At 63.3% G+C, this 54,670-nt stretch carries 59 protein-coding genes, 2 tRNA genes and 1 pseudogene (2 of these 62 running past the window's edge); 24 read left to right on the top strand and 38 right to left on the bottom strand.

The features are described from left to right. The 5 genes from BSY16_RS17540 to BSY16_RS17520 all read right to left on the bottom strand — a co-directional run. A protein-coding gene (locus BSY16_RS17540; protein WP_069060859.1) for a carbohydrate ABC transporter permease crosses the window boundary here: on the bottom strand, window positions 1-214 show its 5' portion. Its footprint begins 599 nt before the window's first position; only the first 214 of its 813 coding nucleotides appear in the window; the start codon lies at window positions 212-214; its stop codon lies beyond the left edge, outside the window. Then, on the bottom strand, window positions 211-1,074 hold the full coding sequence (locus BSY16_RS17535) for a carbohydrate ABC transporter permease (protein ID WP_069060858.1): 864 nt from the start codon (window positions 1,072-1,074) through the stop codon (window positions 211-213). Before BSY16_RS17535 ends, BSY16_RS17540 begins: the two co-directional genes overlap by 4 nt. Window positions 1,075-1,140: 66 nt before the next feature. Next, window positions 1,141-2,418, bottom strand: coding sequence for an ABC transporter substrate-binding protein (locus BSY16_RS17530; RefSeq protein WP_069060857.1), 1,278 nt, complete (start codon window positions 2,416-2,418; stop codon window positions 1,141-1,143). A 203-nt stretch (window positions 2,419-2,621) separates the two neighbouring features. Next, complete coding sequence (locus BSY16_RS17525; protein WP_083242942.1) at window positions 2,622-3,611, bottom strand: AraC family transcriptional regulator; 990 nt, start codon at window positions 3,609-3,611, stop codon at window positions 2,622-2,624. A gap of 7 nt (window positions 3,612-3,618) precedes the next feature. Further along, window positions 3,619-3,695, bottom strand: a tRNA-Arg gene (locus BSY16_RS17520). A gap of 159 nt (window positions 3,696-3,854) precedes the next feature. On the opposite strand from BSY16_RS17520, the gene BSY16_RS17515 reads away from it, so the two are divergent. Then, entirely contained in the window at window positions 3,855-4,085 is a 231-nt protein-coding gene (locus BSY16_RS17515; RefSeq protein WP_069060856.1) for a hypothetical protein, read from the top strand. 63 nt (window positions 4,086-4,148) lie between these two features. Here the strand turns inward: BSY16_RS17515 and BSY16_RS17510 are convergent, their stop codons facing one another. Continuing rightward, on the bottom strand, window positions 4,149-5,309 hold the full coding sequence (locus BSY16_RS17510; protein WP_069060855.1) for a M20 aminoacylase family protein: 1,161 nt from the start codon (window positions 5,307-5,309) through the stop codon (window positions 4,149-4,151). Between the two features lie 131 nt (window positions 5,310-5,440). On the opposite strand from BSY16_RS17510, the gene BSY16_RS17505 reads away from it, so the two are divergent. Together BSY16_RS17505 and BSY16_RS17500 are read left to right on the top strand one after the other, a co-directional pair. Next, window positions 5,441-6,553 carry a D-alanyl-D-alanine carboxypeptidase family protein gene (locus BSY16_RS17505; RefSeq protein WP_069060854.1) on the top strand — a complete coding sequence of 371 codons (1,113 nt, stop codon included), beginning with the start codon at window positions 5,441-5,443 and terminating at the stop codon, window positions 6,551-6,553. 15 nt (window positions 6,554-6,568) lie between these two features. Continuing rightward, window positions 6,569-7,738: a CobW family GTP-binding protein gene (locus tag BSY16_RS17500; protein WP_069060853.1), complete on the top strand. Its 1,170-nt coding sequence runs from the start codon at window positions 6,569-6,571 to the stop codon at window positions 7,736-7,738. Window positions 7,739-7,741: 3 nt separating this feature from the next. On the opposite strand, the gene BSY16_RS17495 is transcribed toward BSY16_RS17500, so the two are convergent. The 5 genes from BSY16_RS17495 to BSY16_RS31985 all read right to left on the bottom strand — a co-directional run bounded on the left by BSY16_RS17495 (window position 7,742) and on the right by BSY16_RS31985 (window position 11,890). Then, window positions 7,742-7,990 carry a sulfurtransferase TusA family protein gene (locus tag BSY16_RS17495; RefSeq protein ID WP_069060852.1) on the bottom strand — a complete coding sequence of 83 codons (249 nt, stop codon included), beginning with the start codon at window positions 7,988-7,990 and terminating at the stop codon, window positions 7,742-7,744. Next, window positions 7,987-9,513 carry a L,D-transpeptidase family protein gene (locus tag BSY16_RS17490; RefSeq protein ID WP_069060851.1) on the bottom strand — a complete coding sequence of 509 codons (1,527 nt, stop codon included), beginning with the start codon at window positions 9,511-9,513 and terminating at the stop codon, window positions 7,987-7,989. Before BSY16_RS17490 ends, BSY16_RS17495 begins: the two co-directional genes overlap by 4 nt. A 253-nt stretch (window positions 9,514-9,766) precedes the next feature. After that, complete coding sequence (locus BSY16_RS17485; protein WP_069060850.1) at window positions 9,767-10,720, bottom strand: acetyl-CoA carboxylase carboxyltransferase subunit alpha; 954 nt, start codon at window positions 10,718-10,720, stop codon at window positions 9,767-9,769. Window positions 10,721-10,796: 76 nt separating this feature from the next. Next, entirely contained in the window at window positions 10,797-11,744 is a 948-nt protein-coding gene (locus BSY16_RS17480) for a site-specific tyrosine recombinase XerD (RefSeq protein ID WP_069060849.1), read from the bottom strand. Beyond that, the gene (locus tag BSY16_RS31985) at window positions 11,741-11,890 is read right to left on the bottom strand and encodes a hypothetical protein (protein ID WP_150129992.1); all 150 of its coding nucleotides are present in this window, start codon (window positions 11,888-11,890) and stop codon (window positions 11,741-11,743) included. Before BSY16_RS31985 ends, BSY16_RS17480 begins: the two co-directional genes overlap by 4 nt. Before the next feature lie 153 nt (window positions 11,891-12,043). On the opposite strand from BSY16_RS31985, the gene BSY16_RS17475 reads away from it, so the two are divergent. The 3 genes and pseudogenes from BSY16_RS17475 to BSY16_RS17465 form a co-directional block, all read left to right on the top strand. Next, window positions 12,044-12,622, top strand: a complete 579-nt coding sequence (locus BSY16_RS17475) for a shikimate kinase (RefSeq protein ID WP_069060848.1) — start codon at window positions 12,044-12,046, stop codon at window positions 12,620-12,622. 10 nt (window positions 12,623-12,632) lie between these two features. After that, the gene (aroB, locus tag BSY16_RS17470) at window positions 12,633-13,760 is read left to right on the top strand and encodes a 3-dehydroquinate synthase (protein WP_150129991.1); all 1,128 of its coding nucleotides are present in this window, start codon (window positions 12,633-12,635) and stop codon (window positions 13,758-13,760) included. A gap of 209 nt (window positions 13,761-13,969) precedes the next feature. After that, window positions 13,970-14,677: pseudogene (locus BSY16_RS17465) on the top strand (transporter associated domain-containing protein); the annotation flags it as partial. Here the strand turns inward: BSY16_RS17465 and BSY16_RS17460 are convergent. Then, window positions 14,678-14,959 (bottom strand): BolA family protein, encoded by a 282-nt coding sequence (locus BSY16_RS17460; protein WP_069060846.1) that lies wholly within the window; start codon window positions 14,957-14,959, stop codon window positions 14,678-14,680. Window positions 14,960-15,078: 119 nt separating this feature from the next. Between BSY16_RS17460 and BSY16_RS17455 the strand changes: the two genes are divergently transcribed. From BSY16_RS17455 to BSY16_RS17440, 4 genes are all read left to right on the top strand, one after another. Beyond that, window positions 15,079-15,702 (top strand): J domain-containing protein, encoded by a 624-nt coding sequence (locus tag BSY16_RS17455; RefSeq protein WP_069060845.1) that lies wholly within the window; start codon window positions 15,079-15,081, stop codon window positions 15,700-15,702. A 123-nt stretch (window positions 15,703-15,825) separates the two neighbouring features. Then, the gene (cobS, locus tag BSY16_RS17450; protein ID WP_069060844.1) at window positions 15,826-16,824 is read left to right on the top strand and encodes a cobaltochelatase subunit CobS; all 999 of its coding nucleotides are present in this window, start codon (window positions 15,826-15,828) and stop codon (window positions 16,822-16,824) included. 18 nt (window positions 16,825-16,842) lie between these two features. Then, on the top strand, window positions 16,843-18,744 hold the full coding sequence (cobT, locus tag BSY16_RS17445; RefSeq protein WP_069060843.1) for a cobaltochelatase subunit CobT: 1,902 nt from the start codon (window positions 16,843-16,845) through the stop codon (window positions 18,742-18,744). Between the two features lie 31 nt (window positions 18,745-18,775). Continuing rightward, window positions 18,776-19,777, top strand: coding sequence for an esterase-like activity of phytase family protein (locus tag BSY16_RS17440; RefSeq protein WP_069060842.1), 1,002 nt, complete (start codon window positions 18,776-18,778; stop codon window positions 19,775-19,777). Between the two features lie 182 nt (window positions 19,778-19,959). Here the strand turns inward: BSY16_RS17440 and BSY16_RS17435 are convergent, their stop codons facing one another. After that, window positions 19,960-20,598, bottom strand: a complete 639-nt coding sequence (locus tag BSY16_RS17435) for a VUT family protein (protein WP_069060841.1) — start codon at window positions 20,596-20,598, stop codon at window positions 19,960-19,962. Window positions 20,599-20,769: 171 nt separating this feature from the next. Further along, window positions 20,770-21,069 (bottom strand): 50S ribosomal protein L28, encoded by a 300-nt coding sequence (gene rpmB, locus BSY16_RS17430; protein WP_069060840.1) that lies wholly within the window; start codon window positions 21,067-21,069, stop codon window positions 20,770-20,772. Between the two features lie 257 nt (window positions 21,070-21,326). On the opposite strand from rpmB, the gene BSY16_RS17425 reads away from it, so the two are divergent. Then, window positions 21,327-22,103: a DUF3108 domain-containing protein gene (locus BSY16_RS17425; RefSeq protein WP_150129990.1), complete on the top strand. Its 777-nt coding sequence runs from the start codon at window positions 21,327-21,329 to the stop codon at window positions 22,101-22,103. A gap of 35 nt (window positions 22,104-22,138) precedes the next feature. Continuing rightward, the gene (yddG, locus tag BSY16_RS17420; RefSeq protein WP_069060838.1) at window positions 22,139-23,017 is read left to right on the top strand and encodes an aromatic amino acid exporter YddG; all 879 of its coding nucleotides are present in this window, start codon (window positions 22,139-22,141) and stop codon (window positions 23,015-23,017) included. Window position 23,018: 1 nt separating this feature from the next. Here yddG and BSY16_RS17415 read toward each other — a convergent pair whose 3' ends face one another. After that, window positions 23,019-23,441, bottom strand: a complete 423-nt coding sequence (locus tag BSY16_RS17415; protein ID WP_069060837.1) for a cupin domain-containing protein — start codon at window positions 23,439-23,441, stop codon at window positions 23,019-23,021. Then, window positions 23,441-24,211: a hydroxyacylglutathione hydrolase gene (gene gloB / locus BSY16_RS17410; RefSeq protein ID WP_069060836.1), complete on the bottom strand. Its 771-nt coding sequence runs from the start codon at window positions 24,209-24,211 to the stop codon at window positions 23,441-23,443. The genes BSY16_RS17415 and gloB overlap by 1 nt, the downstream gene beginning before the upstream one ends. Before the next feature lie 91 nt (window positions 24,212-24,302). On the opposite strand from gloB, the gene BSY16_RS17405 reads away from it, so the two are divergent. Then, entirely contained in the window at window positions 24,303-25,052 is a 750-nt protein-coding gene (locus tag BSY16_RS17405; protein WP_069060835.1) for a class I SAM-dependent methyltransferase, read from the top strand. A 64-nt stretch (window positions 25,053-25,116) separates the two neighbouring features. Beyond that, complete coding sequence (locus BSY16_RS17400; RefSeq protein WP_069060834.1) at window positions 25,117-26,052, top strand: prephenate/arogenate dehydrogenase family protein; 936 nt, start codon at window positions 25,117-25,119, stop codon at window positions 26,050-26,052. Here the strand turns inward: BSY16_RS17400 and BSY16_RS17395 are convergent. Beyond that, a complete protein-coding gene (locus tag BSY16_RS17395) occupies window positions 26,049-27,056 on the bottom strand; it encodes a DUF2125 domain-containing protein (protein WP_069060833.1) in 1,008 nt (335 codons plus the stop codon). The genes BSY16_RS17400 and BSY16_RS17395 overlap by 4 nt on opposite strands. Before the next feature lie 182 nt (window positions 27,057-27,238). On the opposite strand from BSY16_RS17395, the gene BSY16_RS17390 reads away from it, so the two are divergent. Further along, a complete protein-coding gene (locus BSY16_RS17390; protein ID WP_069061604.1) occupies window positions 27,239-27,790 on the top strand; it encodes a gamma-glutamylcyclotransferase in 552 nt (183 codons plus the stop codon). Here BSY16_RS17390 and BSY16_RS17385 read toward each other — a convergent pair whose 3' ends face one another. The 4 genes from BSY16_RS17385 to ftsE all read right to left on the bottom strand — a co-directional run bounded on the left by BSY16_RS17385 (window position 27,791) and on the right by ftsE (window position 31,120). Continuing rightward, window positions 27,791-28,579 carry a lysophospholipid acyltransferase family protein gene (locus tag BSY16_RS17385; protein ID WP_069060832.1) on the bottom strand — a complete coding sequence of 263 codons (789 nt, stop codon included), beginning with the start codon at window positions 28,577-28,579 and terminating at the stop codon, window positions 27,791-27,793. It lies immediately after the preceding gene. Between the two features lie 77 nt (window positions 28,580-28,656). Then, complete coding sequence (locus BSY16_RS17380; RefSeq protein WP_069061603.1) at window positions 28,657-29,373, bottom strand: YdcF family protein; 717 nt, start codon at window positions 29,371-29,373, stop codon at window positions 28,657-28,659. Between the two features lie 84 nt (window positions 29,374-29,457). Next, window positions 29,458-30,465, bottom strand: a complete 1,008-nt coding sequence (locus BSY16_RS17375) for a cell division protein FtsX (RefSeq protein WP_069060831.1) — start codon at window positions 30,463-30,465, stop codon at window positions 29,458-29,460. Then, a complete protein-coding gene (ftsE, locus tag BSY16_RS17370) occupies window positions 30,458-31,120 on the bottom strand; it encodes a cell division ATP-binding protein FtsE (protein WP_083242940.1) in 663 nt (220 codons plus the stop codon). The genes BSY16_RS17375 and ftsE overlap by 8 nt, the downstream gene beginning before the upstream one ends. Window positions 31,121-31,319: 199 nt before the next feature. Here ftsE and BSY16_RS17365 point away from each other — a divergent pair, with 199 nt between their 5' ends. From BSY16_RS17365 to BSY16_RS17355, 3 genes are all read left to right on the top strand, one after another. Further along, window positions 31,320-31,988 (top strand): hypothetical protein, encoded by a 669-nt coding sequence (locus BSY16_RS17365; protein ID WP_069060829.1) that lies wholly within the window; start codon window positions 31,320-31,322, stop codon window positions 31,986-31,988. Between the two features lie 99 nt (window positions 31,989-32,087). Beyond that, window positions 32,088-32,633: a hypoxanthine phosphoribosyltransferase gene (gene hpt / locus BSY16_RS17360; RefSeq protein WP_069060828.1), complete on the top strand. Its 546-nt coding sequence runs from the start codon at window positions 32,088-32,090 to the stop codon at window positions 32,631-32,633. Window positions 32,634-32,790: 157 nt separating this feature from the next. Then, window positions 32,791-33,150, top strand: a complete 360-nt coding sequence (locus tag BSY16_RS17355; protein WP_069060827.1) for a response regulator — start codon at window positions 32,791-32,793, stop codon at window positions 33,148-33,150. Window positions 33,151-33,205: 55 nt separating this feature from the next. Here the strand turns inward: BSY16_RS17355 and BSY16_RS17350 are convergent, their stop codons facing one another. The 4 genes from BSY16_RS17350 to argH form a co-directional block, all read right to left on the bottom strand. Beyond that, window positions 33,206-35,842 (bottom strand): TIGR02302 family protein, encoded by a 2,637-nt coding sequence (locus BSY16_RS17350; protein WP_069060826.1) that lies wholly within the window; start codon window positions 35,840-35,842, stop codon window positions 33,206-33,208. A 120-nt stretch (window positions 35,843-35,962) separates the two neighbouring features. Continuing rightward, a complete protein-coding gene (gene lysA / locus BSY16_RS17345) occupies window positions 35,963-37,231 on the bottom strand; it encodes a diaminopimelate decarboxylase (RefSeq protein WP_069060825.1) in 1,269 nt (422 codons plus the stop codon). 13 nt (window positions 37,232-37,244) lie between these two features. After that, on the bottom strand, window positions 37,245-37,430 hold the full coding sequence (lptM, locus tag BSY16_RS17340) for an LPS translocon maturation chaperone LptM (protein WP_069060824.1): 186 nt from the start codon (window positions 37,428-37,430) through the stop codon (window positions 37,245-37,247). A 105-nt stretch (window positions 37,431-37,535) separates the two neighbouring features. Beyond that, on the bottom strand, window positions 37,536-38,939 hold the full coding sequence (argH, locus tag BSY16_RS17335) for an argininosuccinate lyase (RefSeq protein WP_069060823.1): 1,404 nt from the start codon (window positions 38,937-38,939) through the stop codon (window positions 37,536-37,538). A 24-nt stretch (window positions 38,940-38,963) separates the two neighbouring features. Here argH and tlpA point away from each other — a divergent pair, with 24 nt between their 5' ends. Then, a complete protein-coding gene (gene tlpA, locus BSY16_RS17330; protein ID WP_069060822.1) occupies window positions 38,964-39,638 on the top strand; it encodes a thiol:disulfide interchange protein TlpA in 675 nt (224 codons plus the stop codon). A 169-nt stretch (window positions 39,639-39,807) separates the two neighbouring features. Here the strand turns inward: tlpA and BSY16_RS17325 are convergent, their stop codons facing one another. The 11 genes from BSY16_RS17325 to BSY16_RS17275 all read right to left on the bottom strand — a co-directional run bounded on the left by BSY16_RS17325 (window position 39,808) and on the right by BSY16_RS17275 (window position 49,262). Continuing rightward, on the bottom strand, window positions 39,808-40,830 hold the full coding sequence (locus tag BSY16_RS17325) for a sulfate/molybdate ABC transporter ATP-binding protein (RefSeq protein WP_069060821.1): 1,023 nt from the start codon (window positions 40,828-40,830) through the stop codon (window positions 39,808-39,810). Further along, a complete protein-coding gene (gene cysW / locus BSY16_RS17320) occupies window positions 40,827-41,723 on the bottom strand; it encodes a sulfate ABC transporter permease subunit CysW (RefSeq protein WP_150129989.1) in 897 nt (298 codons plus the stop codon). The genes BSY16_RS17325 and cysW overlap by 4 nt, the downstream gene beginning before the upstream one ends. A 2-nt stretch (window positions 41,724-41,725) precedes the next feature. Then, on the bottom strand, window positions 41,726-42,547 hold the full coding sequence (gene cysT / locus BSY16_RS17315; protein WP_069060819.1) for a sulfate ABC transporter permease subunit CysT: 822 nt from the start codon (window positions 42,545-42,547) through the stop codon (window positions 41,726-41,728). Window positions 42,548-42,680: 133 nt separating this feature from the next. Next, window positions 42,681-43,664, bottom strand: a complete 984-nt coding sequence (gene cysP, locus BSY16_RS17310) for a thiosulfate ABC transporter substrate-binding protein CysP (RefSeq protein ID WP_069060818.1) — start codon at window positions 43,662-43,664, stop codon at window positions 42,681-42,683. A gap of 145 nt (window positions 43,665-43,809) precedes the next feature. Further along, window positions 43,810-44,682, bottom strand: coding sequence for a 3-hydroxybutyryl-CoA dehydrogenase (locus tag BSY16_RS17305; protein WP_069060817.1), 873 nt, complete (start codon window positions 44,680-44,682; stop codon window positions 43,810-43,812). A 144-nt stretch (window positions 44,683-44,826) separates the two neighbouring features. Further along, window positions 44,827-45,756, bottom strand: a complete 930-nt coding sequence (locus BSY16_RS17300; protein WP_069060816.1) for an electron transfer flavoprotein subunit alpha/FixB family protein — start codon at window positions 45,754-45,756, stop codon at window positions 44,827-44,829. Window positions 45,757-45,779: 23 nt separating this feature from the next. Beyond that, a complete protein-coding gene (locus BSY16_RS17295; RefSeq protein ID WP_069060815.1) occupies window positions 45,780-46,529 on the bottom strand; it encodes an electron transfer flavoprotein subunit beta/FixA family protein in 750 nt (249 codons plus the stop codon). A 183-nt stretch (window positions 46,530-46,712) separates the two neighbouring features. Then, on the bottom strand, window positions 46,713-47,498 hold the full coding sequence (locus tag BSY16_RS17290) for a rhomboid family intramembrane serine protease (RefSeq protein WP_069060814.1): 786 nt from the start codon (window positions 47,496-47,498) through the stop codon (window positions 46,713-46,715). Window positions 47,499-47,531: 33 nt separating this feature from the next. Further along, on the bottom strand, window positions 47,532-48,107 hold the full coding sequence (locus tag BSY16_RS17285) for a cob(I)yrinic acid a,c-diamide adenosyltransferase (protein ID WP_069060813.1): 576 nt from the start codon (window positions 48,105-48,107) through the stop codon (window positions 47,532-47,534). 7 nt (window positions 48,108-48,114) lie between these two features. After that, window positions 48,115-48,312: a twin transmembrane helix small protein gene (locus BSY16_RS17280; protein WP_069060812.1), complete on the bottom strand. Its 198-nt coding sequence runs from the start codon at window positions 48,310-48,312 to the stop codon at window positions 48,115-48,117. A gap of 101 nt (window positions 48,313-48,413) precedes the next feature. Then, on the bottom strand, window positions 48,414-49,262 hold the full coding sequence (locus BSY16_RS17275) for an SDR family oxidoreductase (protein WP_069060811.1): 849 nt from the start codon (window positions 49,260-49,262) through the stop codon (window positions 48,414-48,416). 195 nt (window positions 49,263-49,457) lie between these two features. Here BSY16_RS17275 and BSY16_RS17270 point away from each other — a divergent pair, with 195 nt between their 5' ends. Beyond that, window positions 49,458-50,405 carry a YihY/virulence factor BrkB family protein gene (locus BSY16_RS17270; RefSeq protein WP_069060810.1) on the top strand — a complete coding sequence of 316 codons (948 nt, stop codon included), beginning with the start codon at window positions 49,458-49,460 and terminating at the stop codon, window positions 50,403-50,405. On the opposite strand, the gene gluQRS is transcribed toward BSY16_RS17270, so the two are convergent. Further along, window positions 50,352-51,275 carry a tRNA glutamyl-Q(34) synthetase GluQRS gene (gene gluQRS, locus BSY16_RS17265; RefSeq protein WP_171902426.1) on the bottom strand — a complete coding sequence of 308 codons (924 nt, stop codon included), beginning with the start codon at window positions 51,273-51,275 and terminating at the stop codon, window positions 50,352-50,354. The genes BSY16_RS17270 and gluQRS overlap by 54 nt on opposite strands. Before the next feature lie 96 nt (window positions 51,276-51,371). Here gluQRS and BSY16_RS17260 point away from each other — a divergent pair, with 96 nt between their 5' ends. Together BSY16_RS17260 and BSY16_RS17255 are read left to right on the top strand one after the other, a co-directional pair. Further along, window positions 51,372-52,022 (top strand): DNA-3-methyladenine glycosylase family protein, encoded by a 651-nt coding sequence (locus tag BSY16_RS17260; protein WP_069061602.1) that lies wholly within the window; start codon window positions 51,372-51,374, stop codon window positions 52,020-52,022. A 104-nt stretch (window positions 52,023-52,126) separates the two neighbouring features. Then, the gene (locus tag BSY16_RS17255) at window positions 52,127-52,684 is read left to right on the top strand and encodes an HNH endonuclease (RefSeq protein WP_069060808.1); all 558 of its coding nucleotides are present in this window, start codon (window positions 52,127-52,129) and stop codon (window positions 52,682-52,684) included. Window positions 52,685-52,753: 69 nt separating this feature from the next. Here BSY16_RS17255 and BSY16_RS17250 read toward each other — a convergent pair whose 3' ends face one another. Beyond that, window positions 52,754-53,269 (bottom strand): disulfide bond formation protein B, encoded by a 516-nt coding sequence (locus BSY16_RS17250; protein WP_502696012.1) that lies wholly within the window; start codon window positions 53,267-53,269, stop codon window positions 52,754-52,756. A gap of 164 nt (window positions 53,270-53,433) precedes the next feature. On the opposite strand from BSY16_RS17250, the gene BSY16_RS17245 reads away from it, so the two are divergent. Continuing rightward, window positions 53,434-53,518, top strand: a tRNA-Leu gene (locus tag BSY16_RS17245). Between the two features lie 315 nt (window positions 53,519-53,833). Continuing rightward, on the top strand, window positions 53,834-54,670 hold the 5' portion of the coding sequence (locus BSY16_RS31980; RefSeq protein ID WP_150129988.1) for a hypothetical protein. It continues 138 nt past the right edge of the window; 837 of the gene's 975 nt are visible here — the first part of the coding sequence; its start codon is at window positions 53,834-53,836; the stop codon falls past the right edge of the window.

Genomic DNA, 54,670 nt, shown 5'->3' with positions numbered 1-54,670 from the left:
TGACAAGCGAGTTCACGAGGCCGGCCGAAACACTCTCCCGCCCCAGCACATAGGCGAAATTGTCGAGCGTCGGCGTGAAGAGGAAGAGCGGCGTCGGAGTAACGATATCCACCCGGTTCTTGAAGGCGTTGATCACCGTCCAAACCATGGGGAACACCGCGGAGAAGGCAGCCAGATAGAGCACCGACCTGCCGAGGAAGCGCGAGATGCTCATGGCTTCACCCTCTTCCAGATCACCGTGAAGATCACCGTCGTCGCGACCATCATCAGCACCGCCATGCTCGAGGCATAGGAGATGCGGCCTGACTCGATGAAGCCCTGCGAGAACGCGTACATGTCGAGCGTTTCCGTCGCGATGCCGGGGCCGCCACGGGTCATGACATAGATGAGGTCGAAGGCGCGCAGCGACTCGATCATCTTGATGAAGGTGAGCGAGATGAGCGGCGCCTTCAGCATGGGAATAGCGATGTGGGCATAGATTTCCCAGCTGCGCGCATGGTCGAGCCTTGCGGCCTCGAAAGGCTGCGGCGGCAGGGTTTCCAAGAGCTTCAGCACGATGACGGCGAAGAACAGGCCCCATTGCCAGACATCGACCAGCGCCACCGTCATCAGCGCGGTCACCGGGCTCGACAGGAGGTCGAGCGGCTGGCCGGTGATTGCCTTGTAGGGATAGGTGACGATGCCATAGAGCGGATGGAAGGCGAACTTCCACACGAAGGCCGCCGAGACGCGCGGCAGGATGACCGGAACCAGAAAGAGCAGCGTCATCACGGTGCGCATACGGGCAGAGGCGAACTCGAAGAGCAGGATGCCGAGCCCGACCGCGACGAGAAGGGTCAGCGTCACCGTGACGACCTCCCAGGTCAGCGACACGCCGACGGCATTGAGGAAACGGCGATCGGAAAACAGATCGAGATAGTTCTGGATCCTGACGAAGCTGCCGTCGGGACGGCTGAGTTCACGGTTGCGGAAGGAAATGTAGATGGCATAGGCCGTCGGCACGAAGGCGAGCACCGCGAGAATGGCAAGCGGCGGCACTAGGAAGACGGCGGGCAGGCTGGTTCTGGTTTTCATGGATGATCCCTCAGGATTGCGCGGCCGCCGTCTCGGGAGGCGAAAGCGGCCGCGCGGCTCAAAGGCTTATTGGCTGCGGGCGACGAGGTCCTTGGCGAAGCCTTCGAGTTCGCTCAGGCCATCCTTGATGTCCGTGCGCGAGCCGGCGATCAGCTCTTCCAGGATGATGCCCCAGCGGTCGCCGAGATCCGGCCACAGCGGGCTCTGCCAGAAGTTGACGGCGGTGACCTTGCCGGTATCGGCCAGCGCCTGGCCGAGATCCGGGCCATAGAGCTTGGCGAAGGTGTCGCTCGTCATGATGCTGGTGCGGTTCAGCTCGCTGAACTGGTTGGCTTCAAGACGCCGCTGCTCGTTTTCCTTCGAGGTCGCCCAGGCAATGAACAGGCCGGCGCAGGCCTTCGAAGCCTCGTCCGCATTGGCCTTCGTGCCGATGGCAAGCCCGTGGCCGTAACCACCGCCGGTCAGCGGCGTCGGCGGCGGCAGGTACCCCACCTTGCCAGCAACCTGCGAGGACTTCGGATCGATCGCCATGCCGACGAGCGGTGTGGATTCGATCAGGATCGCGACCTGGCCGGAGGTGAAGGCGCCGGTGGATTCGTCCCAGCCGCCGGTCTTCGTACCGGGTGCGGAATACTGGAAGAGGTCGAGATAGGTTTCCGTAGCCTTGATCGCCGCATCGCTGTTGAACTTCGGCGTGGTGCCATCGAACCACTCGCCGCCGAAGCCCTTGAAATAGGGCATCCAGCGCCAGACATTGGCACCCGAACCGCGCTGGCCACGCAGTGCGATACCGTAGATGCCCTTGTCCGGCTGATGCAGCGCCTTGACCGCGACCTTCAGCTCATCGAGCGTCGTCGGCGGCTTGATGCCGGCAGCCTCGAGCAGGTCCTTGCGGTAGACCATCAGGTCGCCGCCGCCGGTAATCGGCGCAAACCAGACCTTGCCGTCATAGGTCGCAACCTTCTGCCGGCCGGGGTCGAAATCGGCATAGTCGTATTCGCTCGGATAATAGTCCGTGAGCGGCGCGACCCAGCCCGATGAGGCAAAGAGCGCGATATTCGCCTCGTCAACATAGTACACATTGTACTTGCCGATGGTGGATGCGTCCGCCTTTGTCTTGGCGCGGCGATCGTTCTCGTTGAGATAGTCGATTTCGAAGGACGCGCCGCCGCTGAGCTTGCCGAACTCATCCTTGTAGTCTTCGAGAAGCGTCAGCCCGTCGCGCGGCTGGGCAAGAACGCGGATCGTGCCGGAGCACTCCGCGGCGAGCGCAATCGACGAGACCGAGCTGGCAAGAAGGCATGCGTAGGCGATGCTCGAAACGAGCGTCTTCACGGTTTTCATGGACATGAACCTCCCCTAAGGATTCGATGGTTGGCGCGACGCAACCTCCTCGCGCCGGCGTCAATCTGACAGCGAATATCTTCGCTAATGCTGATACTAGCGGAGGAAATGCGGCGAGCTAGCGCGCGCCATGCGACGATTCTATACTTTAATGCGAATTGTTATGCTGCACTGCGAAAAAACCCTGCTGCGTGCGCAAGGTTTCATCGGATTGCGACGACATCGTCGCGCAGTGACCGGCGATGCGGCGCCAGCCGCCGATAGGCCGACGGCGTCATGCGGTGTTGCCGCAGGAAGGTGCGGTTGAAGTTGGAGATGTTCAAATAGCCGACCTCGAAACAGATGTCGGTGATCGGCATCTCGCTTTCGGCCAGCAGCTTGCAGGCCTGCCAGATGCGCAGCTTGTTGACATGGTCGGTAAAGGTATTGCCGGTGTTCTTCTTGAAGAAGCGGGAAAAGGCGCTTTCGCTCATGCCGGCAAGGTCCGCCACGTCGGAGAGGCGGATGTCGGATGCGAAGTTGCGATAGATGAACACCAGCGCCCGCTGCAGCACGTCCAGCGTTTCCGCATCGAGCTTAGGCGAATATTCCGGCGAGGAGAGGATATCGAACTCGGAAGAACTACCGAGCAAATCGAGCAGTTGCAGGAACAGGGCAAGCCGCGCCATCCCCCTCATCTCGCCCATGCGCTCGACTAGATCGACGCCCTTCGCCAGCGTCTCGCCATGGAAGACGAGCCCACGCTGGGCGCGCGCGAAAAATGTCTCGAGCTGCGCGAATTCCGGCAGAAGCCGTGTCGCCTCGCGGATCCGGTCGGGATGAAACTGAACGACGATATCCCGCCCCTCGATGATCTCCCCGGGTGCCGTCATCGTCACCCAGTCATGCGGCAGATCGCTGCCGATGACCGTGAGATAGTTCGCGGAAAAGGCCCCGATATAGTCGCCGACAAAGGCGACGCCGCCGCCCTTGCGGATCAGATGGATCTCGAACTCGGGATGAAAATTCCAGACATTGCGCTCCCACGGATAATCATCGAGCCGCCAGAGAAAACTCTCGTCGGCCCCGGTGATGATGTGCTCGAAGGTCGGCGGGCTCGACGCCAGCGGCGACGGCCTTGCCTCCGGCTCGTCATCACGGTCGCGTTTTCCACCCAGGATCTGCAAGGCCTGCTCCGCACTATCGGGCGCCATGTCTCTTTGGTGATCCCGCCGCGATTCGAACGCGGGACCCCCAGATTAGGAATCTGGTGCTCTATCCTGCTGAGCTACGGGACCACTAACTGCACCCATACAAAAGCCGGGGCTCGAAGCCAAGAGATTTTCCGCGCGAACGTTCATACGTTCCATGCGGAACAGCGCGACGGGCCGCGCCATGCGACAGTCAGGTCATCGGATGGAGATGGCTCCACCCAACAAAACCCAAGGAGACTGTCCATGCGCAAGATCATGCTTTCCGCTGTCGTCGCAACCGTAGCGGCACTTTCCTTCGCCGCGCCCTCCCAGGCCGGCGGTTTTTCGATCGGTTTCGGCTTCGGCCATGGCTGGGGCCACGGCGCTCACGTCACCATCAGCGACGACTATGGCTACGACTGCTTCTGGAAGAAGGTGAAGCGCTACGACAAGTGGGGCAACCTCGTCATCAAGAAGATCCGTGCCTGCCACTGATCGCACGTATCCCATCCTCCCCGCCTCGCCCGGCTGACGTCCCTGCAGCCGGGCTCTTTTTTGTCAGGCAGCGAGCCGGCTTTCGGCGAGTTTCACCCAGTAGGTCACGCCATGCGGGATGGCGTCGTCGTTGAAATCGTAGGCCGGATGATGGAGGCCCGCCGTATCGCCGTTGCCGATAAAGATGAAGGCGCCGGGACGGGACAGCAGCATGTAGGAAAAATCCTCGCCGCCCATCATCGGATCAAGCGCCGGATCGACCGCAGCCTCGCCGGCAATCTCCTGAGCGACAGCGACCGCATGGCCGGTTTCTTCCGGATGGTTTGCCGTGACGGGGTAGTTGCGATGATAGCCGACCGTAATCTCCGCGCCGTGCGCGGCCGCAAGACCCGCGCAGATCTGGCGGATGCGGGCCTCGGCCTCCTCGCGCATCTCCGCACTCAGCGTTCGCACCGTGCCGGCAAGCTGCGCCTGCTCGGGAATGACGTTATGGGCAAAGCCGGCATTGAACTTGGTGACGGAGACGACGAGCGAGGCGATCGGATCGGCGACGCGCGACACGATGGTCTGGAGCGCCGTCACCACATAGGCGCCGATGACGATCGGGTCGACCGTCTTGTGCGGCAGCGCCGCATGGCCGCCGCGGCCCTTGACTGTGATGACGAACTCGTCGGTCGCCGCCATGATCGGCCCCGGACGCGTGCCGAAGGAGCCGACCGCCATGCCCGGCAGGTTGTGCATGCCGTAGACCTCGGCAATGCCGAAGCGCTCCATCATGCCGTCCTTGACCATTTCGTTGCCGCCACCGCCGCCTTCTTCGGCCGGCTGGAAGATGACCGCGACATTTCCGGAGAAGTTGCGCGTCTCGGCAAGATATTTTGCCGCGCCGAGCAGCATGGCCGTGTGGCCGTCATGACCGCAGGCATGCATCTTGCCCTTGGTGGTAGACGCCCAGGGCTTACCACTGGCTTCCTCGATCGGCAGCGCATCCATGTCGGCGCGAAGGCCGATCGTGCGTCCCTCGCCCTTGCCGCGGATGAGGCCGACGACACCGGTGCGGCCGATGCCGGTCACGATTTCGTCCACGCCGAACGCGCGCAGCTTCTCCGCCACGAAGGCAGCCGTTTTCTCCACCGCGAAGAGGATTTCCGGCTCGCGATGGATTGTCCGGCGCCATTCAGCGATTTCGTCCTGCATTTCTGCGGCGCGGTTGAGAATGGGCATACGTTTTTCCTGTCCTACTTGGCCGGAAATTTGGCCATCTGCATTCGATGGCTTTGCCATCACCGTGCCATATAGGTTAAATAGGGCGACGGTTCGAGACAACTCCCGATTTCGAGGACACACCCTTGCAGATGAACGGACGAACGACGCGCCGGAGCGCACGGCTTTTGAGCCCCGCCCTGCTCCTGGCAGCCTCCCTTCTGGCCACGACAGCAACGGCCGCCCCGCGCATGCTGGTGGACGTCAACACGCTCCAGGTCATCGAGCACGAAGATGCCTTCCAGCGCTGGTATCCCGCCTCCCTCACCAAGCTGATGACGGCGTACACGGTGTTCCGCGCCATCAAGGCCGGCGAGCTGTCGCTGGAAAGCCCGGTCGTGATGAGCAAACATGCCGCCGCCGAGCCGCCGAGCAAGATGTATTTCAAGCCCGGCCAGAAGATGACGCTCGACAGCGCACTGAAGATCATTCTCGTCAAATCGGCAAACGACGTGTCGGTCGCCATCGCCGAATCGATCGCCGGTTCCGAGCAGGGTTTCGTCGACCGCATGAATGCCGAGGCCGCCCGCATCGGCATGAGCTCGTCGCACTTCATCAATCCCAACGGCCTGCCCGGCAAGGGCCAGTACACGACAGCGCGCGACCTTGCCGTTCTCGCCGTGACGCTGAAGCGCGAATTCCCGCAATACGCGCCCTATTTCGCACTGGAAGGGTTTACGACCGGCAAGAAGCAGTACCCGAATTTCAACATGCTGATCGGCCGCTTCGATGGCGCCGACGGCATGAAGACCGGCTTCATCTGCGCCTCCGGCTTCAACCAGGTGTCCTCCGCCACCCGCAACGGCCGCAGCGTCGTTTCCGTGGTGCTTGGTTCGGACAGCCTCGGCGCTCGCGCCGACATCTCGGCCGGCATGCTGGAGAAGGGCTTGACGATGCGCGCGGGCAAAGTGCCGACGCTCGGCCAGCTCCGCCCCTATGGCGAAACACGCGACATCGTCACCGACGTCTCGCAGGAGATCTGCTCGAAGCACGCCGCCAAGGTGCGCAGCGAAGGCCGCGACGAAGCCGGTCGCCAAAAGCTGGTGTCACCCTATATCCACGAGCTGGACCGGCCGCTGAAGTTCGTCTTCGCCGGCCTTCTGAACGGCGAAGCGGCGAAGACGGCCGGCAACGACAAAGTTGCCTCAGGCGACATGGGCGATGTCGCCAATGTGCCGATCCCGATCCCGCGGCCCACTTACTGATTGACAGGAAAGACCATGACCCTCGCTGAGCGGCGCGTGCCGGTTTCCGTGCTCACCGGATTTCTGGGCGCAGGCAAGACGACTTTGCTCAATCGCCTGCTGAAGGACCCGTCGCTCACCGACACGGCCGTCATCATCAACGAATTCGGCGAAGTGGGCATCGATCATCTGCTCGTCGAGCAGTCGAGCGACGGCATCATCGAACTGTCCGACGGATGCCTGTGCTGCACGATCCGCGGCGAGCTGGTCGACACGCTGGCCGACCTGATGGACCGCATGCAGACGGGCAAGATCCAGCCGCTGAAGCGCGTGGTGATCGAAACCACCGGCCTTGCCGATCCTGCTCCCGTGCTGCAATCGGTCATGGGCAATCCGGTGCTCAGCCATTCCTTCACTCTCGATGGGGTGATCACCGTCGTTGACGCCGCAAACGGCCTGTCGACGCTCGCCAACCATCCGGAAGCGGTCAAACAGGTCGCCGTCGCGGACCGTATTCTGATCAGCAAGACCTCGCTCGCCGACGCGGCGACGGTGGAGGCCGTGAAGCGGGAGATCGCCGCGCTCAATCCACGCGCGACCGTATCAGACGCCGATACGCCTGGCCTGGTCGGTCCGGACCTGCTGGCCAACGGCCTTTACGATCCCGGCAGCAAGATTCCGGATGTCCGGCGCTGGCTGCACGAGGAAACGCACGAGCATCATGATCACCACGATCATGGGCATCACCATCATCACGACCACCATCATGACCATGGGCATCACCATCACGGCCACAGCCATCAGCACGCCCATGACGTGACCCGCCACTATGCCACGATCCGCTCCTTCAGCATCGTGCACGATCGTCCGGTCGATCCGATGGCGCTCGACATGTTCATCGACCTGCTGCGCTCTGCGCATGGCGAAAAGCTGCTGCGCATGAAGGGCATCGTGCTGATGTCCACCAGCCCGGAGCGTCCGCTGGTGCTGCATGGCGTGCAAAGCGTCTTCCATCCGCCGGAGCGCCTGCCCGCCTGGCCGGAAGCATCGGACCGCCGCACGCGGCTGGTGCTGATCACCAAGGACCTGCCGGAAGCCTTCGTGCGTGACCTCTTCGACGCCTTCACCGGCACGCCGAAGATCGACCGCCCGGACCGCGCCGCCCTGGAGGACAACCCGCTCGCCATACCGGGCCTGCGTCTTTAGAGCTTAAGCTTTCTTGCGGATCAGGAAACGGTGTCCCACTTCGACGCGCTCGCTCGCTTCGAGCGCGTGGCCATCCTCATGGCAGAAGTGCGGAATGTCGATGACGGCCAGTGGATCGGTGGTCTCGACCCAAAGCGCTGCCCCCGCTGTCATCGCCGACAGGCGTTTGCGCGTCTTCATCACCGGCAGGGGACATTTCAGCCCACGCAAGTCATAGACCTCGGGGCCATCGCGACCAGCCGCTATGGTCATTTCTGCCAGAATTTCCAGAAGGGTTTTTCCGCCTTCTTCTCGACGACTTCAACATTGGCGTTATCGCCCGGCACCGGGAGGGCGCCAGCGCCTTCCGCCGGTGTCTCCACACGCTGGCCGGCAGTCTCGGCGACAGAGGTGTGCGCTTCCTTGCGCGTCGCCTGCTGGCCGGTTTCGCTCGTCACCTGCTCTTGTGTCTGCTGGGTCTGCTGCGTCACGGTAGGGACAGGCTCAACCTTGCGCGGCTCTTCGTCCTTCACCCAGATCTTCCAGAAAGGCTTGGGCTCTTTCTTCTCGACGACCGCGACGCCGGGATTTTCCTCCGGCACCGGCAGAGCACCCTTGCCCTCTGCCTGCTTGGCCGCCTTCGCGGCAGCAACGTCGGCGGCAAAAGCTTCTGCTTCCTTGATCTTCTGCTGTTCGGCCGCAAGCTTGGCCTCTTCGGCCTCGCGCACGGCGCGTTCCGCAGCCTCGACCTTGCGCTTTTCCGCTTCTTCGGCCTTGCGCTTCTGCTCGGCGATTTCGTGTGCCGTCATCAGCTTGCCGGCATCGAGCGAATTGCCGGTCGGCGCATAGGCAAGTTCGCGGCCCTTGCGCTGGTCGGCGACGATCGCCTTGCGCTGGGCTTCCGAGGGCTCGATCCAGACCGTGCCATTATATTTCTGCATCGCCGTCGCGTAGGCGGCGGCATAGGTCTTGTTGTAGCTGTTCAGCGCCACTTCGAGGGCAGCGGGCGTCGTCGTCGCCGGGCAGGCGCCGGTCGGCGAGAATGGCTTGTCGGACTGCTGGTTGAAGACGTACTTCTTCTCGCAGACATTGACCTCGGGCGGCCGCTTGGTCAGCTCGAAATGGTCGTAGCCGACCTTCAGCATCTTCCAGAAGTCGATATGCGGATTGTCGCGGTGGCGCGCCATGTTTTCCGCGGTCATGCGGAAGGGGAAGGCCTGAAGCTGGATCGTCGACTGGCCGCCGCCGAAGGCGTCGCGGGCAAAGGCGAAGATCTCCACCATCTGCTCATCGGTCATCGAATAGCAGCCAGACGACGAGCACGCGCCGTGGATCATCAGATGCGTGCCGCTCGCCTTGTTGGCGCGGTCGAAGGTGTTCGGATAACCGGTGTTGATAGCGAGATAGTAGCTCGAATTCGGGTTCATGTTCGCCTTGGAGAGCGGGTAGAACCCTTCCGGCGCCTGGCGGTCGCCTTCCTTGGTCTTCGGGCCGAGCTTGCCGGACCAGGCGCAGATCTTGTAGTTGCGCACCAGCTTGAAGCGGTTCGCCCGGTCAGCCTTCCAGAGTTCCAGCCTGCCCTCTTCCTTGAAGATGCGCAGCAGCATCGGCGAGGAACGGTCGATGCCCATCGAGGAAAGCTTGCCCAGTACCGCCGACGACAGCTGGTAGTTGGTCTTGTTGGAAACCTTCGTGATATCGACGTCGACCTTGTCGAACGTGTCAAGCGTCTCGTTGGTGCAGCCGCTAGCGGCCACAGCGAGGAGCGATACAGCGGCAAGAACAGTCAGGCGCATTCGAAAGGTCCGTCAACAGTCGTCAGATCGCGTGCCGTCACGCCGGCTCGGCGGACGCGCAGTGGTAACCGGCTTATACTTCATAAATTCTTAACCGGAAATTTTTTCGCGCGCTGCCGGAAGACCGCAACGTTTCAGACACAAGGATTATGGCCGAGATTGGGCGGTGGCGACCCAAGGGCCGCCAATCGGCAACAATTCGCCAGAGACAACCGCCATTTGCAGCCCGGCATGGACCGAACGGCGATTGGTCTTAGAGCTGGCGTCCGATGTTGAGGTAGCGCTGGCGACGGTCTTTGCGAAGCTGGTCGCCCGGCTTGGCGCCGAGGTCCTTGAGTGCCGCCGCGATGACATCGCCGGTGCGGGCGATCACAGCCTGCGGATCACGATGCGCGCCGCCGACCGGCTCCTGGATGATGCCGTCGATGATGCCGAAGGCCTTCAGGTCTTCCGCCGTGATCTTCATGTTGCTCGCCGCTTCCTTGGCGCGGGTGGAATCGCGCCACAGGATGGAGGCAGCGCCTTCCGGCGAGATCACGCTGTAGATCGCATGTTCCAGCATGTAGACGCGGTCGCCGGTCGCAATGGCGATCGCGCCACCCGAGCCACCCTCGCCGAGCACGACGGAAACGATCGGCACGCGGACATTGAGACACATTTCGGTGGAACGGGCGATAGCTTCCGCCTGGCCGCGCTCTTCCGCACCGATGCCCGGATAGGCGCCGGCGGTATCGATCAGCGTGATGATCGGCAGGCCGAAGCGGTCGGCCATTTCCATGACGCGAATGGCCTTGCGGTAGCCTTCCGGCCGCGCGCTGCCGAAATTGTGCTTCAGGCGCGACTTGGTGTCGTTGCCCTTTTCCTGGCCGATGACAGCGACGGCTTCGCCGCGAAAGCGGCCGAGACCAGCCTGGATCGCTTCGTCTTCGGCGAATTTGCGGTCGCCGGCGAGCGGCGTGAACTCTTCGAAGAGTTGTGCTGCATATTCCAGGAAGTGCGGGCGCTGCGCGTGACGGGCGACCTGCGTCTTCTGCCAGGGCGTCAGCTTGGAATAGATGTCGGCCATCGCCTCGCGGGCGCGGACCTCCAGTCGGCCGACCTCATCCGTCGTGTCGATGCTCTCATCTTCTTCGGCGAGCTTCCTGAGCTCGTGGATCTTGCCTTCCAGATCCGAGATGGGCTTTTCGAAATCGAGGTAGTTGTGCATGAGATGCGTTTCCGATCGTTTGCTCAAACCGCGCCAGGATGCCGTCGGCCAGGGGCCGGTCGCACCGAGAGGGGTCCTAATCCTGTTTTTTTGCCTGTTTGGCAAGAGGGTGATGGGTTTGAACGAGCTGGTGGAGCCGTTCTTCCAGTACATGTGTATAGATTTGTGTCGTCGAAATGTCCGAGTGGCCAAGCAGTTCCTGCACGGCGCGCAGGTCCGCGCCGTTCTGCAGCAGGTGGCTGGCGAAAGCATGGCGAAGCACATGTGGCGACAGCGTCGAAGCGCGGATGCCGGCTCGGCCGGCAAGGGCCTTCAGGTCGCGCGCAAACACCTGCCGCGCCAAAAAGCCCTCCTTGCTCTGGGCCGGAAAGAGGAAGCGGCCTGCCGCCGGATCGTCGCCGATCTCCGCTGCCAGCGCCTCGCCATAGATTTCCAGCGCCGAAACGGCAGCGCGCGACAACGGCACCAGCCGCTCCTTGTTGCCCTTGCCCTTCACCACGAGGAACCGCCCCGTCTGCGCCAGCACGCTTGCCGGCAGCGAAACCAGTTCGCTGACGCGCATGCCCGTCGCATAGAGCAGTTCGACAAGCAGATGCATGCGCCGTTTGAGGAGAAGATTGCCGCCGGGCTCAACCACTTCGGCCTCTGCCCGAGCAATGAGGCGGGAGACATCGTCGACGCTCAGCGTCTTCGGCAGCGAGCGCCCCTTCTTCGGCGCATCGAGAATACCGGTCGGATCATCGCCGCGCAGGCCTTCGCCGTAGAGGAACTTGAAGAACTGACGGAGCGCGGAAAGCCGCCGCGCCTGCGACGACGCGGCAAAACCCTGCCTGGCGAGATGACCGAGATAGGCACGCAGGTCGTCCGGTGTCGCCTCGGTCAGGCGCACGCTACGTTCATTGAGGAAGGACCGCGCATCCTCCAGATCCCGCTCGTAGGACTGCAACGTATTCGTCGCAGCACCGCGCTCGGCGCTCATCATTTCGAGAAAAGACTCGACCTGAAGGGCGGAGGGGTCCCTCATGGCTGTGGATTCACCCGTTCGGACGGGATGCGGATCGTCACCTCGCGCTCCGTCGGCTCGACAAAGGTCACCAGCGCCACCATCGTGCCGTAGATCGACCCGGCGATCACGGCACAGACGAACAGGAATCGGAAAAGGGTGGGCATGGCATTCTCCGGGACGATGCCTTCCTATATCGCCTCCGCCTATCTCAAGCGCAAGACCGGCCATACGCCGGCACAAGAGATGAAGGCTCCGGCAGACTTGACGCTTCCGGCACTTTTGTCGATACGGAAGGGGACGAAACCCCGGAAAACGCAATGACCGAGCTGATCGAACCGGCCCCTCTTACGCTCGCCGAGCAGGCCCGGGCAGCGCTCGGCAAGCGCAACCTCGTCCTGATCGGCCTGATGGGCGCCGGCAAGTCGGCGGTCGGCCGCCTGACGGCGCAGGCGCTCGGCATTCCCTTCATCGATTCCGACCACGAAATCGAACGCGTCTCGCGCATGTCGATCGCCGATCTCTTTGCGGCCTATGGTGAGGCAGAGTTCCGCGCACTCGAAACCCGGGTCATCAAGCGCCTGCTACGCTCCGGCCCGCGGGTCGTGTCGACCGGCGGCGGCGCCTATATCAATGAGAACACGCGAAAACACATCCGGCGCGGCGGGCTCACCGTCTGGCTTAAGGCCGATCTTGATGTGCTGTGGGAGCGCGTCAACAAGCGCGACACCCGTCCGCTGCTGAAGACGGAAAACCCGCGCCAGACGCTCGAAAACCTCATGAACGCACGCTACCCGATCTATGCGGAGGCCGATCTCACGGTCCTGTCGCGTGACGTTAAAAAGGAAACCATGGTGGAAGAGGTGCTCGCCGCGATCACCGCCACCAGAAGAAGCTGACGAGATGACCATGACTGCCAATGCCACCGCCGGCCGCACCGTACGGGTCGAACTGGGTGATCGCGCCTACGATATCCTGATCGGCCCCGGCCTGATCGCTACTGCCGGCCGCGAGATCGCCAGCCGCCTCAAGGGCCGCAAGATCGCCGTCATCACCGATGCGTATGTCGCCCCGCTCTATCTCGACGGCTTCATGGCGTCGCTGAAGGCCGAAGGCATCGATTCTGTTTCGCTGGTGCTGCCGGCCGGCGAAAAAACCAAGAGCTTCGAGCATCTGATCAGCGTCTGCGACAGCGTGCTGGCCGCCCGCATCGAGCGCAACGACGCGGTCGTGGCACTGGGCGGCGGCGTCATCGGCGACCTCACCGGCTTTGCCGCCGGCATCGCACGCCGCGGCTCGCGCTTCATCCAGGTACCGACCTCGCTGTTGGCGCAGGTCGATTCCTCCGTCGGCGGCAAGACCGGCATCAACTCGTCGCACGGCAAGAACCTCATCGGCGTCTTCCACCAGCCGGATCTCGTGCTGGCCGATACGGACGTGCTCGATACGCTGTCCCTGCGCGAATTCCGCGCCGGTTATGCCGAGGTCGCCAAATACGGCCTGATCGACAAGCCGGATTTCTTCGCGTGGCTGGAAAAAAACTGGCAGGCGGTCTTTGCCGGTGGTGAGGCCCGCATCGAGGCGATCGCCACCAGCTGTCAGGCGAAAGCCGACGCCGTAGCCGCCGACGAGCGCGAGAACGGCCAGCGCGCGCTGCTCAATCTCGGCCACACCTTCGGCCACGCGCTGGAGGCCGCCACGCAGTATGACAGCGCCCGCCTCGTACACGGCGAGGGCGTTTCGATCGGCATGGTGCTCGCCCACCAGTTCTCCGCCCGCATGAACCTTTGCAGCCCCGATGACGGCAAGCGTGTCGAAGCCCATTTGCGCGAAGTCGGTCTGCCGACGTCGATGGATCAGATTCCCGGCGGCCTGCCGCCGGCCGAAACCCTGATGGACGCCATTGCGCAGGACAAGAAGGTCAAGGGCGGTAAGCTCACCTTCATCCTGACGCGCGGCGTGGGCCAGTCCTTCGTTGCCGACGATGTGCCGCAATCCGAAGTCATCGCTTTCCTCAACGAAAAACTGCCGCAATGAACAGCGATACGTCCATCGCGCTCGCTCCCTTCCCATGGCTGCTGATCATCGTTGTTCTCGGCCTGATCCCCCTCGCCATTTTGATCTTCCGCAGGCAGACGCCGCTCGCCGCACTCTGGCGCGGCCGTCAGGAAACGCGTGAAACGGAGAGTGATCGCCGGAACGGGCAAACCGCCCGCGACAATACCCCCACGAGGACCGACCGCGAAAAAACAACGGGCGTGCTCGACCTCGACGCGCTGGAAGTCTCCGACATCATGATCCACCGCACGACGATGCGCGCGCTCAATGCCGGCGATCGGCCGGAGGAGATCGTCAAGGCGGTGCTGGAAAGCCCCTATACGCGCATGCCGCTCTGGTCGGGTTCGGTGGACAATATCGTCGGCGTGGTGCACGCCAAGGACCTCTTGCGTGCGCTGACCGTGCCGGGCGTCGAGCCGAAAAACCTCGACATCACCGAAGTCGCGCAAAAACCCTGGTTCGTGCCTGACACGACGACGCTCAAGGAACAGCTCGCCGCCTTCCTGCGCCGCAAGGAGCATTTCGCCACCGTGGTGGATGAATATGGCGAGGTGCAGGGCCTCGTCACGTTGCAGGACATCCTGAAGGAAATCGTCGGCGACATTTCCGACGAGAAGGACCTCGACATGCAGGGCGTGCGCCAGGAGGCGGACGGCTCGCTCGTCGTCGATGGCAGCGTCTCGATCCGCGACCTCAACCGCGCCTTCGACTGGGCGCTGCCGGACGAGGAAGCGACCACCATTGCCGGCCTCGTCATCCACGAATCGAAGTCGATCCCCGAAGAGCGCCAGGCCTTCACCTTCTACGGCAAGCGCTTCATCGTCATGAAGCGGGTGAAGAACCGCATCACGAAGCTGCGCATCCGCCCCGTCGAGCCGGAGCAGCCGCGCGGCTGATCACCAGCGCGTCGGCTCGCCCGGTGCTGCCACCTCGACGGCCAGCGCATGCAGCCCCGCATCGAACTCCGCCTTCACCAGATCGTTGATCGCCCGGTGGCGTGCCACCCGGCTCATGCCGGCAAAGGCCGATGCCACGATGCGCACACGCATATGCGTCTCGCCTTCACCGTCGAATTCCGGCTTGTGGCCGGCATGCAGGTGGCTCTCGTTGATGACCTCGAGACGCTCGGGCGAAAAGGCGGCGCCGAGTTTTTCGGCGATGCTGGATTTCATGGACATGGGAAACCTCGGCAGGGTGAAATCATGCGCCGCGACGCAGAAAAAGGGTCCCACAAAGCCAGCAACATTCCGCTTTGTCAATTCTTGTTGCAGGCCGTCCGGAACCCCATAATGGGGCCATGAAACTCGATTCCAAATACTTTGACCGCATTCGCACGAAGCGGCGCGTGGAGCGTCCCGAACGCTCCGCGCCGACCTGTCAGTGGGATGGCTGCGAGGATAACGCCGTGCATCGCGCGCCCGTCGGCCGCAATGCCGAAGGCCAGTATTTCATGTTCTGCTTCGAGCACGTCAAGGAATACAACAAGGGCTACAACTACTTCTCCGGCCTCTCCGACGGCGAGATCGCCCGCTACCAGAAGGAAGCCATCACCGGCCACCGTCCGACCTGGACGATCGGCGTCAACAAGGCGTCCAAGAACGGCCCGGCACAGGGCACCGCGCGCTCCGGAACAGCCGGGGCAAATCAGCGCATCCGCGATCCTTTCGGCTTCGTCGACCAGGGCAAGGGACGTGGTCCGCGCATGGAACCGCGCGCCAGAAAGCTGAAAACACTGGAGGCAAAGGCCTACGACACGCTTGGTCTTGCCGCTACCGCGACGGCCCAGGACATCAAGACCGCCTACAAAGCCCTTGTCAAAAAGCATCACCCCGATGCAAATGGCGGAGATAGAGGCTCGGAGGAGCGTTTTCGCGCGGTCATCCAAGCATATCAATTGTTAAAGCAGGCCGGCTTCTGCTAGAGCATTTTTTCAGTCGGGCGGAATCGCCCGGTGCCGCATAAATGCGGTCAAACGGAAGAGCATAGTCGGCGCACAACAGGATATTGGGCAGACGCTCGGGTGGCGGCGGCCCACGGAGACGTGATGAGCAAGATGGATCTCGATATTTCCAACCTCCCCGATACCACGGTATCCGTCCGGGAGGTTTTCGGCATTGATACGGACCTTCGCGTCCCCGCCTATTCCAAGGCGGACGCCTATGTGCCCGACCTCGACCCGGACTACCTGTTCGACCGGGAAACCACCCTCGCCATCCTGGCAGGCTTCGCGCATAACCGACGCGTCATGGTCTCCGGCTATCACGGCACGGGCAAGTCGACCCATATCGAGCAGGTCGCCGCCCGCCTCAACTGGCCCTGCGTGCGCGTCAACCTCGACAGCCATGTCAGCCGTATCGACCTCGTCGGCAAGGATGCCATCGTCGTCAAGGACGGCCTGCAGGTCACCGAATTCAAGGACGGCATCCTGCCCTGGGCCTACCAGCACAATGTCGCGCTCGTCTTCGACGAGTATGACGCCGGCCGCCCGGACGTGATGTTCGTCATCCAGCGCGTGCTGGAATCCGCCGGTCGCCTGACGCTGCTCGACCAGAGCCGCGTCATCCGCCCGCACCCCGCCTTCCGCCTGTTCGCCACCGCCAACACGGTCGGCCTCGGCGATACGACAGGCCTCTACCACGGCACGCAGCAGATCAACCAGGCGCAGATGGACCGCTGGTCGATCGTCACCACGCTGAACTACCTGCCGCATGACCACGAAGTCAGCATCGTCGCCGCCAAGGTGAAGCGTCTCGCCTCTGGCAAGGACGGCCGCGACACGATCTCGCGCATGGTGCGCGTCGCCGATCTCACCCGCGCCGCCTTCATCAACGGCGATCTTTCGACCGTGATGAGCCCGCGTACGGTCATCACCTGGGGTGAAAATGCCGAGATCTTCGGCGATCTCGCCTTCGCCTTCCGCGTCACCTTCCTCAACAAGTGCGACGAACTGGAACGCACGCTGGTTGCCGAGCTGTACCAGCGCGCCTTCGGCGTCGAGCTGAAGGAAAGTGCCGCCAACATCGTGCTTGAGGCGACGGCCTGACGGTCGGTTAGGAAAGTCATGGCTGCTCGCGGAGACAATTCGAAGCCGAGGCCCGGCGGCGTGGTCGACATGGAGCCGTTCCGCCGTGCGGTAACGGGCTGCGTGCGCGCCGTCTCCGGTGATGCGGAGGTGGAGGTCACCTTCGCCAACGAGCGGCCCGGCATGACCGGCGAGCGCATTCGCCTGCCGGAACTGACCAAGCGCCCCTCGCCGACCGAAGTCGCGATCACCCGCGGCCTCGGCGACAGCATGGCCTTGCGCAAGGCCTGCCACGACGCCCGCATCCACGCGACCATGTCGCCGCAGGGTGCGGATGCGCGGGCGATCTTCGATGCCGTCGAGCAGGCGCGCGTGGAAGCCATCGGCTCCAACCGCATGCAGGGCATGGCGCAGAACCTCAACGTCATGCTGACGGAGAAATACGCCAAGGCCAATTTTGGCGCGATCACCCGACAGGCCGATGCGCCGCTCGAAGAGGCCGTCGCGCTGATCGTGCGCGAAAAACTGACGGGCCAGGTCCCGCCGGCCTCCGCCGGCAAGGTGCTCGATCTCTGGCGCGAGTTCATCGAGGACAAGGCCGCCAAGGACATGGCCGGGCTTTCCGCTGCCATCAACGACCAGCAGGCCTTCTCCCGCGTCGTGCGCAACATGCTCGCCTCGATGAACGTTGCCGAGCAGTACGGTGACGACGAGACCGAGCCGGACGATTCGGAAACACCCGAAGACGAAAACCAGCCGCGCAGCGACGAGCAGGAAGACAACGAAAGCCAGGAAGACGCAGGCGACGATTCGGCGCCCGCCGACGAAAACGAGACGTCCGACGAACAGATGGACGAGGGCGAGATGGACGGCGCGGAAATCTCCGACGACGATCTCGTCGAGGATGACGGCGACGATACGGAAACGCCCGGCGAAGTCCGACGCCCGAACCACCCTTTCACCGATTTCAACGAGAAGGTCGACTACACGGTCTTCACGGAAGAGTTCGATGAGATGATTCTTGCCGAAGAGCTCTGCGACGAAGCGGAACTCGACCGGCTGCGCGCCTTCCTCGACAAGCAGCTCGCCCATCTTCAGGGGGCAGTGGGTCGTCTGGCAAACCGCCTGCAGCGCCGCCTGATGGCGCAGCAGAACCGCGCCTGGGAATTCGACCTCGAAGAGGGTTACCTCGACAGCGCCCGCCTGCAACGCATCATCATCGATCCGATGCAGCCGCTCTCCTTCAAGCGCGAGAAGGACACGACCTTCCGCGACACGGTCGTGACGCTGCTGATCGACAATTCCGGCTCGATGCGCGGCCGGCCGATCACGGTCGCCGCCACCTGCGCCGATATTCTGGCACGCACGCTGGAGCGCTGCGGCGTGAAGGTCGAAATCCTCGGCTTCACCACCAAGGCGTGGAAGGGCGGCCAGTCGCGTGAAAAATGGCTCGGCAGCGGCAAGCCGCAATCGCCCGGCCGCCTCAACGACCTGCGCCACATCGTCTACAAGAGCGCCGATGCCCCGTGGCGCCGCGCGCGGCGCAATCTCGGCCTGATGATGCGCGAAGGCCTGCTCAAGGAAAACATCGACGGCGAAGCACTGATCTGGGCGCACAACCGCCTGCTCGCCCGCCCCGAGCAGCGCCGCATCCTGATGATGATCTCGGACGGTGCGCCGGTCGACGATTCGACGCTGTCGGTGAACCCCGGCAACTATCTGGAGCGGCACCTGCGCGCCGTGATCGACCAGATCGAGACGCGCTCGCCGGTCGAGCTTCTCGCCATCGGCATCGGCCATGACGTGACCCGCTACTACCGCCGCGCTGTCACCATCGTCGATGCGGACGAACTGGCCGGCGCCATGACCGAGCAGCTCGCCTCGCTCTTCGCCGACGAAGCGACCAGCCGACGCCCCGCCGGCCGCCGCCGTGCGGGCTGAACCGGCGCGGCAACGGCGCCACGGAGGCTTCGTGTGGAGCCTCCCGGCTCTCGCTCTCTCCGTGGTACTCGCGCTGCCGCTGGCCCGGCCCGTGGCGGCCGAGGTCATAGACCTGCCGGTCGTCAACCACGCCGTCTCGCAGTTCGCGCTGGGCTCTGACAACAGCACCTTCGGCAAGCTCGAATTTCTCGGCGGCATCAGCTATTCGTCGAGCAATCCGCTGCTCGGCGCCGTCTCGGCGATCCGCTTTCGCGAAGATCATCAAAGCTTCGTCGCCGTGCTCGATACCGGGCATTGGCTGACCGGCCGTATCGAACGCGATGCCGAAGGCCGGTTGAGCGGGCTTGCGGACCTGAAGACGCGCTCGATGTTCAACGCCGACGGCCAGGACGAGAACGTCAAGTACCAGATGGATGCCGAGGGCCTGGCGATCGGCAAGGGCGAGCTGCTCGTCAGTTTCGAGGCGGTTCACCGCATCGACGTCTATCCGGATCCGGGCTTCCTGGACGCCAAACCGTCGCGCCAGTTGCCGCTCCCCTTCCCCCGGCGTGAATTGCGCAGCAATCGCGGCATGGAGACGCTGGCCATGTCGCCGGCGGCCGGCCCGCTCGGCGCCGTGCCGGTGACGGTCACGGAGCGCAGCCTCGATGCCGACGGCAATGTGCTCGCCGCTGTGCTCGACGGCCCGCTGGCCGGCACCTTCGCCGTGACCCGCAACGACCCCTGGGACATCACCGACGGCGCCTTCCTGCCGAACGGCGACCTCCTGCTGCTGGAACGCCGCTTCCGGCTGTCGGATGGCGTCGGCATGCGCATCCGCCGGATCGACGGCACGACGATCCGCCCCGGTGCGGTGGTCGATGGCGAGGTGCTGATCGACGCCAATCTCAGCCACCAGATCGACAATATGGAAGGGCTGGACGTCGTGGCGGTGGCGGACGACGATATCCGCATCATCGTCGTGTCCGACGACAACCACTCGATTCTCCAGCGCAACCTGATGCTGGAATTCCGCTTGCTGAAGGCAAAATAAAAGCCGCCCGCAGAGTGCGGACGACTTAGCTTCTGGCGGAGGTCAAAAAACCTCTCCTCCGTCATGGTGACCCGACCATCCACCAGCACGTCGCGGATGTGGATCCTCGGGTCAAGCCGGAGGATGACGTGGGATGCGTGATGCGATGACCCTATCCCTTACAAGCGGCTCTTACACCCGTCTCAAACGGTCTTTTCGACACCCGGCATCGGCTTCAGCTTGCTCATCAGCGCGCCGTAGGGCAGCAGCATGACGAAGCCGACCAGCACCTTCACGGAGAAGTCACCAAGCGCCCACGAGATCCAGCGCGGGGCTTCCGCGGTGAGAACACCCAGCACCGGCGCCCATTCGATCGCGAAGGCATCGTTCGGCCCGAAGGCGGCGAAGGCCGGCGCAAAGGCGAAGGAGAAGAAGATCACCGTGTCGAGCGCCGAGCCGAACAGCGAGGCGATCAGCGGCGCGCGCCACCAGGTCTGCCGGCGCAGCTGGTTGAAGACCGAGATGTCGAGCAGCTGGCCGAGCAGGAACGCCGAGCCCGAGGCAATCGCGATGCGCGGCGAGGCGACGGCAAAGGAGAAGACCACAGCGACCAGGAAACCGGCGACAACGACGCGGCGCGCGATGCGCGGGCCGAACTGGCGGTTGGTGAGGTCGGTGATGAGGAAGGCGACCGGATAGGTGAAGGCACCATAGGTCAGGAGGTCGCCGAGATTGATGCCCAGCAGCGTACCCGAAAGCGGGTATTGCACCAGCACGTTCGAGGCGACGACGACAGCCGTCATCAGGAGAACATAGAAAAACGTAATGCGGTTCGCTTGCATTTTTTTACCCTGGGTGATGCCACCAGCTGGAGGATGGAAGCAATTCCGGGAAAAGTGTGAGGCGGTTTTCCGTCCGGAACTGCGGAGAAGTAAAAGCACAACGCACAGCATTGAGGCCTGCCCGGCAACCGGTCAAGCCTCAATGAAAACGCTTGAGCTTAGCGCCTGAAATCAGGCAGCAACTGCAGCGGCAGCGGTCTTCTTGGCGATCTGGCGGCGCAGCAGACGAGCGCGCATCGACAGTTCGTTCTCGCTGGCCTTCAGCAGGAAGGCATCGAGGCCACCGCGGTGCTCGACGGAGCGCAGGGCCGCAGCAGAAACGCGAAGACGGTAACGCTGGCCGAGGGCGTCGGAAATCAGCGTGACATTGCACAGGTTCGGCAGGAACTTGCGCTTCGTCTTGTTGTTTGCGTGGCTCACATTGTTGCCCGACTGGACGCCCTTGCCGGTCAATTCGCAACTACGGGACATGGTACACCTATTTTTTCTTGGTTCTGGACAATACGTTTCCGGCACCGAAACCGGCCGCAGTCCATCTGGCCTTTTTGAGAAGTCGCGGTTCTATAGTCACACTCACCGGCGACGTCAAGCCAAACCTGCCGTTCACCTTGAATTCAGTTGCCAAAAGCCATGATTTGCAGGCAATAGCAAGCAGATCGAGAATGCGCCGTGGCGCAGAATCGCCGCAATGACGGGCTAGGCGGAGCGTGTCTATGGGAGCAGTGCAGATGAACGGGCGGGGTTGGATTGCTGGCGCTTTGATGTCGCTTGCCCTTGTGGTCAGCGCGGCACCGCTTTCGTCGGCCGAAATCGAGCACCGCACGGACTACAGTATCCGCCTCTCCGGCCTGCCGGTCGCCACCGCGACCTTCCGCTCGGCCTTCAACGGCGACCGCTACACGATTTCCGGCAGCATGCAATCGGCGGGCCTTGCCGACATCTTTTCCAGCACCAAGGGCACGACATCGGTTTCCGGCATCGTCAGCCGCGGCCGGCTGCACGCAACCAGCTATTCGGTGAATTACAAGAGCGGCAAGCGCAGCCGCGCCATAGACGTCACCTTCCGCAACGGCAACGTCATCACGGCCAGCATGGTGCCGCCGCGTCGCAAGCCGAAGAACTGGGTCCCCGTCTCCAACGCCGACATGCGCGCGGTGCTCGACCCGATCTCCGGCCTGATCATTCCGGAGGGCAGCCGCATCTGCCCGAAGACGCTGCCGATCTTCGACGGCGAATCGCGCCTCGACCTGAAGCTGACCTCCAAGGGCACCAAGTCCTATTCCACCAAGGGATTCGAGGGCGAGGCCGTCGTCTGCGGCATCCGCTTCGTGCCGAAGTCCGGCTACCGCAAGGGCCGCGACGACGTGGAATATCTGCGCAAGCTGAACACGATGGAAATCTGGTTTGCCAAGGCCGACGGGGCAAATGTATATGCTCCGGTCTATGTACAGATTCCGACCAGGCTCGGACCTGTCACCGTCTCGGCCACGCGCTTCGGCGGCTGACATGTCCCCGGTCGATGGACCGGGAGTGATAAGCCTTGAAGACGCGCGCAACCCTGATTGGTTTTTCGGCGATCCTGATGTGGTCGCTGCTCGCGCTCTTCACCGCGGCCTCCGGCAAGATGCCGCCCTTCCAGCTTTCCGCCGTCTGCTTCCTGATCGGCAGCCTGCCCGGCCTGATCGTTCTTGCCGCGCGCCCGGAGCGCATGCGCCTTCTCCGGCAACCGGCCAAGGTCTGGGTCACCGGCATTCTCGGCCTGTTCGGCTATCACTTCCTCTATTTCACCGCGCTCAGAAACGCCCCGGCTGTCGAGGCGGGTCTCATCGCCTATCTCTGGCCGTTGCTCATCGTCGTCGGCTCCGCACTGCTGCCGGGTGAGACCTTGAAGTGGAACCATGTCGTCGGCGCCTTCCTCGGCCTCGGCGGCACAGTGCTGATCGTCGGCCGCAACGGCTTTGCCTTCGACGAAGCCTATCTGGTGGGCTATGGTGCGGCCTTCCTCTGCGCCTTTACCTGGTCGGGCTACTCACTGCTTACACGCCGCTTCGAGGCGGTCTCGACCGACGTGGTAACGGGCTTCTGCCTCGCCACCGCGATCCTCTCGCTGCTCTGCCACCTGATGCTGGAGACTACCGTCTGGCCGCAGACGAATTTCGAATGGCTCGCCGTCGCCGGCCTTGGCCTGCTGCCGGTCGGTGCTGCCTTCTATGCCTGGGATTTCGGTGTGAAGAACGGCGACATCCAGATTCTTGGCGCCGCAAGCTATGCCGCACCGCTGCTTTCGACACTGGTGCTGATCCTCAGCGGCTTTGCCGAGCCGTCCTGGCGCATCGGCCTTGCCTGCCTGCTGGTCACCGGCGGCGCGGTGCTCGCCGCCAAGGACATGATCCTGCGCCGGCGTGCCGCGACCGCCTGAGCTAGACGCCCGGCGCCCAGCCGGGCGGTGCCATCTCGAAGGACGAGAAGACGAAGCCGGGCGAGACCGTGCAGCCGACCAATGTCCAATCGCCAAGCGGCTCGGCCGATTGCCACCAGTTGGCCGGCACGATCAGCTGCGGGCGCTCGCCCGCGGCAAGATGCGGTCCCAGCACCTGCACGTCCGCCGACCTCTTGCCGTCGCTCAGCGACAACGCCAGCGGCCCGCCGGCATAGTGGTGCCAGATCTCGACGGCATCCCGCACCCGGTGCCAGTGCGAGCGCTCGCCCTTCTCCAAGAGATAGTAGATCGCCGTCGAATGCCCGCGCTCCCCGCCATCGACATCCCGGAATGTCTGCACGTACCAGCCACCCTCCGGATGGCGCTCCATGCCGAGTGTCGCGATGATCTCCGCCGGCGTCATCAGAACCTGTCCTTGCGTGCGCGGATCTCGGTAAAAACCTCCGCATCGCTCGCCTTTTCCATGCCGAGATGGTGGCGGATGGCCGGATCGGCAGCGCGCAGGAACGGGTTCGTCGCTTTCTCCAGCCCGATCGTCGTGGGCGCCGTGAAAGCCTCTGCCACCCGCAAGGCCTCGATCTCCGCGACCCGCGTCAGAAGCGCCGCATTGTCCGGGTCGATGGTTTTGGCAAACCGGGCATTCGAGAGCGTGTATTCGTGCCCGAAATAGACGGTGGTTTCATCCGGCAGCGCGGCAAGTTTCGATAGCGACTCCCACATCTGCGCCGGCGTACCCTCGAACAGCCGGCCGCAGCCGAGCGCAAAAAGCGTATCGGCGGCAAACAGCAATTTGTCGTCGGGCAGGTGAAAGCAGATATGCCCCAACGTATGGCCAGGCGTCAGGATGACCTCGACACGGCGCCCGGCGAATTCAAAGCTGTCGCCGCCATCCACTTTCCGGTCGATGCCAGGAATACGCGGCGCCTCGCGCGCCGGCCCGATGATCGTGGCGCCAAAACGCGCCTTTAGCGCGAGATTCGCTTCGATATGGTCGTTGTGGTGATGCGTCGTGAAAATGTGGCTGAGCGTCCAGCCCCTGCGGGCGAGTGCATCGAGGATCGGCCCTTCCTCCGGCGCATCTATACTCGCGGTGGCACCCGTCACGGGATCGTGCAGCAGCACGCCGAAATTGTCGCTGCGGCAGGCAAAAAGGTCGATTTCCAGCGGGGTCATGGCAGGCTCCTCGTCACATCGGTCGGGCGGTCGGCGGGAATGTAAGGCAATCGGCCTTGAAGTCCATCGGCGCATCGCTCACATTCAGGCCATGCATGCCGATATCGTCGACCTCCGCGAATTCTACCACTCCCCGCTTGGCCGCCTCGCCGATCATTCGATCGCCATGGCGCTCACCTCGCTTTGGGCGCGCCTGCCGGATGAGCGGCTGGTCGGGCTCGGTTATGCCGTGCCCTATCTCGAGCGGTTTCGCGCAGACACCGAGCGCACCTTCGCCTTCATGCCGGCCGGCCAGGGCGCCGTGAACTGGCCGCCGAGCGAGCTGTCCTCGACGGCGCTGGTCTTCGACGAGGAACTGCCGCTGCCGGACGCCGCCGTCGATCGCGTGCTGATGGTGCACTCGCTGGAATTTGCCGAAAATCCGCGCGAGACGATGAAGGAACTGTGGCGCGTATTGGCGCCGGGCGGCCGCCTCGTCATCGTCGTGCCGAACCGGCGCGGCGTGTGGGCGCGCATGGAGCACACGCCCTTCGGGTCCGGCCGACCCTACTCCCGCCGCCAGCTGACCGCGCTGCTGCGCGAGACCAATTTCACGCCCGGTGCCAGCGCGGAAGCCCTGTTCTTCCCGCCCTCGAAACTGCGCAGCGTGCAGAAGCTGCGCGGCGCCTTCGAGCGGCTGGGGCGCATGCTCTGGCCGATGTTTTCCGGCGTCATCATCGTGGAAGCGCAGAAGCGGCTCTATCAGGGCCTGCCGGTCGCGGCCCGTGCCTCGCGGCGCGTCTTCGTGCCGGTGCTGGCCCCACAGGGCGTGCCGACGACCCGCGAGCGCGCGCCGCGCTGATCCCCTCGACAAACGCCAAGCCGCCCGCTAGAGCGAAGCCCAGCGGCAAAGAAGGGCGACGGGCATGACGGACGGACATTTCGACAAGATCGCGCTGATCGGTATCGGCCTCATCGGCTCCTCCATCGCCCGTGCGGTCAAGGCAAAAGGCCTCGCCAAAAACGTCACCATTTCCAGCCGCAGCCAGGAGACGCTCGACCGCGCCCGCGAACTGGATCTCGGCACGGACTATGTGCACGATGGCGGCGCGGCCGTCGAAGGGGCAGACCTCGTCATCGTCTCGGTGCCCGTCGGCGCCTCGGGCAAGGTGGCGGAGGAGATCGCGCCGCACCTCAAGCCCGGCGCCATCGTCACCGACGTCGGCTCGACCAAGGCATCGGTCGTGGCACAGATGCTGCCGCATATGCCGAAAAACGTGCATTTCATCCCCGGCCACCCGCTGGCGGGAACGGAGCATTCCGGCCCGGATGCCGGTTTCGCCGAACTCTTCCAGGGCCGCTGGTGCATCCTCACCCCGGTGCACGGCACCGACAAGGAAGCCAAGCGCAAGCTCGCCGCCTTCTGGGAGGCGCTCGGCTCGAAGGTCGACGAGATGGGTACGGAGCACCACGACAAGGTGCTCGCCATCGTCTCCCACCTGCCGCACATCATCGCCTACAACATCGTCGGCACGGCAGATGACCTGGAGACGGTGACGGAATCGGAAGTGATCAAGTACTCCGCCTCGGGTTTCCGCGATTTCACGCGCCTTGCCGCCTCGGATCCGACCATGTGGCGCGACGTCTGCCTGCACAACAAGGATGCCATCCTGGAAATGCTGGCGCGCTTTTCCGAAGACCTCGCCTATCTCCAGCGCGCCATCCGCTGGGGTGATGGTGAAAAGCTGTTCGACCTCTTCACCCGCACCCGCGCCATCCGCCGCTCGATCATCGATGCCGGCCAGGATACCGCAGCGCCGAACTTCGGCCGCCCCTCCGCCGACAAGAAAGATCAGGCTTAGAACGGCGGGATGAAGGCGATCGGGAAGAGGCCGAGATAGACGGTTCCGTCCTGAACGTTCAGCTTCACCACGGCACGATCCCCGCCCGTCGACAAGCCCTGGATGACCTGCGCAACCTGCGCCGCCGTCTCCGCGATTTCCGGAAAGGCCTCGGAAATGCGATCGCGCCAGACCGTGATGCCGGCAATGTCGAGGTCGAGCGTTCCGGACACATAGCCGTCATCCCCCACCTTGAGCGGGCCGGACAGCGTCGCGACCTTGCCGTCGCCGAGATCGAGCGACAGACGGCGCAGCTCCACGCTTGCCCCGAGCGGCACGTCGGCCGGCGGCCCCTCGGCCGAAACCCATTTGGCCGCATCCGCAATCGTCAGGTCGGCGGTGACATCGAGCGGTGGCAGCACCCGATCGCCGAGATCGAGCGACAGCGCATCGAACGACGCGGCAATGTCGAGCGCTTCGCCCGACTGGCGGATATGTTTTTCGCCATGCGTCGCGGCAATGCCGATCGAGACAGCTTCCGACGGCACATTGAGCCGGCCCTTCAGCCCGTCATAGGCGATCGACGCCCGGTCGAGGCCGTTCGTCCAGGCGGCGGCGCTGGCGCGCATCCGATCCCAGTCGACGTCGAAGACGAGATCCGGCGTGACGCGCACCTGCGCCGGCCCATCAATCTCGATGACGCCATGACCCGGCCGGTAGACCTGCGCGGCAGAGCGAATCGCTCCGAAGGTCGCCGACAGCCCGGAGGGACGATCATCGACACCGACCGAATCGCAGAAGAGGCCGATGCGGAACGGAAAGCCGCGGACGGAAAGGTTGCTGCAGGAAACGGAATGCATGCCCTGCGCGGATGCGGCAAGCTGCTGGTTGAGTGTGTCCTTCAACCAGCTTGCGGCATAGAACCATGCACCCGTATAGAGCGCGATGAAGAGAACGACGGCAATGGCGAGCCGGACGAGTTTGCGCGTGACGCCCGATGTCTCGGCGTGGCTTGACGATGCCATGTTGTTCTCCAATGGTGACGGACAGAATTTGCCGATACGGCGTCAAAGCCGGCAATTGCGGCGGCTTTTAGAGTATGTGCAGCAAAAGTGCGAAGCGGTTTTGCGTTCGCGGCTACGACAAACAAGGGATAGAGCGCTTTCTCGGTTCGGAGAAACGCGGAAGTGCTCTGGAAATGGTCCAAGTGACGGTGGATATGAACGAATTCTGGGTTTTTGGCTACGGATCGCTGATGTGGAATCCGGGCTTCGAGTTCGAGGAACGGCAGCCGGCACACCTCTTCGGCTTCCGCCGCTCACTCTGCGTGCGTTCCTGGGTGCATCGCGGCACGGAGGAGAGGCCGGGCCTTGTGCTCGGGCTGGACCGCGGCGGTTCCTGCCGCGGCGTCGCCTTCCGCATCGCGCCGGAAAAGTATGAAGCCGTGGTCGACTACCTGCGCGAGCGGGAACTGGTGACCCATGTCTACAAGGAGCGCACGCTTTCCGCGACGCTCGGCGACGGACGCCGCATCACGACGCTCGTCTATATCTGCGACCGTGCGCACCAGCAATTTGCCGGCTCGCTGACGATCGAGGAAGCGGCGCGCACCGTCAGCGCCTCGATCGGGAAATCCGGTCACAACATGGATTATGTGCGCAACACGCTCATCCACCTGCGCGAGATGGGCATCCGCGACCATTGGCTGGAAGATGTCGGTCGCGCCGCGGAAAACCTCTACATCGCTTCGCCGGCCTGATCAGGCGGCATGCGCCTTCAGCTCCGCCAGCCGCTGCACGGCGGTCGGCGGCAGAGGCAGCTTCGGATTCCCCGCGACGGTTTCGATCAACAGCTGGTCGCTTGCCGTTTCCATCACCTCAATGAGATGGGCGAGGAAGGCATCCGGATCCATGCCGGGTTCGATCGGCGGCAGGATACGCACCTTGAAATGGCCGGGATAGCGAATGAACTTGCGCCGGGGCCAGAACAGCCCCGGATGCATGACGACGGGCACGACCGGGACTTGCAGATCGCGGTAAAGGCGGGCGATGCCGTATTTGTATTCCGGCGGCGCGCCCGGCGGACGGCGGGTGCCTTCCGGATAGATGATGAGCTGGCGGCCAGCCTTCATCTCCACCTTGGTTTGCTCCATGACAGCCGCCATCACCTTGCCGCGCGCGTTGCGGTTGACCGGCACCATGCGCTGCTTCTTCAGATACCAGCCGAACAGCGGGATCCAGGTCAGTTCGCGCTTCAGAATATAGAGCGGGTCGTCGAACCACGGCAGCAATGCATAGGCGTCCCAGAAAGACTGGTGTTTCGGCGCGACGATGTAGCTGCCTTGCGGGACATTCTCCAGGCCCTCGACGTCGAAGGTTGTCCCGACGATCTTGTCGAAGAGCCAGTGGTTGCTCTTCGCCCAGTTCTTCGCGACGCCATAGGCCTTCTTGCGCGGCAGCAGGAAATAGGCCGGCGTCATGATGATCATCTGTCCGATGAGGTTCAGGTAGAAGACGGCATTGAAAAGCACGGAACGGAAAACGATCATCGGGCAGCCTGTGAGCGGAACACGTGCTCTCGACCTACACGATAATCCGGGGCGGGGAAACTCCCGTCGCAGCGATCTCAGCTGCCGGACAGGCCCGACATATCACCACGAAGACCCGACCAGCTTCGCGCACCGATCACCGCCCGGATACGCGCCAGGCTGTACTTGAGATATTCCGACAGCATCGCCTTCATCACGCCGGGCTGGCGCAGCCAGTTGCCGTTCCTGAGGTCCGAATTGACGACCGGATAGGCGATGAATTCCGTCTGCGGGTCGCTGACCCGCAGTTCCAGCAGACTACGTGGCATGTGGTAATTGTTGGTGACGACGAGCACCCGGCGGAATTGGTGATCGCTGATCCAGCGCGCCGTTTCGTTGGCATTGCCGATCGTATCCACCGCCTCATAGCCCATGTCGACGCAGCATTCGAAGAGCGCCGACGAACTCTGCGTGAGCTTGCGGATCTGCGTGCCGCTCGTCGTGGGGTTCACGCCGGAAATCAGCAGCCGCTGGCCGGCACCCTGCTTGAGCAGGCCGATCGCGCTGTCGATGCGCTGGTAGCCGCCGGTCAGAACGACGATCGCATCGGCCTTCGGATCCTGCGGCGCCTCCATCGAGGCCACGGTTTCGGCGAAATAGAGGAAACCGCCGGCCCCTGCTATGGCCGCAATCAGGATGAGGGCCAGAACGACGCGCACGGCGAGCCGGACGGGGCCTTTGCGTCGGCGCCGCCCCTCTCCTTCCGGCCGGACGCCCTGAGGCAGATCCGGTTTTGCCCGTTCCAGCGCGTTCATGATTCCGTCCATAGAATCCGATTGCGGCAACGGCTAGTCCGTTTCGCGGCGATGGTCCGCCCGTCTTGCATCATTTTTCCCGCGTCATGTGTCCGGCAGCTGGTCCGTTCGTGACGGGTCGGAGCGGATGAGGTCGATTTCGTGGATGGTCCGCATCACCGTGAAGCGGGCCGTCAGCGTCGTCAGCAGGGCAATGACGACGATCGTCCCGGCAATGCCGAGATAGCCGGTGAGCCCCATGGAAAACGTGCCGAAGAGCGCCGTCGCCTGGTCGCTCTGCGGGGTTGCGATCGAACGTCCCTGCCAGAAACCGGCAATCGCGAAAAACAGCGCCGCCAGAAAACCGCCGGCAAACGAGCCCTTGAGGCTGATCTTCAAAAAATGCTTCTGGAATTCGGAAGCGACGAAACTTGCCTCGGCGCCGACGAAATGCAGCACCTCGACAATGTGCCGGTTGCCGGACAGCGCACCGCGCGTCGCAAAGACCACCGTCAGCACCATGGCGGAGAAGACGAGCACCAGCACGCCCGTGCCGATGAAGGCGGTGGTGCGTGCCATGGCGACGAGGCGGTCCACCCAGGTGCGGTGGTCATCGAGGAAGGCCGTTGGGATCTTTTGCGCCAGCGCCGTGCGCATGGCCGCGAAATCCGGCGGGCTCTGCTCGTCGATGGTGACGATGACGAGGCGCGGCACCGGCAGTTCGTCGAGGTTCAGCCCCTCGCCGAGCCACGGCTCCAACAGGCGGGCAGTCGCCGCCTTGTCGACGATGGTGCCGTCACGGGTACCGGAGAAGGTGAGCGCCAGATCGCGTGCATCCTTCAGCGCCTGCTCCATGTCGAGCGCATCGTCCGGCTTGATCTGGATGGTGATCTCGCGGGAAATCTGGCTCTGCCAGCTCGATGCCGTCGCGCGCACCATGTTGACCGCGCCGAAGGTAAGGCAGGCGAGGAAGGCCATGATGGCGATGACCAGCATCAGCGCATTGCCGGAGACATTCGAAGGCGGCACGATGGGGGCCGTCGGGCGCACGCGCATTTCCAGCCGGCGGGCCGGCTGCGCATCCTCGGCGGTTTCGCGGGGGGTATCAGTCATAGATGTCGAGCCGTCCCTGCGAGAGGATCATGCGCCGCGCCTGGTCCACTTGATCCATCAGTGACAGATCATGCGTGGCGATCACGACGGCCGTGCCGAGCCGGTTCAGTTCCAGGAAGAGGCTGAGCAGGCGACGCGCCATCGGCGGATCGACATTGCCGGTCGGCTCGTCGGCGAGCAGCAGTTCCGGCCGGTCGATGAGGGCACGCGCGATTGCCGCACGCTGCTTTTCCCCGCCGGACAGCACCGCCGGCAGCACGTTGATTCGCTCGCCGAGGCCGACCCATTTCAGAAGCTCGAGCACATCGGCGCGATAGCTCGATTCGTCCTTGCCGCGCACCCGGAGCGGCAGCGCGACGTTCTCATAGGTGGTCAGGTGGTCGAGCAGGCGAAAATCCTGGAAGACGATTCCGATGCGCCGGCGCAGCATCGGCAGCTCGTCGCGCGGGATGGTCGAGATTTCCCGGTCGAAGGTGCGGATGATGCCGCGCGTCGGCTGCAACGACAGGAACAGCAGGCGCAGCAGCGTCGTCTTGCCGGCACCGGATGGTCCCGTCAGGAACTGGAAGGAGCGGTGCGGAATATCGAAAGTCAGGTCGCGGAGAATCTCCGGCCCCATTCCGTAGCGCAGTCCGACATTCTCGAAATGAATCAATGGCCAATCCGGTTCTAAAAACGGTCATCCTTGCCCGCGTCAGCGGCACCTTAGCGGAGGTCGCATAGGAAAGCGGCTCTTTCACGGTCGGGTTTCCGAAGCATTAACCAGTATGGTTTACGTTTCGTAAGGATTTCATTCAATGCCCGACTTTTCGCGGATGATTTTGCGCGGAAACCGGCCAAGCGAGGAGTTCACGATGAACGCCTTCAGAGCGAAAAAACCGGCACAGGGCCGCATTGACCTCCTGCCGCCGGAACCCAAGGCACCCGCCCAGAAGCACGGCCAACGTCCCGTCGCCCGCCTGGAAGTGGTCGATGCCGATTTCGTCGTCATCCGTAGCGGCAGCGCGCGAACCTCCAACGACAATCATCGCACGGTTCGTCCGACACCGTCCCGCGCCGCGTCAAAACATCTCTTCGTTCGCACCGCAGCGGCAAGCGCGCGGCTCTGCGAGGCCGGCTTGCAGCTTCTCTCCGGCCGCGCCTTCGCCGGCCTCGTCACGGCAAGCGTCATCTTTGTCTTCGCCTATGCCGGCGGCCTCTCCGCGCTGAAGGCAGCCCTGCCAACAGCCGAGCCAACGACGCCCCTTCGTGTCACCGACGTTGTGGCGACAGTGGAGGACCAGAACGGCATGAAGGTGCTTTCCGTTTATGGCCGGATCGACAATGTCAGCAGCGGCACGCAGTCCATCCCGCCGCTGGACATCGCCTTCGACACGGCCGGCACGTCTCGGCGCGTCGCCCTCGATAGAGAATCAATTGCGGCCGGTGGCAGCGAACACTTCGCACTGCGCATTCCGCATGGCGGCGGAAAAGTGCCGAAAGTCTCGGTTTCCCTGGCCGGCGAGGGTGCACCGGCCAACTGACTGTGCTAATCGGCTGCTTTGTTTCTCCGCAATTCCCGGCGCAAAACCGTTTCGCGCTTTGCTGGAATTGCCTTGATGTTACCAAGGAGCCGCCTCACAATGCATATTGTTCGCGGAAAGAAGATCGAAACGCTCTATGATGCCGGGCAGATCGCCAAGCGCAATGAAGAGTTGGCAGCCCAGATCGCAAGCGGCCCGACGAAGGACCTCCTCGTCATCGCCGTCCTCAAGGGATCGTTCATCTTCGCCGCCGACCTGACGCGTGCACTGCATGCCGTAGGCCTCGCACCGGAAGTCGAATTCATCACGCTGTCGAGCTATGGCACGGGCACCGTGTCGCAGGGCGTGAAGGTCATCAAGGACATCGATAGCGACGTGCATGGTCGCGATATCCTGCTGATCGACGATATTCTCGAATCCGGCCGCACGCTCACCTTTGCCAAGGAACTGATGTATGAGCGTGGCGCGCGCAACGTCACCATCGCCGTGCTGCTCGACAAGCGCGAGAAGCGCAAGACCGATCTGGAGGCCGATTATGTCGGCTTCGAATGCCCGGATTATTTCGTCGTCGGCTACGGCATGGACGTGGCCTATGCCTTCCGCGAACTACCCTTCGTCGGCATCGTGACGGGCGACGCGGACTGAGCAATTCCAGCAAAAGTGCTGAGCAGTTTTGCGTCCGGAATTGCGTCGCGCAAAAGTCCACCGCAGATTCCTCCACGCGCCGTTTACCGATCGACAAGGAAAGTCTGGTCTTTTCGTCAATAGACGAGGCCGGATGGACGGTCCGAAAGGGAAAATGATGGCGAAGATCCTGATCACTGAAGACGAAGATTCCCTTCGAATCTTCGTGGCGCGTGCCCTGCGGCTGGACGGCCACGAAACCGTCGAGGCGCCGGATGGTGCGGCCGGACTGGACGCCCTGACAGAGGGCGGCTTCGACCTGCTGCTTTCCGATATCCGCATGCCCGTGATGGACGGCATCGAGCTTGCCCACAAGGCATCCGCTGCCCACCCGGCGCTGAAGATCCTGCTGATGACCGGTTATGCCGAGCAGCGCGAGCGCGCGGACGACCTTGCGAGCAAGATCGTCGACGTGGTGAGCAAGCCCTTCAGCCTGCCGGACATCCGCCGCGCCGTAGCACAGGCGCTCGCCGCCTGATCGCTGCTGGAAACCAATCCGGACGCGGATCGCGTCCGGTTTTCATGGAATTGTGTCACCGGATGCCGAGCAGGCGCTCCAGATAATCCCGCTCGAAGCTCGGCGAAGAGCCGGTGCCAAGCCGGCGGCGGATTTCTTCGAGGATTTCCCGCGCCCGCTGGATATCGATCTCTTCCGGGATTTTCGTCGGTCCGCCGAAATCGGGGCCCTGCCCATTGACCGGGCGCTCACGGCCGAGCGGGTCGCGACCGTTGCGGCCGGCCTGCGGCATGCCCTCACCCGGCCCCTGGCCCTGCCCCATGGCCTGCATCTGGCTCATCATGTTCTGCGCACCCTGGCGCAGCGCTTCCAGCGCCCGACCCTGGCTGCCGACGGCTGATTCGCCCTGGCCTTGCCCAAGCGCTTCCGAGGCGCCCTTCATCTCGCGGCCGGCCTGGCCAAAGCCTTCGCCGGGTTCCAGCCCCATGCCCTTCAGCGCGTCCTGCACCTCACCGAGCTGCTTGCCGAGCGCATCCTGCTGCTCCTGAAGCTTCTTCAAGGCGTCGCGCAGCTGTTCGGCGGTCATCTGGTCGGTCGGCTGCTGGCCGGCGCCGTTGTCGCCTTGCTGTTGCTGCTGTTGTTCGCCATCCTCGCCCGGCATCGGATCGCCACGCTGCTGGCGGTCGCGCAGCGCCTGGTCGAACTGGAAGGTCTGCTCCATCAGCTGCTGCTGCTTCTGCATCAGCTCGCCGAGCTTATCCATCTGCTGGCGCATGGCGTCGTTCTGCTGGCCCTGCTGCCCCTGCTGCGGGCGGCCGGCCTGCAGGTTGTTCATCATGCGCTGGAGTTCGGAGAGCATCTGCTGGGCCTGATCACGCGCGCCGGAGCGCGCCAGATTCTCGATCTGGTCCATCATGCGCTGCAAATCCTGCTGACGCAGGATTTGGCCCTGCTGCTGCGCATTCTGCTGCATCTGGCCGTTCTTGGCCGCCTGGCGGGCGAGTTCCTGCATATACGCCTGCATCGCCTCGCGCAGTTCCTTCATCAGTTCGGCGATCTCCGCGTCGGAGGCATTGCGCTCCAGCGCCTCGGAGAGCGCCTTCTGCGCCTCGCGCAGGCGGCGATCGGCGAGCGACAGGTTGCCGTCCTCGATGCCGAGCGCGATTTCCCAGAGATAGTCGGCGGTCTCGCGCATCTGGTCGTCGGTGCGGGCGAGCTTCATGCGCGCGGCGGCCGATTGCAGCAGCAGGTAATGCGTGAGATTCGGGATCGTCTCTTCCGGCCGGATCGTCAGCGCCTCGTTGAGCGCGATCGCGTAAGGCAGTTTGTTGGCATCCAGCGCAAAGACCTGCCGTTGCTCGGCGACGGCAGACGCGAGCGGCTCGAAGAAATTCTTCGCCGGCAGCACCATCTCCACTGGCTGGCTACGCCCCTCCTGCCCTGCCGCATCCTTGGCGACGAGCGTGATCTTCACACGCTTGCCGGAGAGCGGGTGTTCGGAGAGGTTGCGGCTCGTCGTGCCCTTGGCATCGTGCGCGCTGCGGCGCGGCAGGTCCAGCCGGTACTCCGGCAGCGGATAAAGCGGACGCGCGTCCTTCTGCTCCTCGACCGGCACGATTTCGGCACGAGCCTCCTGGAGCCCGTAATCGTCCTTGGCGATGAAGCTGATCTCCAGCGCGGAAGCCACGGTCTTCTTCGGGATACCGTCGAAGGCGATTTCAGGAACGCGGTCCGGAATGACGGAGAAGGCCCAGGTCCGGCCATCGACCGAAAGCGTACCGTCCTTCAGGATCTTGTAGTGCATGGTCCTGGCGCCGTTGACGGCCGCGACCGGCACCTTGGCCACCGCCTCCGTCTTCGCAGCCTCGACCTTCTCGTCCTTCGGTTTTTCCTCCTCGGGACGAATGGCGATGGCGGCAGTCTCGCCCGCAACCTGATAGCTCACCGGCTCGTCGCCGCTGCCGCCGGTGACGCGCACGGTCAGTTCGCTGAACTGCGGAATGCGGATATCGCCCTTCGCGGCCTCGCTCGATTGCGCCTGTCCCGTTCCCGTGAGGAAGACGGGTGCGCGCGATGTGTGCGCCGGCGGCGTGACCCAGGCATCGATACGCACGTCCGGCGCCGTTTCGGCCGGCGCGCGGAACGACACGACGTCGGTCAGCAGGCCGCCACGGTTGGAATAGGAGAAGGCAAAGGCAACGACGACGAGAAGCACCGGTATGGCGCGCAGCGCATGACGGTCATGGCGGGCGATATCCGGCTCCGGCCCACCGGTGCGCAGCGTGCCGATCAAACGCGCCATGCGGGCCTGGTGCTCGCGCCACAGCGCGTCGGCAAAGGCATCGCCGCCCGCCGGCCTGTCGTCCTGCACACGGATAGCCTGGTGCGCCAGCGCATTGCGCGCCTCCAGCATGCGATAGGCATTGTCGATGGAGGGCCAGTCGATGCCACGCAAGCGGGAAAGCAACCCGACAAGGCCGAGCGCGAAGCCGGCAAGCGTCGCAACATGCAGCCAGAACGGCACATGGCGGAAATAGCCGAACCAGGTCAGTGCCAGGAACCCGGCAACCAGCAGCACGATCGGCAGCACACGCGGCGCAAGCGCCTCCAGATAGAGGATGACCTGGGCGACAAGGCGCTTGGCTGCGAGTTTGCGGGCCACCGGATTGCCGGCCGCCGTCGCCTCGCGTTGCCTTTCCGTGTCAATCGCCATCAGGTACCGCTCTCCGATGCAGGGTATCGAAGCTAAAAGATAACATGCTTTGTGGCGAAGACGAGGGCACGCGCAAAATCGTGATCGCACGCGCGAACGGCATCCACGCTTTTGCGGGGCTCAGGAGAGCCAGCTTGGCAGCGAGTCGAGCCCGATCAGCTCGTCATAGGACGGTCGTGGCCGGATGACGTGGAAGTCCGCGCCGTTGACCAGAACTTCGGGGATCAGCAGGCGGCTGTTATAGGTGCCGGCCTGCACCGCGCCGTAAGCACCCGCCGAACCGACGGCGATGAGATCACCCGGCTTCGGCTGCGCCATTTCGCGGTCCTGCGCCAGGTAGTCACCGGTCTCGCAGACGGGGCCGACGACATCCGCCCGGATGCGCGGGGCGTTTGCCGCAGAGATGACGACCGGCTGGACTTCGTGCCAGGCCTCGTAAAGCGTCGGGCGGATGAGATCGTTCATCGCCGCATCGACGATCACAAAGGTCTTCTCGCCGCCGTCCTTCACATAGATCACCTCGGTGACGAGGATGCCGGCATTGCCGACGATCAGGCGACCGGGCTCGGTGACGATCTTGCAGTTGAGGCCCTTGAGCTGGTTCTTGACGATCTCGGCATAGGCATCCGGCAGCGGCGGCGGCGCATTGTCCGTCTTGTAGGGAATGCCGAGGCCACCGCCAACATCCACATGATCGATCGTATGGCCGTCGGCGCGCAGCGTATCGACGAGTTCGCGCAACAGCTTGAAGGCATCTTCAAAGGGCTGCAGCTCGGTGATCTGGCTGCCGATATGCATGTCGATGCCGGTCACCTGGATGCCGGGCAGGGTCGCGGCGCGGGCATAGACGGTGCGTGCGCGCTCCCACGAAATGCCGAACTTGTTTTCCTTCTTGCCGGTCGAGATCTTGGCATGGGTGCGTGCGTCGACATCCGGGTTGATGCGGAAGGAGACATGCGCGACCTTGCCGGCCTTCACGGCGCGGGCATTCAGCACTTCCAGTTCCGGCTCGGATTCGACGTTGAAACAGTAGATGCCGGCCTCAAGCCCGAGATCCATCTCGCGCGGCGTCTTACCGACGCCGGAGAACATGATGCGGGACGCCGGAACGCCGGCGGCAAGGGCGCGGCGCAGCTCGCCTTCCGAGACCACATCGATGCCGGCGCCAAGCCGGGCGAGCGTCTTCAGCACCGCCTGATTGGAATTCGCCTTCATGGCATAGCACACCATGGCGTCGACACCATCGAAGGCCTTGGAGAAGACCTTGTAGTGGCGTTCCAGCGTGGCTGTCGAATAGACGTAGAACGGTGTGCCGACCGCCTTGGCGATGTCCGGAACAGGCACGTCCTCTGCGTAGAGGATGCCGTCGCGATGCTCGAAATGGTTCACGAGTTGTTTTCCGTCAGAGAAGAGGGTCGAGAATGAAGGGCTTGTCTTCGACCTGCTCGACCTTCTTGCCGTCGATGGTCTTCACGACCGGTTTTGCGCCGCCCGGCAGGTCGAGATCGCCCTTGCGGCCGCAGGCAGTGAGAACCGCCGCGGAAAGGCAGAGCACAAGAGCCAGCCTGCCGATATCGATGCGTGTCATGAAGCGTTCCCTGGAAACTCGGGTGGTCGGGTGGGCATCATCCTTAGCGAATTCGCCCGCCCTTGTGCACCCTTAATCTGCTGATGAGTCCTGCAAGCAACCTGATCAGTTCCGCTGCCGCCACCAGGCGATCTGCTTCCTGACTTCGGAAGGTGCGGTGCCGCCATAGCTCTTCCGGCTGGCGACCGAGGCCTCGACCGTCAGCACGTTGAAGATATCAGCGGTGATCGAGGCGTGGATCGCCTGCAGGTCCTCCAGCGACAATTCGGCGAGGTCGCAGCCGTTGCTCTCCGCAAGCGCCACGGCGCGGCCCGTCACATGGTGAGCGTCGCGGAAGGGAAGCCCCGCCTCGCGCACCAGCCAGTCGGCAAGGTCGGTGGCGGTGGAATAGCCGGAGCCAGCCGCCGCCTTCATCTTGTCCGTGCGGATCGTCATGTCGCGCACCATGCCGGTCATCGCGGCAATCGCCAGTTCGATGCTTTCGGCCGCGTCAAAGACCTGTTCCTTGTCTTCCTGCATGTCCTTGGAATAGGCAAGCGGCAGGCCCTTCATGACGGTGAGCAGCGCGATCAGCGAGCCGTTGATGCGGCCGGTCTTGGCACGCACCAGCTCGGCGGCGTCGGGGTTCTTCTTCTGCGGCATGATCGAGGAACCGGTGGAGAAGGCATCCGACAGGCGGATGAAACCGAACTGCGGCGTCGACCAGATGACGATCTCTTCCGCAAGGCGCGACAGATGCACCGCGGCGATCGCGGCGATCGACAGGAATTCCAGCGCAAAATCGCGGTCCGACACGGTGTCGATCGAGTTGCGCGTCGGCTCGCGGAAACCGAGCGCCTTGGCCGTCATGTGCCGGTCGATGGCATAGCCGGTTCCAGCGAGTGCTGCGGCGCCGATCGGGCTCTCGTCGAGATGTTCGATGGCGTGGCGCACGCGCTGGCGGTCGCGGCCGAACATTTCCACATAGGCCATGCAATGGTGCCCGAAGGTCACCGGCTGCGCCGTCTGGAGATGGGTAAAGCCTGGCATGACGGTGTCGGCATGCTCTTCCGCGCGATCAAGGAAGGCGGCGATCAGGCCGGTCAGCGCCTTTTCCGTCTTCTGCAGCTCTTCCTTCACCCAGAGGCGGAAATCGAGCGCCACCTGGTCGTTGCGCGAACGGGCGGTGTGCAGGCGGCCGGCGGCCGGGCCGATCAGCGTCGCGAGGCGCGCCTCGACGTTCATATGGATGTCTTCGAGACGGCGCGAGAACTCGAACTGGCCGCTTTCGATCTCTGACAGGATCGTGTCGAGACCGTGAACGATCTTTTCCTTATCGTCCGCCGAAATAATGCCCTGATGGGCGAGCATTTCGGCATGCGCCTTTGAGCCGCGGATGTCCTGGGCGTAAAGCTTCTTGTCGAAGCCGATGGAGGCATTTATCTCCTCCATGATCGCATCCGGTCCCGAGGCGAACCGGCCGCCCCACATCTGGTTCGAGGATTTCGTCTCGGAATTGCCGTCAGCCATGGGATGCCTATCCTGGAGAAAGAAATGACAGTGAAGAAGAAACTCGGCCTGCCCGCCACGAAGCTGATCGCCATCGCGGGACTGGCCGGACTTCTCGCCGGTGGTGCAGCGATATACGTGAAGGAAAGCCTGTCTGGCAATGGCGCGGTGGCCTCGGCCGATCCCGCCGCCTGCGCCGCCGCTGCCGAAAAAGCAGCAGCCATCACGCCCTTCTCGAAGGGCCAGGTCGCCGCCATGCGCACCGTCGATGAACATCGTCCGCTGCCCGACCTCGTCTTTGACGGACCGGACGGCAAGAAGAAAACGATCGCCGACTTCGCCGGCAAGACCCTGCTCGTCAATCTCTGGGCCACCTGGTGCGGACCCTGCCGCGAGGAAATGCCGGCACTCAACGCGCTCGAAAAGGAGCTCGGCAGCGATAAATTCGAGGTCGTGGCGATCAATATCGACACCGGTGACGACGAGAAGCCGAAAGCCTTCCTCACCGAAACGGGCGTCAACGACCTCGGCTACTATCGCGATGCGTCGATGGGCGTCTTCAACACGCTGAAGAAGGAAGGCCTCGCCTTCGGTTTGCCCGTCACCCTGCTGATGGACGACAAGGGCTGCCTGATCTCCGCCATGAACGGCCCCGCCGCCTGGGACAGCGAGGACGCCAAGGCCTTGATCAACGCCGCGCTGGCGACACCGAAGAGCTGACAGCGGCACGCGCAACGGGCGGAGCCTCCCTCACACCGCCTCCGCTTCGCTCGGCGGACCTCTCCCCGCTGGGGAGAGGGGAATAGAGACCTTGCGGCTTATCCCCTTCTCCCCAGCGGGGAGAAGGTGGCCCGCAGGCCGGACGAGGGGGGTGCTCTCGACTATGCCGTCAAGCCGCCGCGTAGACACGCGGCCGGCGAATGTCGATGAAGCCTTCCTCGCCCTTGCGGTGCGGGAATTCCGGCACCGTATCGAACTCGACGGCCTGGCCGCTGCCGGTCATAGCCAGCACGCGGCGCGAATCCGGCCGGTCGATGACGCGCAGGATACGCGCGGCAATGCCGTGGCCGTGCTCGCGCCAGCTGACATCCGCTGGGCGGAAGAGGATCTGCCCGCTGCCATCGGCCACGCCCTCGGCGTCGAAGGCGACTGCATCGACATAGGCCTTGCCACCGCGGATATCGGCATCGAGCTTGTTGGCGTCACCGAGAAAATTCATCACGAAGGCATCGGCAGGGTTGCGGCAGACCGCTTCCGGCGTGCCTTCCTGCACGATCTTGCCCTTGTTGAGAATGACGACACGATCAGCGAGGTCGAGCGCCTCCTCCTGGTCGTGCGTCACGAAAAGCGTGGTGATGCCGAGCTCGTCATGGATTTTTCGAAGCCAGCGGCGCAGGTCGCGACGCACATTGGCGTCGAGCGCGCCAAAAGGCTCGTCGAGCAGCAACACACGCGGATCGACGGCAAGTGCGCGGGCAAGTGCCACGCGCTGGCGCTGGCCGCCGGAAATCTGGGCGGGGAAACGATCCTTGAGACCGCTCAGTTGCACGAGGTCGAGCAGTTCCTTGACCCGCTCGGCAATCGCCTGAGGCGAGCGCTTCACCTTGGAGACCTTCATGCCGAAGGCGATGTTCTCGCCCACCGTCATGTGCGGGAACAGCGCGTAATGCTGGAAGACGAAGCCGACGCCGCGATCGCGCACCGGAATATCCGTCGCGTTCTCGTCGCCGAAATAGATCGCACCGGCATCGGCATATTCGAGGCCGGCGACCATGCGCAGGATCGTCGTCTTGCCGGAGCCGGACGGGCCGAGCAGCGCTACCAGCTCGCCGCTACCGATATCGAGCGAGACGCCGTGCACGGCACGAAACGTCTCGAACTCCTTGACCACATTGTCGAGGCGGATCTTCAAGGCTTGACCTCCGGAATGATGCTGTCGGCGCCGGCAAGCGCTGCGGGGCGCTGAACGCGCCCTGCGCCCTGCCGCTCCAGCGCCACCTTGACGACGAGCGTCACGATGGCGAGGCAGGCGAGAATGGATGCGGCGGCGAAGGAGCCGGCCGCGTTGTAGTCGTGATACAGCAGCTCGATATGCAGCGGCAGCGTGTTGGTCTGGCCACGGATGTTACCGGAGACGACGGAGACCGCGCCGAACTCGCCCATGACACGTGAATTGCAGAGCACGACGCCATAGAGCAGCGCCCATTTGATGTTCGGCAATGTCACGGAGAAGAAGGTCCGCCAGCCGCTCGCCCCGAGCGATGTCGCCGCCTCTTCGAGGTCACGCCCCTGCGCCTGCATCAGCGGAATCAGCTCGCGCGCCACGAAAGGTGCCGTCACGAACATGCTGGCGAGCACGATGCCGGGCAGCGCGAAGAGGATCTTGATCTCCATCGATTGTAGCACCGGACCGAACAGCCCCTGCAAGCCATAGACGAAGAGATAGGCCACACCCGCGACAATCGGCGAAACCGAGAAGGGCAGCTCGATAATGACGGTGAGCAGCCGCTTGCCACGGAAATCGTGTTTGGTGATCGCCCAGGCGGCCGCCACACCGAAGGCCGTGTTGATCGGCACGGCGATAAGCGCGGTGATGACCGTCAGCAGGATGGCGTGGCGCGTATCCGGATCGGCAATCGACTCGGCGAAATAGACTACACCGCGCGAAAACGCCTCGACCGCGATGACGACCAGCGGCGCGACGATCATCAACCCGACGAACACGAGCACGATGCCGAGCAGCGAACGGCGGAAGACCGTGTTGTCGCCCACCCGCGGCGGCTTGCCTTTTCTGTTGTGCACCATGGTCAGCCCCGCACCGTGTAGCGCAGGGCACGCGCCTGCATCAGGTTGGTGATGGCGAGCATCACGAAGGCCGTCAGCAGCATGACGGAGGCGATCGCGGCGGAGGCCGGATAGTCGTATTCCTCGAGCCGGATGAAGGCGAGGAGTGCGGTAATTTCCGTCGAGAACGGCTGGTTGCCGGCGATGAAGATGATGGCGCCGAACTCGCCGAGGCTGCGCGCGAAGGAGAGCGACACGCCGGCGAGCAGTGCCGGTGTCAGAAGCGGCAGGATGACGCCGACGAAGATCGAGAGGTCACTGGCGCCCAGCGTCTGCCCGGCCTCCTCCAGCGCCGGATCCAGCTCTTCCAGCACCGGCTGCACGGTGCGTACGATGAAGGGAATGCTGGTGAAGCTCATCGCGACGATGATGCCAAGCTGCGTATAGGCGACCTTAATGCCGAGAAGCGACAGCGGCGCGCCGAACCAGCCGTTGGTGGCAAACAGCGTGGTGAGCGCAATGCCCGCAACCGCCGTCGGCAGCGCGAATGGCAGGTCGACCAGCGCATCGACCAGCCGGCGGCCCGGGAAGCGATAACGCACCAGCACCCAGGCGAGCGCCATGCCGAAGACGAGGTTGAAGACCGTTGCGGCGAGCGCACAGAGCACCGTTACGCGGTAGCTGGCAAAGGCGCGATCCGACGAAATGATGCGCCAGTAATCCGCCGGCCCGAGGCTTGCCGCCTTGAAGACGAGCGCAGCCAGCGGCAGCACCACGATGATGGCCACATAGACAAGGGTGATGCCGAGCGCGAGCGGCAATCCGGGCAGTACACGCCGTCTCAAAGCGCGCGTCCTTTCTCAAGCAATTCCAGGAAAAAGGCGTGGCGTTTCCGACTGGAATGCATCGCGCTTTTCATGCCAACAACCGGCGGGCTCCATGCCCGCCGGTTGCCGGAAAAACAATGGCTTTGGGCGATCAGCGGCTGCCGTAGATCTTGTCCAGCGTGCCGCCTTCAGCGAAGTGCTCTTCGGAAATCTTCTTCCAGCCGCCGAAGACGTCATCGACGTTCACGAGGCGGATTTCCGGGAACTGGTCCTTGAACTCGGCGGCAACCTTTTCGTCATGGACGCGGTGGCCGAATTCAGCGGCGATCTTCTGGCCTTCCGGCGCATAGAGGAAGTCGAGATAGGATTTTGCGAGATCCCGGCTGCCATGGCTGTCTGCCACCTTGTCGACAATGGCGACAGGGAATTCGGAGAGAAGCGAGACCGACGGCACGACGCTCTGGAACTTGTCTTCACCATACTGCTTGGCGATCGACTTGGTCTCGGCTTCGAAGGTGATGATCACGTCGCCGATTTCACGCTCGACGAAGGTCGTCGTCGCTGCGCGGCCGCCCGTGTCGAAGACCGGTACATTGTCGAAGATCTTGGTGATGAACTCCTCGACCTTGGCCGGATCGTCCTTGAACGCTTCCTTGGCGTAGGCGGTGGCCGCCAGGTAGGTGTAGCGCGCATTGCCCGAGGTCTTGGGGTTCGGGAAGATGACCTTCACGTCGTCACGGGCAAGGTCTGCCCAGTCCTTGATGTTCTTCGGGTTGCCGGCGCGCACCAGGAAGGACGGAAAGGAGTAGAAGGGCGAAGCATTGTTCGGGAATTTCTGCTGCCAACCTTCGGCGACAAAACCGTTCTTCACGAGGAAGTCGATGTCCGTCACCTGGTTGAAGGTCACGACATCGGCTTCAAGGCCTTCAACGATGGCGCGCGCCTGCTTGGAGGTGCCGCCATGCGACTGGTCGATGGTGACGCCTGGATGCGCCTTCACGAAGGCTTCGTTCTCGGCGGCGAAAAGCTCGCGCGCCACGTCATAGGAGGCGTTGAGCAGCTTGTCGGCGGCATGCGCGGAGAACGGAGCGGCGAGGCCGAGGAGGGCCACGCCGAGAAGGAGCAAACGTTTCATCTGAAAAACCCCGAATGGAAATTGAATTCGGGCAGACAATACCGGGCGGAGGCGTGCGATCCGAGGTATCTCCTGCCGCGGCTCCTGCGGCAGGCGAAACAATTTTCCCTGAAAGGGACGGCTCGGGGAATCTCCAGCCTGACCGTCAGCGGGTCGGGACCGGAACCTCGCCCCGATAGTCGTAGAAGCCGCGGCCGGACTTGCGGCCGAGCCAGCCGGCTTCGACATATTTCACCAAGAGCGGGCATGGGCGATACTTGGAATCGGCGAGCCCGTCATGCAGCACCTGCATGATCGAAAGGCAGGTGTCGAGGCCGATGAAATCGGCAAGCTGGAGCGGGCCCATCGGATGGTTGGCACCGAGCCGCATCGCGGTGTCGATCGCGTCCACCGAACCGACGCCTTCATAAAGCGTATAGATCGCCTCGTTGATCATCGGCAGCAGGATGCGGTTGACGATGAAGGCCGGGAAATCCTCGGCAACCGTGATCGTCTTGTCGAGCGAGGCGACGAAGGCCTTGGCCGCGGCAAACGTGCCTTCTTCGGTCGCGATGCCGCGCACGAGTTCGACGAGCTTCATGACCGGCACCGGGTTCATGAAGTGAATGCCCATGAAACGCTCCGGCCGGTCGGTGGCGGATGCCAGACGCGTAATCGAAAGCGACGATGTGTTGGTGGCAAGGATCGCTTCCGGCTTCAGCACGGAACAGACCTGGCCATAAATCTTGCGCTTGACGGTCTCATCTTCGGTCGCCGCCTCGATGACGAGATCTGCATCGGAGAGATCGTTGACGTCGGCGGAGCCCTTGATGAGCGCCATTGCCTTCTTGCGCTCGTCCTCGGTCATCTTGCCGGAGGAAACCTGGCGAGCGAAATTGCCGTTGATCGTTGCAAGGCCGGTTTCGACCCGTTCGGGCGACAGGTCGTAGATATGGACCTTGTAGCCTGCGACGGCCGCGACATGCGCGATCCCGCACCCCATCTGGCCTGCACCCACAATACCGACGTTTTTGATCATAGCGCCAACCGCCCCGTCATCTCATTCCGCGCCCCGATGGCACAAAAAAACACCGGGCCGGTCAAGCCGGCCCGGTGAAGTGATAAAGCGCTGCGACGCATTTTTCCAGTGAAATCCTCGTCGCAAAGCGCGACCTTGGTCGGCTCAGAGCGCCTTCTGCAACTCCGGCAGTGCCTCGAAGAGATCGGCGACGAGGCCGTAGTCGGCGACCTGGAAGATCGGTGCCTCCTCGTCCTTGTTGATCGCGACGATCACCTTCGAATCCTTCATGCCGGCGAGATGCTGGATGGCGCCCGAGATGCCGCAGGCGATGTAGAGCTGCGGGGCGACAACCTTGCCCGTCTGCCCGACCTGCCAGTCGTTCGGCGCGTAGCCCGCATCGACCGCAGCGCGCGATGCGCCGACGGCAGCACCGAGCTTGTCGGCGACCGGAAGGATGACCTCCTGGAACTTCTCCGACGAGCCGAGCGCACGGCCGCCCGAGATGATGATTTTTGCAGACGTCAGTTCCGGACGGTCGGAGGACGACAGGGCGTCCTTCACGTGGCTGGACAGACCCGGGTTTGCGGCGGCCGCGATGGTTTCGATCGATGCGCTGCCACCCTCGCCGGCAGCGGCGAAGGATGCGGTGCGCACCGTGATCACCTTCTTGGCGTCGGTCGACTGCACCGTCTGGATCGCATTGCCCGCATAGATCGGGCGCTTGAACGTATCGGCGGAGACGACCTCGGTGATTTCCGAGACCTGCGCGACGTCGAGCAGCGCTGCCACGCGCGGCAGCACGTTCTTGCCGACCGAGGTCGCGGCCGAGACGATCGCGTCGTAGGAGCCGGCAAGCGACACGATGAGTGCTGCCAGCGGTTCCGCCAGGTTGTTGGCAAGGCTGGCATCCTCGGCGACGAGCACCTTGGAAACACCCGAGAGCTTTGCCGCCTGTTCGGCCGCCGCCTTGGCACCGGCGCCGGCGACGAGCACATGCACGTCGGAACCGATCTTGCCTGCCGCCGTCAGCGCTTTCGCCGTCTGGTCGGAAAGATGCGCGTTGTCGTGATCTGCCAGAAGAAGAATGGCCATGGTTCTAGTTCTCCCTTTCTGCCTTAGAGCACGCCGGCTTCGTTTTTCAGCTTGTCGACCAGTTCGGCAACCGACTTGACCTTGACGCCAGCCTTGCGGCCCGACGGTTCCTCGGTCTTCAGCACCTTGAGGCGCGGGCTCGTGTCGACGCCGAAGTCTGCGGGCGTCTTCTTGTCGAGCGGCTTCTTCTTCGCCTTCATGATGTTCGGTAGCGACGCATAGCGCGGTTCGTTGAGGCGCAGGTCCGTCGTGACGACGGCCGGCAGCTTGACCTCGATCGTCTGCAGGCCACCGTCGACTTCGCGGGTGACCTGTGCGGAACCGCTGCCGATCTCGACCTTGGAGGCGAAGGTCGCCTGTGCCCAGCCGAGCAGCGCCGACAGCATCTGGCCGGTCTGGTTCGAATCGTCGTCGATCGCCTGCTTGCCAACGATGATCAGGCCCGGCTGTTCGGCCTCGGCGACACCCTTGAGGATCTTGGCGACCGCCAGCGGCTCGACCTGGTCGTCGGTCTCGACCAGCACGGCGCGGTCGGCACCCATGGCGAGTGCTGTGCGCAGCGTCTCTTCGGCCTTCGCAGGACCGATCGACACGACGATCACTTCCTCCGCCTTGCCGGCCTCCTTCAACCGCAACGCTTCCTCAACGGAAATCTCGTCGAACGGGTTCATCGACATCTTCACATTCGCCAGCTCGACACCCGAGCCGTCAGACTTGACGCGAATTTTGACGTTGTAATCAACGACCCGCTTTACAGGGACCAAGATCTTCATGGCTTCCTTCCTTCATATGCCCGCGAGGGAAAATGCGCCTTTCAAGGGCGCCCTGATTGTCGGTTGGCGACATCGATACGCGTTTTTTCCCCAAACACAATGTGTCACGAGCCCTCCCCACGTGAAAACGGAGGCGTTATAAATTACCTTTACGTTCACGTCAATTTACCATCTGCGACACGCTCACCGCCCCCAATGGGTCGGCGGCACGGAGGGGCCTGACGGCGTCTCCTCGACGGGAGCGGGGGTCGCCTCGACATGGCGGACGGCCTTGGGCGTGACGATCGTCCGGTCGAACAGCGGCACGCCGCGCCGGCGCAGGACGAGCACGAGGATGGCCCCTGCGACGATACCGCCGACATGGGCGCCCCAGGAGACGCCGCTGTCACCATCGACCACCAGCATGTAGAATTGCTGGGTGATCCAGAAGGCGAGCGGAATGACCGCCGGCAGCGGCAGCGGAATGCGGAAGAACACCAGAACCCAGACGCGCACCTTCGGATGCAGCAGGAAATATGCCGCCACCACCCCGGAAATCGCCCCCGAGGCGCCGATCAGCGGCGCTTCCGAGTCTGGCTGCACGAGACCATGCACAAGGGCGCCGGCCGCCGCGCAGAGCAGGTAGAAGACGAGGAAGCGGAAATGGCCGAGCGCATCCTCGACATTGTCGCCGAACACCCAGAGGAACAGCATGTTCGAGGCGAGATGCATGAAATCGCCATGCAGGAAGGCATAGGTGACATAGGTCGCATCTTCAGGCACCAGCACGAGGCTCGGCTCCAGGTCGGCGAAATCGAAGACGACAGCAGGAATATAGCCGAGGCCGACGACCGCGGCATCGGAAAACGACTGTGTCGAGGCAAGCCCTGTCACCAGCCAGACGACGACATCGATCACGATCAGGCTGATCGTGACATACTGCACCTTGATGTATTTCAGAGCATTCGCGTCGTGCAGCGGTATGAACATGGATCCCCTTCCCAAGGCCTGCTGCGAACGAGCTTATCTGTTCTGTCCCGGAACCCACAATATGTCCGAGTGTCCTTTGTCGTTGACCCAGCGCGCGGCGACGAACAGGAAATCCGAGAGCCGGTTGATATAGGCGACCGCCGCCACCGAGACGGTCTCCCCGCTATCCTGAAGTGCCACGATCCGCCGCTCGGCCCGGCGCGCAACAGTGCGCGCCAGATGCAGCGCCGACGCCGCGGGCGTGCCGCCCGGCAACACGAAGGAACGCAGCGGCTCGAGATCGGCATTGAGCGTATCGATTTCCACCTCCAGCCGGTCGACCTGTGACTGCGCGATGCGCAGCGGTTCGTAATCGAGTTTCTTGCCGGTATCGGGCGTCGCAAGGTCCGCGCCGAGATCGAAGAGATCGTTCTGGATGCGCACCAGCATGCGATCAAGCGCAGGGAAATCGGCAAGATGCTGACGCACGAGCCCGATGCAGGAATTCGCCTCGTCGACCTCGCCGTAGGATTCGACGCGCAGGTCATGCTTCTTGCGGCGCGGCCCCGCGACAAGACCGGTCGTGCCGTCATCGCCCGTGCGCGTATAGATCTTGTTGAGCTTGACCATCGTCCCCTCAGCGTCCGCCGCCGGTAATCCAGAGCGTCAGCATGATGAGGACGATGGCGACCGCCTGCAAGAGCACGCGCGCCTGCATCAGCTTGTTCGATGTGTTGCCACTGCCGCCCTTGGCCATGTTGACGAGACCGCGCACGAGCACGATCACCACGAGGCCCATGACGAGCAGGGTCATGAAGGTGAGAAAGGAAGACATGCCAACAATCCGATTTGATTTCCGTCAGCCCTATTCACATAGGGCATTCACGACAAATAGCACGTATTTTCGGGCGAATGCGCCTGCGACGCCGCGCCGCGTCAGCCAAGCCGGCCGATGATGCGGTAGAACAAGGCGGCCGGCAGCAGCTTCTTCAACAGCGCACCCTGCTTGGCCGGTGTCGTCACGATGTAATGCGGCCGTGGCGCCTTCGCCGTCAGCGCATGGCGCAGCACTGCATGCACCGCCTCCGGCCCCAGCTTGCCGCGCGCCGGTTTCGATTCGCCGCGCAACCGTTGCAATTGCCGGCGGTATTCTTCCGCATGCACCGAGTTTTCAAGATCGATGTTCTTCTCGATGTAGGTCAGCGCAGTGGCGGTGAAACGCGAGGTGATCGGCCCCGGCTCGATCAGACTGACATGCACACCGGACCCGGCAAGCTCCATGCGCATCGTCAGCGACAGGGCCTCGAGCGCGAATTTCGAAGCATTATAGGCGCCGCGCCAGCGATAGGGCACGATGCCGAGGATCGACGAGCATTGCACGATGCGGCCGGAACCCTGTCTGCGCATCGTGGGGATCACTTGCCGCGTCAGGTCGTGCCAGCCGAAGACGTTCGTCTCGAACTGCTGGCGCAGCACGTCGACCGGCAGGTCTTCGACGGCACCGGCCTGTCCGTAAGCACCATTGTTGAAGAGTGCATCGAGCCGGCCCCCAGTGCGCGAAAACACCGTCTCGACGAGGGCTGCGATCGTTTCCGGCTTGGTGTAATCCATCAACAGCGCCTCGATACCATCGGCCTCGAGGCTCGCCAGGTCTTCCTCCCGCCGCACCGTCGCAAAAACCCGCCAGCCTTCCGCCTTCAGCGCGCGGGCGCAGTGCGCACCGATACCCGAGGAGCACCCGGTAACGATGATGCTCGGCGGGGTCGTCGCATTTGGAGAAGACATGGCGGTTTCCTGTACAAATCTGCGTCCGTTTCCCATATCACCACGACAGCACCACGCGCCGTCCTTAAAGCGTGGTGTTATGGAAATTTGAATTTGGGCATAACGTCTTAAACTGAATCCGGTTTAAGACGTTATGCCCAGGCAGACAATTGCGAAGACGGCCGGGCACGGTCGCAAAGGGACTGGATATTGCCGATGCCGACCGCCATCCGCCTTGCCTACAAGGTCGTCTTCGACGCGATCTGGCACTTTTCCGAGGACGACGGCTGGGCGATGGCGAGCCATGTCGCGCTCTCCACGCTTTTGGCGATCTTTCCCTTCCTGATCTTCGGCACCGCACTCGGCTCCTTCCTCGGCGCCGACCAGTTCGCCGAGACCGCCGTGCACCTGATCTTCGACACCTGGCCGGAATCGATCGCCGCCCCCATTTCCCGCGAGGTCGTCGCCGTCCTCACCATTCCACGCGGCGGACTGTTGACGGTTTCCGTGCTGGCCGCCGCCTACTTCGCCTCGAACGGGGTGGAGGCGCTGCGTGTCTCGCTTAATCGTGCCTACCGGGTGGCCGAAACGCGCTACTGGTACGTGACGCGCCTGGCCAGCCTCGGCTTCGTCATTGCCGGCGTGCTGGCGCTCGCCGTCATCAGCATCGTGCTGGTCGCCGCACCGCTCGCGGTGCGGGCGACGGGCGACTGGCTACCCTGGCTGAACTATGTCTATTCCTGGGTGGAAAGCTGGGGCCTGTTCGGCACCATCCTCGTCCTGCTCGTCGGCCTGCTGATCGCCCATCTCTGGCTGCCGGCCGGCCGGCGCAAGATCGCCGACGTGCTGCCCGGCATCCTGCTAACGCTTCTGGCCTGGGGCATCGGCGCCTATACCTTCGCCTCCTATCTCACGACCTTCGCCAACTACGTCTCCACCTATGCCGGCCTCGCCTCGATCATGATCGCCCTGGTCTTCCTCTACATCGTCGGGGTGATCTTCATCCTCGGCGCGGAGATCAACGCAGCCCTGATGAAGTTCCGCGTAAAGCGGCTGATTCTCGACAAGATCAGGGGCGTGCGCAAACAACAGCCGCCAGCCGGTGACGATTCAATGGAAGACGAAGCCATAGCCCGCGAGCAGGGCGCGAATGCCGGCAGATGAAACACCCTTTTCACGGTACGCCGCTATACCCGTATCTTGATTGTTCTTCGACAGTTTTCGCCCATCCGGCCCCGGCACCAGCCCGTGATGGCGATAGGCGGGCGCCGGCAACCCGAACAGGCTTTGCAGGAGGCGATGCACCGCCGTCGCATAAAAAAGATCCTGCCCGCGCACCACGTCGGTAATGCCCTGTACCGCATCGTCGAGCACGACGGCGAGGTGATAACTCGCCGGCGCATCCGGCCGCGACAGGATGACGTCACCCCAGCGCTCGGGCCGCGCCGTCACGATGCCCGTCTCGCCCTCCGGCCCCTCGCCCGCCTCCGACCAGTCGAGGATATCAGGCGCAAGCGCCCGGGCCTTGTCCATATCGAGCCGCCAGGCATGCTGGCGGCCCGCTGCGATCCAGGCCTTCGCCTGATCCCGGTCGAGCACACGTTCTTCCGTCGGGTAGAGCGGCGCACCATCCGGATCGCGCGGCCAGAGACCACCCGCCGCCTCATGCGCCTGAACCCGCGCCTTCACCTCGCCGCGGCTCAAAAAGCCCGGATAGAGCAGACCCATCGCCTTCAGCCGTTCCAGTGCCTCGGCGTAGAAGGCCAGATGCTCCGACTGGCGCCGCACCGGCTTTTCCCAGCCAAGCCCCAGCCAGGCGAGGTCCCGGTAGATCGCCGCTTCGAATTCGGGGCGCGATCGGGCAGGATCGATGTCTTCCATGCGCAGCAGGAACCGTCCACCGCAGGCCGCGGCAAAGCCATGGTTGAGGATCGCCGAAAGCGCATGGCCGAGATGCAATAGACCATTCGGGCTCGGCGCAAACCGAAAGACACGATTTTTTGACAAAGCACTTTGCATGAGGTCTTCTGGCATGAAGAGGCGTGTCACGTCACTACAGGGCTGTGCGTTGAGAATGACGTACAAAGGCCACTGTTGGAACAAGGATCGAGGCCGCTCGAAACCATGCGACTGCACATGATCAATTCGGAGGCGGATGTCGCGACGGGTCTGGTCGACCTCGCCCTGCTCGACGCGCGCCTGTTCACCGTCATCGACAAGGCCGGCCCGGTGCCGCTTCGCCGCCTGCCTCCCGGCTATCGCGGCCTTGCCGGCATCATTGTCGCCCAGATGGTGTCGCGCGCCAGTGCGGATGCGATCTGGCGGCGGCTGGAGGAACTATCCGGCGATATCACGCCCCACCACATCCTCGCCCTTTCCGATGAGGCCTGTCGCACGATCGGGCTTTCGCGCGCCAAGGCGGAGACGCTGCGCCGCGCGGCCGAGGCTGTCGATCGCGGGGAACTCGATCTCGACGCGATCTGCCGCATGGAAGCGAAGGCGGCGACCCACAAGCTCACCGCCATCAAGGGCATCGGCCGCTGGACGGCGGATGTCTACCTGCTGTTCTGTGGCGGCCACCCGGATATCTTTCCGTCCGGCGATATCGCCCTGCAAAATGCCGTCGCCCATGCGCTTGGCCTTGCCATGCGCCCGAGCCCCCAGGAGCTCGACCGGATCGCCGAAAGCTGGTCGCCCTGGCGCGGCGTCTCGGCCCGATTGTTCTGGGCTTATTATGCCCGCGAGATGCGCCGCGAGGTCGCGCCGGTGCTCGAAGGGTGAGCTTTGCGAAATACGTTGTTTTCGCTTTTCCTTTCCCGCTTCACAATGCTGTAACAACGGGCCTAATATAGAAGAGCAGATGCCGAATCGATCAGGAGAAGCCCTTGACGATTTCTGTTTCACCACAGGCCCTGCCAGCTCTTGTCTTGAATGCTGACTACCGGCCACTGAGTTATTACCCCTTGTCGCTTTGGTCCTGGCAGGACGCGATCAAGGCCGTGTTTCTTGACCGCGTAAACATCATCGCCGAATACGACCATTCGGTTTCCTCCCCGAGCTTCACGATGCGCCTGCCGAGCGTCGTGTGCCTCAAGTCCTACGTGCAGCCTTCACGCCACCCGGCCTTCACCCGGTTCAACGTGTTCCTGCGCGACAAGTTCGAATGCCAGTACTGCGGGACGCCCGACGACCTGACCTTTGACCATGTTATCCCGCGCGCCCATGGCGGCGAGACGACCTGGCACAATGTGGTCGCGGCCTGCTCCCCGTGCAATTTGAGAAAAGGCAGCAAGCTGCCGAAGCAGGCGGGCATGTTCCCGCATCAGAAGCCCTACCAGCCGACGGTTCAGGATCTGCACAACAACGGGCGACTGTTTCCACCCAACTATCTGCATGAAAGCTGGATGGACTATCTCTACTGGGACGTCGAACTGCAGCCCTGACGCAGGTCACGCAAAAGTGCCTGGCACTTTTGCGGCGACGACATGCGTGACGCCACGGGTTGCGGCATCTCAGGCTTTCGTGGACCGCACGCCCTTGAAGGCGATCGCGGCAAGGATGAGGCTTGCGATCACATTCCAACCGGCAAAGGACAGGCCGAGGAAGCGGAAGGAGGCTTCCGTGCAGGACGGACCGTGCTTGCTGTTGAGATCGGACAGCAGGTCACCGGCATTCTGCGTGACGCCCTGGGCGGAGGTCGCGCAGGTCGCCGGCCCCTCCCAGAAACTCCACTCGACGCCCGCGTGATAGACGCCCATGCCTGCACCGACCAGCATCATGATGCCGGCAATCGCCAAAAGCAGGCGCGTCAGCCAGGCCGGGCCGCCGAACAGGGCGGAGACCAGCGCCGCAACCGCGACCGGAATGCCGTAATAATAGGGATCCCGCTGCAGCAGGCAGAGCGCACAGGGAATGTAGCCGCCGACATGTTCGAAGGCGAGCGCGCCGCCCACGGTCGCCGCCATGCCGAGCGAAAGCAGGCCTGCGGATGTCTTGCGGGAAAGGTCGAGGAATGCCGTCATCAGGATCGTCCAATCGGGCCGGCGGGGGTGCCGGCGAACGGCGCCGAGTTCTATCAGGTGGCACGTCGTTGTAAATCACCTGCACGGATATGTGATCGGCCCATTTAGCCCCGATTTCCCGGTTGCCGCCCACGAACGCTTCGTGTAAACGGCGATGGCTGCAGTACCGTGCCCCATTGGCGGAACTGGTAGACGCGCTCGACTCAAAATCGAGTTCCGAAAGGAGTGCTGGTTCGATTCCGGCATGGGGCACCATTCTTTTCCGCGCGACGCCGCCCACCTACCCATCGCGCTGGTTCGCGCTATCGCGCACCAAACTTATCCTAGGTAAGGCTGGTTTTTCAGGCGTTTTCGAAGAAATACCGTGACAATCCATCCAACGGCCGGCTTTTCGGCGCGCGGTAGAGGGCCTCTGACGGTTTAAGCGTCTTTGGTTGTGATTGGCAGGACGATACTTCCCATGGCTTTAAATAATCCTCGGCGGCAACCCTCTGGACTACGCCTCGTCCCTTCCCTCCCCGAACCATTTATGATTACCTATGATTGTTTTTCAAAGGGGAGCTTGCCGCAATGTCCTTCATGGTAGCAGCTAGCACTGGCTTTAGCGCTGCGAGAGATATTTACGCAGCAGGATATAAATCCAGCAACAAACTCCACTTAGACGGAAACTCCGCATTTGCCGCCAATCAGCACAACTATGCGCCGGTGGAATTCGATGCGACATTTGACGAGAGCGACCAGGCGCATGGAGATCAGCTGCGCGCTGCTCTTCGCCAGCTCGGCGGGTTCCGTGAACGTTTTGGTATTCCGACGACCCATTTCTTGCGCGATGGGAAGGCGCTTCTTCGTATGCGTCCCGTCGCGGCAAATTGCGGCGAACTTGCAATGATCGCGGCAGCAAGTGCCTGGGTCAGGCTGGGGGAGCCAAAACCTGCGCCAGTGGCGTTGGTCTCTTTGGCGGCACCGGCGGACCACGTTTTCTGCGCTGTCGGACCGCGCGTCAAATGTGCGAATTTGGGGAACAATACAGTGGAAGAGTTGGCGGGAAGTCCGCTTTCCGTCGATGTCTGGGCGGCCGATCCATGGCTGAACGTGTTTTGCAAATTGCAGGACTACCCGGCGCGGGCCGGCGAAAAATTCAACAAATGGCACCTGGCCAATAAACGAATCGCCTGGGGGGACCGGGCCGCAAGGTGCCGGATGGTACCCACCGCTCGGAGACTACGCCCGGGGCTTTGCGGCAGCTGGTTTGGTCGTGACCCTCGGCTGAAGCACCCGACAGACGATCAAAACCTATCGTCCGCGCCTTGTTGGGTTTGGCCTCAGCGCGATCACATCCCCGTCTACGGAAGCCGAAATTCGGGGCAGCCTGCAAAAAATCATTTTTTAGCGGGAACAAATTTTGCT

It is taken from the genome of Sinorhizobium sp. RAC02 (assembly GCF_001713395.1).
In the GTDB taxonomy this organism is placed as follows: domain Bacteria; phylum Pseudomonadota; class Alphaproteobacteria; order Rhizobiales; family Rhizobiaceae; genus Shinella.
This window is presented reverse-complemented; position numbering and strand designations above follow the sequence as displayed.

Bases quoted from the DNA above. Each gene is read 5' to 3' on its own strand.
- BSY16_RS17535 (WP_069060858.1), bottom strand. From the start codon at position 1,074: ATGAAAACCAGAACCAGCCTGCCCGCCGTCTTCCTAGTGCCGCCGCTT.
- BSY16_RS17530 (WP_069060857.1), bottom strand. From the start codon at position 2,418: ATGAAAACCGTGAAGACGCTCGTTTCGAGCATCGCCTACGCATGCCTT.
- BSY16_RS17525 (WP_083242942.1), bottom strand. From the start codon at position 3,611: ATGGCGCCCGATAGTGCGGAGCAGGCCTTGCAGATCCTGGGTGGAAAA.
- BSY16_RS17515 (WP_069060856.1), top strand. From the start codon at position 3,855: ATGCGCAAGATCATGCTTTCCGCTGTCGTCGCAACCGTAGCGGCACTT.
- BSY16_RS17510 (WP_069060855.1), bottom strand. From the start codon at position 5,309: ATGCCCATTCTCAACCGCGCCGCAGAAATGCAGGACGAAATCGCTGAA.
- BSY16_RS17505 (WP_069060854.1), top strand. From the start codon at position 5,441: ATGAACGGACGAACGACGCGCCGGAGCGCACGGCTTTTGAGCCCCGCC.
- BSY16_RS17500 (WP_069060853.1), top strand. From the start codon at position 6,569: ATGACCCTCGCTGAGCGGCGCGTGCCGGTTTCCGTGCTCACCGGATTT.
- BSY16_RS17495 (WP_069060852.1), bottom strand. From the start codon at position 7,990: ATGACCATAGCGGCTGGTCGCGATGGCCCCGAGGTCTATGACTTGCGT.
- BSY16_RS17490 (WP_069060851.1), bottom strand. From the start codon at position 9,513: ATGCGCCTGACTGTTCTTGCCGCTGTATCGCTCCTCGCTGTGGCCGCT.
- BSY16_RS17485 (WP_069060850.1), bottom strand. From the start codon at position 10,720: ATGCACAACTACCTCGATTTCGAAAAGCCCATCTCGGATCTGGAAGGC.
- BSY16_RS17480 (WP_069060849.1), bottom strand. From the start codon at position 11,744: ATGAGGGACCCCTCCGCCCTTCAGGTCGAGTCTTTTCTCGAAATGATG.
- BSY16_RS31985 (WP_150129992.1), bottom strand. From the start codon at position 11,890: ATGCCCACCCTTTTCCGATTCCTGTTCGTCTGTGCCGTGATCGCCGGG.
- BSY16_RS17475 (WP_069060848.1), top strand. From the start codon at position 12,044: ATGACCGAGCTGATCGAACCGGCCCCTCTTACGCTCGCCGAGCAGGCC.
- aroB (WP_150129991.1), top strand. From the start codon at position 12,633: ATGACTGCCAATGCCACCGCCGGCCGCACCGTACGGGTCGAACTGGGT.
- BSY16_RS17460 (WP_069060846.1), bottom strand. From the start codon at position 14,959: ATGTCCATGAAATCCAGCATCGCCGAAAAACTCGGCGCCGCCTTTTCG.
- BSY16_RS17455 (WP_069060845.1), top strand. From the start codon at position 15,079: ATGAAACTCGATTCCAAATACTTTGACCGCATTCGCACGAAGCGGCGC.
- cobS (WP_069060844.1), top strand. From the start codon at position 15,826: ATGAGCAAGATGGATCTCGATATTTCCAACCTCCCCGATACCACGGTA.
- cobT (WP_069060843.1), top strand. From the start codon at position 16,843: ATGGCTGCTCGCGGAGACAATTCGAAGCCGAGGCCCGGCGGCGTGGTC.
- BSY16_RS17435 (WP_069060841.1), bottom strand. From the start codon at position 20,598: ATGCAAGCGAACCGCATTACGTTTTTCTATGTTCTCCTGATGACGGCT.
- rpmB (WP_069060840.1), bottom strand. From the start codon at position 21,069: ATGTCCCGTAGTTGCGAATTGACCGGCAAGGGCGTCCAGTCGGGCAAC.
- BSY16_RS17425 (WP_150129990.1), top strand. From the start codon at position 21,327: ATGAACGGGCGGGGTTGGATTGCTGGCGCTTTGATGTCGCTTGCCCTT.
- BSY16_RS17415 (WP_069060837.1), bottom strand. From the start codon at position 23,441: ATGACGCCGGCGGAGATCATCGCGACACTCGGCATGGAGCGCCATCCG.
- gloB (WP_069060836.1), bottom strand. From the start codon at position 24,211: ATGACCCCGCTGGAAATCGACCTTTTTGCCTGCCGCAGCGACAATTTC.
- BSY16_RS17405 (WP_069060835.1), top strand. From the start codon at position 24,303: ATGCATGCCGATATCGTCGACCTCCGCGAATTCTACCACTCCCCGCTT.
- BSY16_RS17400 (WP_069060834.1), top strand. From the start codon at position 25,117: ATGACGGACGGACATTTCGACAAGATCGCGCTGATCGGTATCGGCCTC.
- BSY16_RS17395 (WP_069060833.1), bottom strand. From the start codon at position 27,056: ATGGCATCGTCAAGCCACGCCGAGACATCGGGCGTCACGCGCAAACTC.
- BSY16_RS17385 (WP_069060832.1), bottom strand. From the start codon at position 28,579: ATGATCGTTTTCCGTTCCGTGCTTTTCAATGCCGTCTTCTACCTGAAC.
- BSY16_RS17380 (WP_069061603.1), bottom strand. From the start codon at position 29,373: ATGAACGCGCTGGAACGGGCAAAACCGGATCTGCCTCAGGGCGTCCGG.
- BSY16_RS17375 (WP_069060831.1), bottom strand. From the start codon at position 30,465: ATGACTGATACCCCCCGCGAAACCGCCGAGGATGCGCAGCCGGCCCGC.
- BSY16_RS17365 (WP_069060829.1), top strand. From the start codon at position 31,320: ATGAACGCCTTCAGAGCGAAAAAACCGGCACAGGGCCGCATTGACCTC.
- hpt (WP_069060828.1), top strand. From the start codon at position 32,088: ATGCATATTGTTCGCGGAAAGAAGATCGAAACGCTCTATGATGCCGGG.
- BSY16_RS17355 (WP_069060827.1), top strand. From the start codon at position 32,791: ATGGCGAAGATCCTGATCACTGAAGACGAAGATTCCCTTCGAATCTTC.
- BSY16_RS17350 (WP_069060826.1), bottom strand. From the start codon at position 35,842: ATGGCGATTGACACGGAAAGGCAACGCGAGGCGACGGCGGCCGGCAAT.
- lptM (WP_069060824.1), bottom strand. From the start codon at position 37,430: ATGACACGCATCGATATCGGCAGGCTGGCTCTTGTGCTCTGCCTTTCC.
- argH (WP_069060823.1), bottom strand. From the start codon at position 38,939: ATGGCTGACGGCAATTCCGAGACGAAATCCTCGAACCAGATGTGGGGC.
- tlpA (WP_069060822.1), top strand. From the start codon at position 38,964: ATGACAGTGAAGAAGAAACTCGGCCTGCCCGCCACGAAGCTGATCGCC.
- cysW (WP_150129989.1), bottom strand. From the start codon at position 41,723: ATGGTGCACAACAGAAAAGGCAAGCCGCCGCGGGTGGGCGACAACACG.
- cysP (WP_069060818.1), bottom strand. From the start codon at position 43,664: ATGAAACGTTTGCTCCTTCTCGGCGTGGCCCTCCTCGGCCTCGCCGCT.
- BSY16_RS17305 (WP_069060817.1), bottom strand. From the start codon at position 44,682: ATGATCAAAAACGTCGGTATTGTGGGTGCAGGCCAGATGGGGTGCGGG.
- BSY16_RS17300 (WP_069060816.1), bottom strand. From the start codon at position 45,756: ATGGCCATTCTTCTTCTGGCAGATCACGACAACGCGCATCTTTCCGAC.
- BSY16_RS17295 (WP_069060815.1), bottom strand. From the start codon at position 46,529: ATGAAGATCTTGGTCCCTGTAAAGCGGGTCGTTGATTACAACGTCAAA.
- BSY16_RS17290 (WP_069060814.1), bottom strand. From the start codon at position 47,498: ATGTTCATACCGCTGCACGACGCGAATGCTCTGAAATACATCAAGGTG.
- BSY16_RS17285 (WP_069060813.1), bottom strand. From the start codon at position 48,107: ATGGTCAAGCTCAACAAGATCTATACGCGCACGGGCGATGACGGCACG.
- BSY16_RS17280 (WP_069060812.1), bottom strand. From the start codon at position 48,312: ATGTCTTCCTTTCTCACCTTCATGACCCTGCTCGTCATGGGCCTCGTG.
- BSY16_RS17275 (WP_069060811.1), bottom strand. From the start codon at position 49,262: ATGTCTTCTCCAAATGCGACGACCCCGCCGAGCATCATCGTTACCGGG.
- BSY16_RS17270 (WP_069060810.1), top strand. From the start codon at position 49,458: ATGCCGACCGCCATCCGCCTTGCCTACAAGGTCGTCTTCGACGCGATC.
- gluQRS (WP_171902426.1), bottom strand. From the start codon at position 51,275: ATGCCAGAAGACCTCATGCAAAGTGCTTTGTCAAAAAATCGTGTCTTT.